The sequence below is a fragment of the Dechloromonas denitrificans genome, assembly GCF_020510685.1.
Taxonomy (GTDB): domain Bacteria; phylum Pseudomonadota; class Gammaproteobacteria; order Burkholderiales; family Rhodocyclaceae; genus Azonexus; species Azonexus denitrificans_A.
Genome location: NZ_CP075185.1, coordinates 4,212,882 through 4,270,552, shown reverse-complemented (window position 1 = coordinate 4,270,552; position 57,671 = coordinate 4,212,882). Strand labels below are relative to the sequence as shown.

Genomic DNA, 57,671 nt, shown 5'->3' with positions numbered 1-57,671 from the left:
GCAGGGCGGCTTGCAGGTCGGCGATCAGGGCGGCGACATAGTCGCGCTCGGGAATCGTCTCCGGCGCTTCGTGCGAGTTGAAATCGCAATAGGGGCACTTCTGGACGCACCATGGGACATGGACATAGAGCGCCAGCGGCGGCGAGACGCGGAATTCGAGGGGCGCGGCGCCTGAAGGGCCGGCGGCCGGCCCTTTGTCCGGAAAAATGGGGATGGTGCGGGCCACGGAATTACAGGGTCGGCAGGCGGGCGATCAGCTGCTGCATGGCCAGCCCGCGATGCGACAACTGGTTCTTCACCGTTGCGTCGAGTTCGGCGGCCGTCTGGCAATGCGTCGGCACGTAGAACAGCGGGTCGTAGCCGAAGCCGTCGGCGCCGCGCTGGGCTTCAAGAATGACGCCGTGCCATTGACCTTCGGCGATGATCGGCTGCGGATCGTCGGCGGCCCGGACGAGCACCAGCACGCAGGCGAAATGGGCGCGCCGGTCGGTTTGTCCGGCCAGTTCGGCGAGCAGCTTAGCGTTGTTGCGGGCATCCGATTTCGGCTCGCCGGCATAGCGTGCCGAATAGACGCCGGGCGCCCCGCCGAGGGCGGCGACGCACAGCCCGGAGTCGTCGGCCAGGGCTGGCAGGCCAGACAGCTGCGCGGCATGGCGGGCCTTGGCCAGGGCGTTTTCGACAAAGGTGCAGTGCGGCTCTTCGGCTTCCGGGATGCCGAGTTGCCCCTGGGGAATGACTTCGAAGCCGAGCGGCGCGAGCAGCGCGTTCAGCTCTTTCATCTTCTTGGCGTTGTTCGAGGCGAGGACGAGCTTTTTCATGAAGCGAGGGCGCTCTGCTGGGCGGCGATCAACTGGCGGATGCCGGCTTCGGCGAGGTCGGTCAGGCTGTTCATCTGCAGCCGGGTGAACGGCTCGCCTTCGGCCGTGCCCTGGATTTCGACAATGCCGCCAGAGCCGGTCATGACTATATTCATGTCGGTATCGCAGTTGGAATCTTCCGGGTAGTCGAGGTCGAGCACCGGCGAGCCTTGATAGATGCCGACCGAAACCGCGGCGACATGATCGCGCACCGGATTGGCCGGCAGCTTGCCGGCCTTGACCAGCTTTTCGCAGGCTTCGTACAAGGCGACCCAGGCGCCGGTGATCGAGGCGCAACGGGTGCCGCCATCGGCCTGCAGAACGTCGCAGTCGAGGGTGATCTGGCGTTCGCCGAGTGCCTTCAGGTCGGTGACGGCGCGCAGGCTGCGGCCGATCAGTCGCTGGATTTCCTGGGTGCGGCCGGTCTGCTTGCCCTTGGCCGCTTCGCGGGACGACCGGGTGTGGGTGGCGCGCGGCAGCATGCCGTATTCGGCGGTGACCCAGCCCTGGCCCTTGCCGCGCAGGAAAGGCGGGACGTTTTCCTCGACGCTGGCGTTGCACAGGACGCGGGTATCGCCCATCTCGATCAGCACCGAACCCTCGGCATGACGGGTGAAGTCGCGGGTCAGGCGGACCGTGCGGAGTTGGTCGGGCTGGCGTTGGCTGGGGCGCATGAAATGTCCTTATTTCTTGGGGTTGAATTTGTCGATGGCGGAGCGGATTTCCTCGATCGCCTTTTCGATTTCGTCGTCGGTCAGATCGCTCTTGTAGGCCGGATTGCGGCCGAATTCCTCGAGCCGCGTGGTGACTTCGTCCTGGGTCATGGTTTGGGTCGAGATGGCGCTGCTCGCCTCGTCGACATAGCTTTCTTCCCAGCGCACGGCGACGGCGGACAGGTTGTCGCCATGCGGCCCGCCCTTGGTTTCCGCCTGCGCCAGCAGCAGCGGCAGAGCATGCAGCAGGTTGGCGCCCTTCAGCGCAATGGCCATCAGTTCGCCGGAGGTGACGCCCCACAAGCCATCGGTGCACAGCAGCAGGATATCGCCATGCTCGAGCGGGGTCTTGCGCGAGAACTCGATCTCCGGCGGCGTCGGGCTGCCCAGGCAACTGTAGATCTTGTTGCGGTCCGGGTGCACCGCCGCCTGCGTCTCGGTGATCATGCCTTCGTCGACCATCAGCCGGACGCGCGAGTGATCGCGGGTCTGGGCAATCACCCGCCCGGCCCGCATCAGGAACAGCCGGGAATCGCCGGCGTGCGCCCAGTAGGCGATGTTGTCCTGAACGATGCAGGCGACGCAGGTGGTGCGCGGCGTGTCCTTTAGGTGATGGCGCGCCGTGTAGTCGAGAATGGCATGGTGCGCATTGGTGATGCTCTTCTGCAGGAAGCGGAAGGGATCGGCGAGCAGCGGCCGGGCCTCGCGCTGGAAGGCGTCGGCCAGCGTCTGGATGGCGATCTGCGCGGCGATCTCGCCGTAGTGGTGGCCGCCCATGCCGTCGGCGGCAACCATCAGCAACGCATCGCGCGAGTAACAGTAGGTGGTCCTGTCCTCGTTGTTGGCGCGCCCACCCTGCCGGCTTTCCTGATAGATGGTGAATCTCATTTATTCGGCTTCCTGAGTTTGTCGACGAAGCGGCCGAGCCAGTTGGGATTGATTTTCGGCTCCGGCGGCGTGACGGTTTCGACCAGGGCTTTCTGCAGCGCGAAGACGCTTTGCGGTCGGTAAAGATGGTTGAGGTTCAGGCACCAGTCGATGATCTCCAGCAGGCGATCGGAAAACTGGCCGTCCCAGCGCAGCATCGCCGGCACCAGGGTGTCCTTCTTTAGGCGCTCGTCGGCCGCCTGCGGCGCGCAGCCGGCCAGGCAGGCATACATCGAGGCGCCGACGCTGTAGATGTCGCTCCACGGACCGAGATCCTTGCGTCCGCCGTAGTGTTCCGGCGACGCGAAGCCGGGCGTGTACATCGGCTTGAGCATTGGTTGGTCGGTCGACAAGGTTTGCCGGGCGGCGCCGAAGTCGATCAGCACCGGGGTGTTGTCGGCGCGCAGGTAGATGTTCGACGGCTTCAGGTCGAGGTGCAGCAGCTTGTGCGAATGGACTTCGCGCAGGCCGTTGAGCATGCGGGTGAAAACGCCGCGGATGAAACGCTCGGAAATGTGCCCCTGGTGTTTCTGGATGAACTCCTGCAGCGTGCGCCCGTGCTCGTATTCCATCACCATGTAGACGGTGTCGTTGGAGCGAAAGAAATTCAGCACGCGAATGACGTTCGGGTGCGACAGCCGGGCCAGCGAACGGCCTTCCTCGAAGAAGCACTTCATGCCGTAGCGGAAGGCGCCGAGGTGCTCGCTGGTGATCACCGGCTTGACGTCGCCCTTGCCGCGCAGGGCGAGGCTGTTCGGCAGGTATTCCTTGATGGCGACCTGCCGGCCCTCGGGATCGGTGGCGAGGTACACGATCGAAAAGCCGCCGAGCGAGAGCTGGCGGTCGATGGTGTACTCTTCGAGCGGGTAGCCGTTAGGTAGCGGCTGATTGGCTTGTTGCGCCATTGATCTCGCGGTTATGATGCAGTGTCAGGCATTTTCGGGCGTGTTGTCCGGCCTGTAAAGCTGAAGAGGCGCCAACAATGATTAGTAGTATGACCGGTTATGCCGTCAAAACGCGCGATGTCGAGCGCGGATCCCTGCAATTGGAATTAAAAAGCGTCAATTCGCGCTACCTTGATTTTCACTTCCGGGTTACCGAAGAGTTGCGCTCGCTGGAAATGCCGCTGCGCGAACTGCTCGCCAGCCGCCTGACGCGCGGCAAAGTGGAGTGCCGACTGGCCTTCAATGCGACCGCGGCGCGCGGCGATCAACTGCAACTGAACGACGACCTGTTCGCCTCGCTGAAAAACCTCAACGACCGGGTGCGCGGTGAAATGCCCGAGGCCCGGGCGCTGTCGGTAAACGACGTGCTGCGCTGGCCGGGGATGTTCGGCGACCAGAGCATCGATTTCGTCGCCCTCGGCCCCGCAGTGATGGCGCTGGCCCGTGAGGCGCTGGCCGATTTTTCGGCAACCCGCGGTCGCGAAGGCGAAAAACTGGCGGCGATGATCGTCGACCGCGTCAATGGCATGCGCGAAATCGTCCATCAGGTGGCGCCGCGCATTCCCGAAGCCCAGGCCCTGTTCACCGACAAGTTGCGCCAGCGTCTGACCGAGGCGCTGGGCAACGCCAGCGACGACCGCATCCTGCAGGAAGTCGCCGTCTTCGCGACGCGCATCGATGTCGCCGAAGAACTCAGCCGCCTGAACACCCATCTCGACGAAGTCGAGCGCGTGCTGAAGCAGGGCGGTGCGTGCGGCAAACGCCTCGATTTCCTGATGCAGGAACTCAATCGAGAGGCCAATACGCTGGGTTCGAAGTCGGCGATCACCGAAGTGTCGCAGGCGGCGATGGACCTCAAGCTGCTCATCGAGCAAATGCGCGAACAAATTCAAAACCTGGAATAGTTTTTATTTTTTTGATGGGCAACGGCCGTCTGGCCTTGCCGTGAGTGAAGCGGTTGCCGGCAGCGACCGCTGAAAATTTTTGCTGGAAATGCGCTATGGCCGGAAATCTTTATGTTGTCGCCGCCCCATCGGGGGCTGGCAAAACGACGCTGGTTCGTTTGTTGCTGGAACAGGAAGCGACGGTCCATCTGTCGATTTCCTCCACGACGCGCGCCCCGCGCCCCGGCGAGCAGGACGGCAGGGAATACCATTTTGTCGAGGCCGCCGAATTCCAGGCGATGATTGCCCGCGAGGAATTCCTTGAGTGGGCCGAGGTGCATGGCAATTTCTACGGCACTTCGAAGAAGTGGATTGCCGACCAACTGGTCGCCGGCCACGATGTCCTGCTCGAAATCGACTGGCAGGGGGCGCAGCAGGTGCGGGCCTTGTTCCCGGAGGCGATCGGGGTCTTCATCATGCCGCCTTCGATGGAGGAGCTGACCCGTCGCTTGACCGGGCGGGGCACCGACAGCGCCGACGTCATCGCCCGCCGATTGTCCGCGGCACAGGCCGAGATGCGCCATGTCGGGGAATTTGACTATGTTATTATTAACGACCAGTTGGCTCAGGCGCTGGACGATTTGCGTGCCGTGGTGCGCGCTTCCAGCCTGACCATCTCGGCGCAGCGTGCCCGTCACGCCGCCCTTTTTGCTCGAATGATCTGATTTAGAGGTTTTACATGGCCCGCGTTACCGTCGACGATTGCATGAAACGAATTCCCAACCGCTTCCAGATGACCTTGGCTGCCGCTCACCGCGCCCGTCAACTGGCCAACGGCGCCACCCCGTTCGTCGATCCGGAGAAAGACAAACCGACTGTCATCGCCCTGCGTGAAATGGCGATCGGCAAAGTCGGTCTGGAAGTGCTCAACCGCGGTCAGGCCTGAAGGTAGGGGCGGTGAAGATAGATGGGTTCAACGCCGTCGCCTCTGCCGCCTGCTTCTGAGGAACCCGCCTACCGGGTTTTCCTTGATAGTCTCGATTATCTCGCGCCTGCCGATGTAGAACGTATCAAGGCGGCGTATGTCTTCGCCGAACGTGCCCATGCGAATCAGAAACGCATGTCGGGCGAAGCCTACATCACGCATCCGCTGGCCGTTGCCGGCGCCGTCGTCGAGTGGCGGATGGATGCCGATGCCGTTGCCGCCGCTTTGCTGCACGACGTTCTCGAAGATACCGGGACGACCAAGCGCGAACTGGCCGACAAATTCGGCAAGGAAGTCGCCGAGCTGGTAGATGGCCTGTCCAAGCTCGACAAGATGGAATTCGCTTCCTACCAGGAAGCCCAGGCCGAAAATTTCCGCAAGATGTTGATGGCCATGGCGCGCGATCTGCGCGTCGTGCTGATCAAGCTGGCCGATCGTCAGCACAATCTGCAGACGATGTCGGCGATGCGTCTCGACAAGCGCCAACGCATCGCCCGCGAAACGCTGGAAATCTACGCGCCGATTGCCCTTCGTCTGGGCCTGAACAAGCTCTACCGCGAATTGCAGGACACCTGCTTCCGCCTGATCCACCCGCATCGCGCCGAGGTACTAACCAAGGCGCTGAAAGCGGCGCGCGGCAATCGCAACGAGCTGCTGGTCCGCATTCTCGACGGCATCGAAGGCAAGCTCGAGCATGCCGGCTTGAAGGCCGAGGTGTTTGGCCGCGAGAAGAGCCTGTATTCGATCTTCCGCAAGATGCGGGACAAGCACCTGTCGTTTTCCCAGGTCTTCGACATCTATGGCTTTCGCGTCGTCGTCGAGAACGTGCCGACCTGCTACCTGGCGCTCGGCGCCTTGCACAGCCTGTACAAACCGGTGCCCGGCAAGTTCAAGGATTACATCGCGATTCCCAAGGCCAACGGCTACCAGTCGCTGCACACCACGCTGATCGGTCCCTACGGCACGCCGGTCGAGGTGCAGATCCGGACGCACGACATGCACCACGTCGCCCAGGAGGGCGTCGCCGCGCACTGGCTCTACAAGGACAGCGAAGACAGCGGCGCCGACCTGCAGGTCAAGACGCACAAGTGGTTGCAGTCGCTGCTCGAAATGCAGGGCAACGATTCGGCCGAGTTCTTCGAGAACGTCAAGATCGACCTCTTCCCCGACGAGGTCTATGTCTTCACGCCGAAAGGCAAGATCATGGCCATGCCGCGCGGCGCGACGGTGGTCGATTTCGCCTACGCCGTGCACACCGACGTCGGTCATCACTGCTCGGCGGCGCGCATCAACCAGGAACTGGCGCCGCTGCGCACCGAACTGCACAACGGCGATCTGGTCGAGATCATCACCTCGCCGCAAGCCAGCCCCAATCCGGTCTGGCTGACCTATATCAAGACCGGACGGGCGCGCAGCAAGATCCGCCACTTCCTCCGCACCATGCAGAACGAGGAGTCGGCCCGTCTCGGCGAGCGGCTGCTGCGCCAGGAACTGCTGTCGCTCGGGGTGGTGCCGATTTCGATCCCGGACGATGCGTGGAATCAGATGGTCAAGGCCGGCGGCCAGAAAACGATCGAAGAGGTGTATACCGACATCGGCCTCGGCAAGCGCCTGCCGTCGCTGGTTGCCCGGCGCCTGCTGGCCCGCGAGGACATGTCGCCGGATATGCCGAGCAACATGACGCTGGCCATCCACGGCACCGAAGGCATGGCCATCCAGCTGGCCCGCTGCTGCCAGCCGATCCCGGGCGATCCGATCATCGGTTCGATCAAGAAGGGCAGCGGCCTGGTCATTCACACCCACGACTGTCCGACCATCCGCAAATCGCGCTCGGCCGAGCCGCAGAAGTGGATCGACGTCGAATGGGAGCCGGAGGACGGCAAGCTGTTCGACATCCGCATCAAGGTCGAGGTCAAGAACACGCGCGGCGTGCTGGCCCAGGTCGCGGCGGCGATTGCCGAGGCCGGTTCGAATATCGAACATGTCTCGATGGATTCTGACCCGGAGCGCCTGTTCACCTTGCTCCGCTTCACCATCCAGGTCGCCCATCGCAATCATCTGGCGGCCGTCATGCGCGGCATGCGCCATATTCCTGAAGTGACCCGCATCGTTCGGGAACGGGGGAACGAGGTTTGAAGGTTCTCGTACTGGGGGCCGGCGTCATCGGCACAACGAGTGCGTGGTATCTGGCGGAAGCCGGCCATCAAGTCACCGTGGTCGATCGGCAAGCGGTGGCGGGCCAGGAAACCAGTTTCGCCAACGGCGGCCAGATTTCGGTCTCGCATGCCGAGCCCTGGGCCAATCCGCACGTCCTGCCGCAGGCCATCAAGTGGCTGGGCCGCGAGGATGCGCCGCTGCTCTGGCGCTGGCGGGCCGATCCGGCCCAGCTGGCGTGGGGCCTTCGCTTTCTGGCCGAATGCCTGCCCGGCCGGACGCGTCGCAACATGGCCGCGATCGTCGCCATGGCGCTCTACAGCCGGCAGCAATTGCAGGCCTTGCGCCAGTCGCTGGGCCTCGAATACGACCACCTCGAACGCGGCATCCTGCATCTGTATACCGACAGCGACGAGTTCGCCGCGGCGATCCGGGCGGCCAAGGTGATGCGCGAGTTCGGGCTCGACCGGGATACGGTCGACGTCGATCAATGCCTGGAAATCGAACCGGCCCTGAGCGCCGCCAGGCACCGTCTGGTCGGTGGCGACTACACGCGTTCCGACGAATCCGGCGATGCCCACAAATTCACCCGGGCGCTGGCCGAGCGGGCGCAGGCGGCGGGCGTCGATTTCCGCCTCAATGTCAGCGTCGACCGTATCGCGCCGGGCGGCAGCCAGATCGCCGGCGTCGTGGTCAGCGGCGAGGGCGGTCCCGAATTGCTTACCGCCGACGCCTATGTCGTCGCCCTCGGCAGTTACTCGCCGCTGCTCGTCAAACCGCTCGGCATCAGCCTGCCGGTCTATCCGGCCAAGGGCTACTCGGCGACGTTGACGCTGGCCGAAGGGGCGCTGGCGCCGACCGTCAGCATTACCGACGATGCCCACCGGCTGGTTTTCTCGCGCCTCGGCAACCGCTTGCGGATTGCCGGTACCGCCGAGTTCAACGGCTACAACCTCGATCTCAACCCGGTGCGCTGCCAGGCGCTGATGGAGCGCACCCGCGAACTGTTTCCGCGGGTCGACGTCGAGGGCGAACCGGAATTCTGGTGCGGCCTGCGGCCGGCCACGCCGTCCAACGTGCCCTGCATCGGCCGCACCCGCTACGGCAATCTGTGGCTCAACACTGGCCATGGCACGCTGGGCTGGACGATGGCCTGCGGTTCGGCCGCCTCGCTGGCCCGGCTGATGAGCGGCCGCCGCGCCGAACCGGAATTTCCCTTTATTCGATGCTGATCGACAGCCACTGCCATCTCGATGCGGCCGAGTTCGACGCCGATCGTGACGCGGTGTATGCGGCGGCGTTGGCGGCAGGCGTCGAACGGATGGTGATTCCGGCGGTGGCGGCCAACGGCTTCGCCCAGGTCAAAGCCGCCGCGGCCCGCTACCCGGGCTGCGTCGCGGCCTACGGCATCCATCCGCTGTTCGTGACGCAGGCCGGCGAGTCCGATCTCGCCGTGCTGCGCGACTGGGTAATCGAGGAAAAGTCGCTGGCGCTCGGCGAAATCGGGCTGGATTTCTATGTCGCCGACAGCGATCCGCAGCGCCAGGAATTCTTCCTGGTCGAACAGCTGAAACTGGCCCGCGAGTTCAATTTGCCGGTGTTGCTGCACGTCCGCCGCTCGGTCGACGCGGTGCTCAAACAGTTGCGCCGGATTGCCGTGCCGGGCGGCATCGCCCACGCCTTCAACGGCAGCCGCCAGCAGGCCGAAACCTTCATCAGCCTCGGCTTCAAGCTCGGCTTTGGCGGCGCCATGACCTACAGCGGATCGACGCGCATTCGCCAGCTGGCGGCGAGCTTGCCGCTCGAGTCCATCGTCCTCGAAACCGACGCCCCGGACATGCCGCCGGCCTGGTTGAACCGGGGGCGCAATGCGCCGGCCGAATTGCCGCGTATCGCGCAAATCCTGGCCGACCTGCGCGGCATGCCGCTGGCGCAGATTGTTGCGCAAACCGGCAAGAATGCCCGCAGCGTATTGCCCGGACTTTGAGCTGCTCCGGTTATTTTTTGCCAGTTTGATCTGCGCCAAATATGCGCAAACGCTGATCAAGTAAATTGGGCCATCGGGTTCCCCACAGGATGGAAGGCTTCAGGGGCCGTGTTCAGGGTGGGGTAAAGCCGCCGCCCCGGCGGCCAACCTAACGATCATGAAAGCTCCAGAAAAGACTGCCGGCAAGGCCGGCATTGCACGGCGCCAGTTCATTTTTGATTCGGCCAAGATGGTTTGCGGTGTCGGCATGCTCGGCCTCGGTCTTGGCCTCTACGCCAAGCAGTCCAAGGCCCTGCCGGCGCTGGCCCTGCGCCCGCCCGGGGCGCTGCCGGAAGACGATTTCCTCGGGGCCTGCATCCGTTGCGGCATGTGCGTGCGCGATTGCCCCTATAACACCCTCGAACTGGCCAAGCCGGAAATGCCGGTGGCGACCGGCACGCCCTACTTCAATGCGCGCCATATCCCGTGCGAGATGTGCGAGGACATTCCGTGCATCAAGGCCTGTCCGACCAAGGCTCTCGATCATGCGCTGACCGATATCAACAAGGCCAAGATGGGCATCGCCGTGCTGATCGATCACGAAACCTGCCTCAACTTCCTCGGTTTGCGTTGCGACGTCTGTTACCGCGTCTGCCCAGTCATCGACAAGGCCATCACCCTCGATCTGCAGCCCAATACGCGGACCGGCCGGCACGCGCTGTTCCTGCCGACGGTGCATTCCGAATACTGCACCGGCTGCGGCAAGTGCGAGAAATCCTGCGTTCTTGAAGAGTCCGCCATCCGCGTCCTGCCGGCCAAGCTGGCCAAGGGCGAACTCGGCCACCATTACCGGGTCGGCTGGGAAGAACAGAAGAAAGCCGGTCACTCGCTGATCGATGAATCGAAGATGCTCGATCTGCCGGATCGCCTGCCGGAAGGCGCCAACCTGCCCGGTCATTACGACCCGGCGAGCGGCCATACCGCGCCGATGCGCGGCCAGCCCGGCAGCGAGGCGGGGGCGATGCCGAGCCATCCGCCGGGCCTGGGAGACAAACCATGAGCGACAAGCGTATCGGCGCCGAGGCGGTGGCCGAAAAAGGCTGGCTGCGCGCCCATCAATGGCTGATCCTGCGTCGCCTTTCGCAGTCCGGCATTCTCGCCCTGTTCCTGCTCGGTCCGCTGGCCGGCATCTGGCTGGTCAAAGGCAACCTCAATTACAGCTATACGCTGGATTTTCTGCCGCTGACCGATCCCTATGTCGCCCTGCAGTCGCTGGCCACCGGCCATCTGCCGGAAAGCCTCGGGCTGGTCGGCCTGCTGATTGCCGCGCTGTTCTATTTTCTGGTCGGCGGTCGCGTCTATTGCGCCTGGGTCTGCCCGGTCAATATGGTCACCGATGCCGCCGGCTGGTTGCGCGACCGGCTGGGCATCAAGGGCAGCGCGCATCTCGGGCGTAATACGCGGTACTGGATACTCGGCATGACCTTCCTCGGCTCGGCGCTGAGCGGCGTCGTGCTGTGGGAGCTGATCAATCCGGTGTCGATGCTGCATCGCGGCCTGATTTTCGGCCTCGGAGCGGCGTGGACCGTGGTTCTCGCCGTATTCCTGTTCGACCTGTTCGTGATGAGCCGTGGCTGGTGCGGCCGGCTCTGCCCGGTCGGCGCCTTTTACAGCCTGCTCGGCCGCTGGAGTCCGCTCCGGGTCAGCGCGACGAAACGCGCCGCCTGCAACAACTGCATGGACTGCTTTGAAGTGTGCCCCGAGCCGCAGGTCATCCGGCCGGCCCTGAAAGGCGAAGAAAAGGGTGTCGGGCCGGTCATCCTGGCGCCGAACTGTACCAATTGCGGGCGCTGCATCGACGTCTGCTCGAAGGACGTCTTTTCCTTCGGGCTGCGCTTCCACAACCCGCCGTCTACCGCCCGGCCGGAATGAAAAAAGAGGAGCCGCGGCTCCTCTTCTCTTTTCGACTCAGGCGCTTCAGACGGTAGCCAGAACGCCGCGCATCTTCTGCAGGGCCTTGACCTCGATCTGCCGGATCCGCTCGGCTGATACGCTGAACTCGGCGGCCAGGTCGTGCAGCGTGGCGCCTTCGCCCTCGTCGTGTAGCCAGCGCGCTTCAACGATGCGGCGGCTGCGCGGGTCGAGTTCGGCCAGCGCCTCATGCAGACCTTCGTCCTGCAGACGGGCCAGCGCCTTGTTCTCAAGCATCCGGGTCGGCTCGTAACGCGAGTCGGCCAGATAGTCGATCGGCGCGAAAGCCTCGTCGCCATCGTCCGGATTGCCTTCCAGCGCCATGTCGCGGCCGGTCAACCGGGTTTCCATCTCGACCACTTCCGAAGCCTTGACGCCGAGGCGCGCGGCCACTTCGCCGGCCTGCGTACCGTTCAGGGTATCGACTCCTTCGTAATCATTCTTCAGGCTGCGCAGGTTGAAGAACAGCTTGCGCTGGGCCTTGGTGGTCGCCACTTTGACCAGACGCCAGTTCTTCAGGATGTATTCGTGGATCTCGGCCTTGATCCAGTGCATGGCAAAGGACACCAGGCGCACGCCGCGCGCCGGATCAAAACGCTTGACCGCCTTCATCAGGCCGATGTTGCCTTCCTGGATCAGGTCGGCATGCGGCAGACCGTAGCCCAAGTAGCCGCGGGCAATCGAAATCACCAAGCGAAGGTGAGAGAGCACAAGCTGCCGCGCCGCTTCCACATCGCCATCATTGTGGAAACGCTGGGCCAGCCGGGATTCCTCAACCTCGGAAAGCATCGGATAACGATTGGCTGCCTGAATATAGGCATCAATGTTTCCAACCGCCGAGGGGATGGGATAAGCCAAGGCATGGGTCATAGCGTAGGTTTCTCCTTCAATGTTCGATTCCATTTTAGCACTCGGTTCCTAAGAGTGCTAAGGCGAGAAAAAGTTTCTGGCGACCATTGTTGTTCTCACCAATTAAAGTCGAAAACTGGCTATTAAAGTCGAAAACTCGCTAATAGAGTCGAAAACTCCCTTATGCAGGGTCAGTCCGTTTATGGGCTGCATATTTGAAAGCGAACAATGAAAACAAAAAGCCTCCAAGCACGGGCAATGCATGCTGCTTCCATCTGCCGGAAACACGGGGTTTCTCAGGCTCAAATCGCTGACTTCGTTGGGGCAAGCCAAGGTCAAGTGAGCCGATTGCTTGGCGGAAAGATAGGGCGTGGCAGTAGGTTGTTCGAAGAAATTTGCCTCTTTGCCGAACGTCTGGAAGGTGGTGTAAGTAAAGAGCTGGTGATTGCCAATGACGAGTTGATTGCTGCCTTGACGGAGACTTGGGATGGTACGGCCGAGCACGCCAAAGCCCTGGCGACGGTAATTCGATCACTCGCAGTGCTTAAGTTGGTTCGCTGAATATTGCTTTGGGCCGCTTGTCGGCGAGGTTGTGTGAAAACATGTGGCTTTGTACTTCAAACAGTCAGTTGAAGCATTAAACCCTCTATGACGACGGATGGGGCACCGTAAAGCGATAGTCACCTTATCCTTCAGGCGCTCCGCCTTGTCCCGGTCAATCAACCTGGCCTGCATGCCCATCAGTTGCGGGCCGTCGCTATCGGCGCCGGGCGTATCGCCGACAAACAACACTTGTCTTGGCGGGCAATCGAGCTGTTCGAGAGCATAGGCGTAAATGGCCGGGGATGGCTTGATCGCTCCGACGGAAAAGCTCCAGGCGTAGCAATCGAACGGAACCGACAAACGGCGTAGCAGGGGCGCCGCGTACGGCTCAGCCAGATTCGAGCACAAGCCGATTTTCAGCCCCCGGTTTTTCAGCGAAGTCAAAGTGGCGTTGACATCATCGAAGAGCGTCACACTGTTCAATTCGACCACGAGATCCAGTTCCAATTCCCGATAAACCGGCGGAGGGAGAGTAATGCCTAGGCGTTGGGCGGCCTCCAATAACCCGCCGCGATGAGTCATGATGGTTGCTGCGTCGTCCGGCTGCGGGGCTCGACCCAGTTGTTGGCCATAACGCAGCAATTTCTTGAAGGCGTGGCGTCGTGCTCTGATATGGGCGAGGGTGCCGTACGCGTCAAAGACAACGGCTTGCACCTCTGGCGCTAGTTGAGAGTCCTTCAAGCTGATCGGTCCTCGGCTGGATTACGGGTTGGTGTCCCTTGGCTTCATCACTTGGCGTTTGCGTGAACCGAAGAGGACGTATGGCTTGTTTTTCGCCATGATCAGTGGGCAAAGGCAATGTAGCGTGATGTCGCTGCAAAGTCGATTATTCGCCGATACCATGTCGCATGGCCGTGGCTTGCTCCGACAAAGGCTGCCTGCATTCGTGGCCGCTTCTTCTTCCATGGCCGCCGATTTATTCTTGCGGACGTGGTTGGCAGCTATCTGCCGTATCCGTTCACGCCGATGAATTGCCGGATTGGCCATTTTGACGACAGGCCGGACATCGGCCAAAGCGGCCTTTGGTTGGTCGGCACGAACAAGTCGGCAATGTATTCGTTACCGGACGTATGTCGGCTAGAAGGTGTAACTACTAAAACGTTGCGAGTCGATGCAGGCGCCGCAAACAACTCTTAAAATGCCGAGCCACAACTTGCGCTAGCGTGCCGATTCAATTTGAGGAAATTCAAGAGTGACGACTCGAGCAACCCTTATTCGGAAACTACGGAATCGTGTGCCGGACCTGGCCAATCTTGATATTCAACCTGCACAACCTTTCGTCTTTAGAGTGATCTTTTCTACAAAAGGGCGTAGGACATTCAATGAGGTAGCCGAAGACGTCAGAAAAGTTCTTTCAGCAGAGAAGTCGGCCGGAGTCGGATTTGAACTTGAACCTTTTTCTTCCGAGGTTCCACTTTCAGAGTTCAGGGGGCCACCATATCTTTCTCTGGCTGCATTTGCCAGTGATCAGAGTGTCCACGGTCTCCCAAAGACCCTTATATCTGTGGTCCACGATCTCGCAAGGGTATTCGTAGAAGAGGAGCCAGGTAGATCCGTCACTTTTTACGTTTCTCGCGAAGACGGCACGGCACCAGATGAGTTTCTGGAACGTGTCCGGACGGCGCTGCTGAGCATTGGCTACGTCGGTCTGCCTTTCGAGGTAAAGGCGATTGATCTGAAAAATCCTGGCCACGTAGGCATGGGGCGAGCCGGATTTGCTGTCCCCTCCCGAAATAGTCGGATCGTCGATTACACGGAAGCCGATGAAGTCACATACGCACAACGCGTAAGCCGTCTCGTTGAAGGGTATCGCGATCAAGTTGCGGTGGTGGATGACCAGACTGTGAGCAAGATCTACCTAACCCCCTCGGTCGGTAAGCTTGATGTGGGTGCGATGCTGCCGCTATATGACCGGATCTACGTAGAACTCCCCTTGCACATCAAGGACTCAAACTACTTCGAAACTGCGTTTGGCCTGGAACAAGAGACATTTGTAGAACTTTGCCGTGCCGGCTGCGTTGTGCCGGTATTTAAGCGTAACCTGGGGCACTAAGCTAGCGACACAAGCTGTAGACTCCAGGGTCACGGACGTGCCAGGGATCATCGGGCAGTCTCGGAATACCGTGTAGTCCTTGAGTTCGTCTAGGGAGACTTCGAACTGAAGTCCGATGCCTTTGGCGTTCCCCGCTTCGAAAGCCAGGGAACGGATGTCCGCCTTGGTCGCGACAGTAAAGACCGACCAGAAACCTGTTCCGAAGCGTGCGATCGGAGCATACGATTTTGATGCGTAGGCAGGCTCCTTGGCCCTGCTGCTTGCTACGCTCAGAAAGTGGTTCAGGATGGTTCGGAGCGACATTCCGCAACCGTTGTCCGTCACTGTAACCGTGTGCCTCGCACGATCAAACTCAATCCTGACCTGCGGCCGGTAATCATCAGCGGGACTGGAATGGTGCATTCGGAATCGGCATGCCTCCACCGCGTTCTGAACCAACTCGCGAATCGGCGCGCCGGTCGATCTCTTCCAGACCGCGTTCGATGCGATCAAGTCGATCACCGCCCGCTTGCTCATTCTTACGCCCAAGCGCTCGAACGTTGCGCCCGGCAAATCCAACCTCCGCACGAACGGCTCAGGCCGAATCCTCAGCCGGGGGGGGGCGACTCTCGATCGATGTCGCAGTAGCCACGAATCCACCCCTCCATATCATCAAACGTGCGATGTGCGAGCGCAAGCACGTCGCCGTCGTCGAACGTACCGCTCACGACCACCTGACCGTCATCGGTCACCGCTAAGCTGTCACGGATGCAATCGTGCTTTCTGTTCTCCCGGAAAGAGATTGCCGCCGCATCGCCGGCTGTCTGTCGAGCCAGATCAACCACACCATCCAGTACGCGTGTGTTGCTGAATTCGATGGCGTCGGCGCTGCACAGAATGGCTGCAAGTTGCCGAACATCCAGGACACGACCATCTGCAGCGAACGGCTTCCGCAGATTCGCTTCCAACTCCGAAACGCTCAGGTTGTGCGACTTCATGATCCAGTCTAGGGGAGCGACCAGGTTTTCAGGAACTCCCATTGTCAGGGCATTTTGGTGGATGTATGTGCCCCCCCGCTTGGAATGTTCTCGACGCAGGTAGTCCGTCAGCGGAACACTGGTTTCCCACCCATGCTCCGGAAGGTCCAACGTCGCCCTGAGCAGTGGTTCCTCGCCTGGAAATACTGTCATGCCAAGGTCATGTGCATAGGCTGCGGCGATCAGGAGAAACAGCTCAGGCGCCCCAAGTGACTTGCTCGACCCCATTTCCAGGCAGCGATCCTGCAGGACGTTTTCCAGACGCCGGACAACCTGGAATCCATGGTGCGCATCATGACGGGTACCCAAGCCTTACAACACGCGCTCATGCCAAGGCAAAGGTTGGCGCATTGCTTTCCCCTCCGCATCAAAACAAGACATCCGCGAATTTCTCGCAGTCTTTGTTGACGCATTCGCCTTTTCACAAAAGGAGAGGCTGAAGCTAAACCCAGAGGACCAGGTCCTTCAAATTTACCGGGCCATATATCCGAGCCGGTGGACACCAGACGCCATGGAGCTTGAAACGTTTGCAAAAGACATTGAGGCCAAATATGGCTTCTCGCTTGAGAGCATTTGGCATGAGAAGGTCACACTCGGCGAGCTATTCCTAATCGCACAACGGGCACATGCACCATGAAAATGCCGCCCAACCCTACAATCAACCCGACCGGCCTGACGGCCGTCGGGTTATTTCCACGTAGGGCTAGGAACCCCCATATGACATACGACGAAGCAAAAAAGAAGATTCTTATAAAGTGGCTAGTTGGTGCGCCTGTTATTGTCGCCACCTCTTTATCCAGTGCCGTTTCAGCACTGAAAATGTTTTACTTCGGGCTAGATAGCGGAGATCAACTAAGTAGCGCGATTGCACTGCCAATTAAGCGATTGGTCTACCTCATCTACGAGAACACGCACTTTCTAGAGTTTTTCTGGAAACACTCTCCGACCCCAACACCGAAAGAACTTTTCGCAAACAGCAACATTGCGTTTTTTGTTATTTATCTCTGCATATTCTTTGGGATGGCCTCGGTCGGCTCCGCTCGCTCATTGTCGGCACGACTTGCGGAGATTGACAAAGAAATTGAAAACGAATTGATCCGGGAGTCAGTCAAGGGTAACGCTCCACGCAGACGGCAAGAAATTCAAGAGCAGGTTTCAGTGCCAAAACCTGGTTGGCTTTCTCAGATTCACACACTCTATTTGGCTCCCATAGTAGTCGGGGTTGTTGTTGCAGTTATTGCAAAACTTTCTGGGCTGGTATAGCCCTAACAATTCGTTCCAGCGGACTCCGCAAAAGCTACGCTTTTGCTCCGCTGAGGTGCCCCCCATAAACAGTGCCACGGGGAATTTAGTAAAGTCCGTTTTCGAGAAGGAGAATGGACTTGAAGAAGCGGTTTTCAGAAGAGCAGATCATCGGTTTTTTGCAGCAGGCAGAAGCCGGCATACCGATCAAGGAACTGTGTCGGCAACATGGCTTCAGTGACGGATCGTTCTACAACTGGCGAGCGAAGTTTGGTGGCATGTCGGTTCCAGACGCCAAGCGTCTGAAGGAATTGGAGGCCGAGAACGGTCAGCTTAAACGTCTGCTAGCCGAATCGATCCTCGATGCGGAGGCACTCAAGGCAGCTTTAGGCCGAAAACGCTGAGCCCCCAGCAAAAGCGTGAGGCAGTCATGGTGATGCGTGAATCGACAACGATTTCCGAGCGCCGTGCCTGCCTGCTGGTGGGTTTGTCGCGCACGGTCCTGCATTACGAATCGACGGCACAGCCAGAGAATGAGCAATTGCAGGCAAGACTGGTTGAGCTAGCCGGCGAGCGTCGCCGGTTCGGCTATCGCCGTCTGCATGCATTGGTTCGCCGTGAGGGTGTCCAGGCCAATCACAAGCGCATCTATCGCCTCTACAGCGATGCCGGCCTATCGGTTCGGCGCCGCAAGAAGCGTAAGCGCCCGGCGAACCCAGCTTGTTTTCAGGCCAAGGTATTTGGCAGCCAGCGATGGGGTAGCAATTCGGTGATTCGACGGGCTTACGGTCGGTCGAATGCCCCGAGGGGTTCCAAGTATTGGCATGTCTTGACGCCTACGGTTTCCGATTGAGGATTCTTGCAATGACACAGAGAACGTAGGATTATTGACGCATGCAAACGAGCCATCAAAACTCCCTGCGAGATATTACTTTGGATGCCGCCAAGCGCGAGCGCCAAGAAAAGTCGCGGGCGCAGGTTCGTAATGGCGAACGCACGCAAGAAAGTCTGTTTCTGATTTCACCGGCACAGGCAAAAGCTGCGACGGTGCGCCATCGCGTTTTTAGTTTTGACTGAAACTCCGATCAGCTAAGAGCTTTTGGCGATTGTCCGTAAGCACACGGCAAACCAGGTTGCTTTCTGAGTCAGGCGATAGTTTGAGGCTGCCAGCGATGCGGCAGCAGTTCGCCGATACGGCTTGCCGGTTGGGTCGGCAGGCGAGTCAGGACATCCTTCAGATAGACCAACGGGTCATGACCATTGAGCTTGGCGGACTGGATCAGACTCATGATCGCGGCGGCGCGCTTGCCGGCGCGCAAGCTGCCGGCAAATAACCAGTTCTTGCGGCCGAGCGCGATGGGCCGAATTTGATTCTCGATCCAGTTGTTATCGATCGGCACCTGGCCTTCCGACAGGTAATGCGTCAGCGCCACCCAACGTTTCAGGCTGTAATCAATCGCCTTGGCGGTTCCTGAACCATTGCGCAGCTCCTTGACTCTGCGCTCCTGTTCTTTGACGCGCTCCTGGTCTGCCGTGGTCGGTCCTTCTCGCTGGCCGGTTCTCGTTCGTGCTGACGCACCCAGGTCAGCAACGTCTGCGGCGTACAACCGATCTTGGCGGCAATCGATTCAACAGCTGACCACAACGACGGATGATCAACACGACTTTCGGCAACCATGCGCACGGCGCGCTCACGAAATTCGGGGGAGAACTTGACTGATTTCTTCATGACTCTATCTTCTCAAGAGTTAGAGCCTCCACTAAATCCGGGGCGATTCAGCCCTGGCCGTCCATGCTGATCTGGATGCCGTTGGCCTTGAGTGAGGCACGCCAAAAGTCAAATATAGATATTGAAAAATTCACACGGGATATGACGTTTGTTGTATTCCATTTGCAATTTACTTCGAGTACATTCGGTTTGCATAACTGATGGTGTAGGTAACAGCCATGCTTGGGTCGTGCGTGTAGGAGCGTATTGACCCAAGAAGCGATAGTTAAAAATGGTAAGAGAATAGTTGGGGTTGATTCAGGGGAATCTCTCTGTAGCCAATCGATACATTTGGGTGGAGTGACGGTGGAACTGTCACGCTGGAGCGGGGGAGAGGTTCTTGGATAAGAAGAGAATAGCTCTGGCTGGGCTAGCTATGCTGGCGGCGGCTGAATGCGCCCATGCAGCGACTCAGCTCCAAATTGATACGGCCAGAACAAAAGCGGCAGTCTGGTTGATTACCCAGCAGAAGGGCGATGGCAACTGGAGCAGTGGTCAGGGCGCTGATATTTCCGTGACCGCGCAGACTGCAGCTGGTTTGCTGGCTGCGGGGGTCAAGGGGTTTCCGGTGAACAACGCCGGGGTTTGGCTCGGAAATGCGGATGCACAGAGCGTTGATGCCTTGGCCCGCCAGATACGGGCCAAGGTGGTTCCCTTTGCAAACCTGAATGCTCAACACGACAAACTATTGACCTGGAAGACTTACCCGGCCAGGTCAATTTGGGGTACCTATCCGCAGTATGGGACAAGCTTTTCGGATACGGGATTGGCAATTCTGGCGACAGTTCCGTTCTCCTATGGAACCCAACTTTCCGAATTGGGCAATGCGGTCTATTGCAACATTCTTCCGGTGCAGAGCGCCGCGGGTGGGTGGCCTCATATTCCTGCGACAGTGGCTGCCACGACGCCATCCTCGGCGTCTGGCGGCGCGGTACTGCCGACGACGATGACGCTGCTTGCTCTCAATGCCGTTCGCGCAAAATTTGGGTGGGATACAAATGCCTGTGGATCCTCCTCCTACACAATTACCACTGCTGTTCAGAATGCTGCGAATTGGCTCCTCTCCCAAAAAAATGGTGACGGCGGAGTTGGTGAAAAAGGTGTTTCGACCATTTTTTCGACTGCTTTGGCATATCAGGGCATCCGGGCAGCCCGACCAAGCGATGCTGCGCTTCCCGGTCTGATCGACTATGTGATTTCGAGGCAGGATGCCAACGGTTCTTGGGGTAATGAGCCGATGCAGACTGGGCTGGTTCTGGAACAACTCGCCACATTGGCGACGCAGCCCTTGGATACGGATGGCGATGGGATTCCGGATGAGGTGGAGGTTATCCTGGGTTCCAATCCGACGATTGCCGATGCTCGTTCCTTGGCTGATAAGGGCAACGGAAATACGCAACCGGGGACAACCACTCCCTTGGCTCTTTCGGTTAGTGCTACGGTCAATCAGGCGTTCAATTACACCTTAACTTCGACGATCGGCATCTCCCCATTTACATGGAATCTGATCGGCGGGGCATTACCACCTGGCTTGGCACTGTCGTCATCTGGCCTGATTTCCGGAGTTCCGAGCCAACTTGGGTCATACACTTTCCAGTACGCGTCGACTGATAGCGGTGCTCCTCAAATTACGCGACCGACACTTGGCCTGATTACCGTCATCCGTCGAACTCCCGGAACCGGCGACCTAAATGGCGATGGCAAGGTCGATCTGGCGGACGTGATCCTTGCACAGCAGATCGCTCTTGGAAAGATGGCGCCGACGGTGGCACAACTTGCTGCTGGCGATGTGGCTCCGGATACAGACCCAGATGGCGTTATCGATGCCTCTGATGTTGCCTGGATTGCCAGGAAATTGCTGAAGCTACGTTGATTTTGCTGGATCACCGTTTTCAATCGTTGTTGACCCGGATCAAGGGGGAGTTATGAGAGCTATAAGCAGTTTGGTGCTACTGGGTCTGATCTTGGTTCTGAGTGGTTGCGCCGGTCAGCGTGCGTTTACGACGGCAGCACGCGCCGGAGATACGGTTGCATTGCCACTCGGATGGGCGAAGAGCCTTGCTCGGCAAAATACGACGGTAGTGATCACCGGGGCCAATTCAGCGACCTTTACCTATCCACCGAACGATCCCAACGTGCGTGCCGTGGCAAATCTCTATCCGGACCCCGTATCGCGCTTGATTGTAGGAACGGAAACAAACCAGTCGCTCGGGGTCAATGCCAATCTGTATGGGGCCAACATCGAGTCTGTGGTAACAAACTATGACAAAGATCTTAGCCAAACGATCCTGGTGCTCAACCTGCCCGCCACGCTGGTGACTGGTACAGCCAGTATTGTCGTAAAAGATCAGTTCAATACGTCGGTTACTGCAGTTCCCATGACTATCGACATTATTCCTGGCGTCGGTGGGGCAAATCCGCTGCAGCAAAACAATAGCAGTACTACGCTCTCTACCGAAATGGCTGCGAACCTGGAGCGTGCTGACATCAAGACGATCACCTTTGCCGGTGCCACTATTCCTTATGGCATACAGATAGACCTGACGCGAACGCCTGCCGTTGGTAAGCCCTGGGTCGTGAATCCGCGAGGGGATGTCAAGAGTCTGTCATGGTGGGATGATGGCTCGACCATCAGAGTGATTCTGACGCCGGCCAACGGCGTCAATCTGGCCAGCATGGCTAATTTCAAATTCTATGTTGCGGGCGGCGTGACAGGTTTGGCGTTTGGAGCGGTCAAGGCATTTGACTCGAACGGCAATATCGTGCCCGGAATCACCCCCCAGATTAACTGAATCCCACTTGCTAGCGAACCCGTTGCGCCGGTCTGGCGCTCGGGCCTGCTCATGCCTCGAATACGAAACAGGATGAACCCAACATGTCCGTGCTGACTCGACTCGCCAGTCTTTCCTTGGCTCTTGCGGTTTGTACAACTTCGCAAGCTTCCGAGTTCCAGCACCGCGATCCAGCACCGCTATCCGACGAAGTCGTACAAGCCGTCGTTGGCAGTATGCGGGCGCGTGCCAAGATTCATCCGGTTGCCGACCGCTTGCAGCATACCTTGACGAAAACAAGCCAGTTGATCGATTCGCTGGATGCTTCACTTCAGGCAGTGGGCGGCGCTTCAGCGAAAACCTCGGCCGAAGGGCGAATGCTTGTAGATGGGCAGATTAAGGAGTTTGCTGTTCTGAAGGGTGAGGTGTTGAATAGCTTTGGCGGATCGCCTGTCTCCAAAGCAGGGCAGTCTGGCAATACCGTTAACAAGGCGCTGAATGAGCGCTTCGACAGCCTATCTGCCGCGTTAGCCAAGATTCAAAAATCTGGTGATGACGCAAGTTTCAGAAAGGCTGTGGCCGATGCCAAACAGCTTATCTTCCGACTCCACGGCCAAGTTATTGCCCGTGAGAATGCGGTCTTGCCTGATCAGCCGCAGCAGCGCTATCGGGATGTCGCGCCATCGACGCCCGGCGTTCCCAGTCGGGCGTTGCCGCAGTATGTCATCGCGAAAAATCAGAGTCGGCCGGTCATGTACGCCTACAACGGCAACGGCATTCCGGATCCCATACCCCCCGAAGCAACGACGAGTTGTGAATATGCCGCCAGCGATCTGGCTGCGACTGCGGATGCTCCGCTCAATCAGGAAATCAAGGATCTGGCACGGAGTCTGGACTTTGATGTTCGGAAAATTTATAGCTACGTATACAACGAGATCAAGTTCGAACCCTACTGGGGCTCCACGAAAGGGGCGATGGGGACTCTCTGGAGCAAGGCTGGCGGGCCGATGGATCAGGCATCGCTTCTGGCCTCGTTGTTGAGAGCTTCAAATATCCCCGCGCGCTATGTACGAGGACAGGTCCAGTTTTCAGATGACCGTGGTAGACGATGGGTGGGCGCCAAAACGGATAACGCAGCTTCCCAGATATTTGCGAGAGGCGCGTTTCCGACTGCCACGTATTTTGTTGGGGCACCGGGAGTGCGGATATCGCATGTCTGGATCGAGGCTTGCGTGCCATATACCAACTATCGAGGAACGCGCTCTGACACTACCGGCAGTCGTTGGTCCCCTCTTGATCCCAGCTTCAAGGAACTGGTCTATCAAAACGGCATCGCCCATAACGTCAGCTTTGATTACAACGGCTACATGGCGACGCGAAGTAACGTTTTGCCTCATGAGAAAATGGCCCAGCAAGTCAATTCGGCCATCAAGTCGATGGCGCCACGCTATGGCAACAATACGCTAGCCGACGTTCCTTATACCGGTACGCTGGTCAAACGGGACTACGACGTGCTGCCCGCCTCGTTGCCTTATGAGGTGTATCAGTACGATTCGTGGGACAACCTCGGCGGTCCTTCGGAAGTCGCAGCCATTCCCGAGACCCACCGGGTTCAGGTCAGCATAAACTCTCTGGGCATCAGCAAGCAGTATGCCGTCGCCGATTTGGCCTTCAAGCGAATCACTCACTCCTTCAAGGGGGCTACCCCCGCGGATCAAACGGCGCTTGATGCCTGGAAAAACAATACCGCAGCGGCACCCTGTAACGTGAATGTACTGCCGGTCCTAAAAATTGATGGGGTTGAAGTCGCCGTCGGCAATTCGGTGACTCTCTGTTCGACCAGTCACGATATCGCCATGAAGGTCTGGATACCTGATCCGATACTGGTGTCGAAAATTTCAGCATCGTCTGATCCGACATTGATCAACCAGACGACGCGCAAGACCGATGCTGCGGACTATAACGCTCTTATCGTATATGCATTGCAGGGCTCAGATCGCATGCTGGCGGATCGGGCGAGCAAGCTGCTGGCCGCCGTTCGTGCCAACCCCACGCCCTTGACTGATCAGGATGCTACAGAAGGTGAGTTTCTCTTTACTGCTGGTTTGAAGTACGCCCGTTACCTGAGTGATTCCCAGCGCTATCTCGCTGCCTTGAACGGCTTTTCCGATGAGCCGTGGGTTCACCTCGGTCTGTCGAAGTCGAAGGCGCGAGTCAGCTATCTATTCGATCTTGCCTATGGAACATCATTGCGTGGAACCTTGGTGGACGTTTCCGGCAGTAACAAGCGTCTGGTCAAGCTGACTTCTACGGCCACCGATGTGGCGTCCATCCTGGCGGAGAACGCCGGTCAATTCCGTCTCTCCCTATATGCAGGTTCGGCCTACGAGCACTACATTTGGCAGGAAACGGCACGTCTGGACGCTGTTTCAACGGTTAGAGGCATTCAGTTCGCTCGCGAAACGGGCATTCCCATGGTGACCCTGAGGCAATCGAACATTGCTGACTATTTATCCTTGATGGATATAAGCATGTGGGGTTATCAGGCAACTATCACGCAAAGTCTAAAAGATAAGAACGGCAATTTTATAGCCGGGGCCTTCGTGTATGCCCCCTCCAAGACGATTTCCTATACAGGAGATGGTGCTTCGGCACCGTGGGTCGGGGCCATTTATGAATCTAACACTCCTAATTCCATCACCATGACCATTGCCGGGGGGTTCAACGGTGGCTATGGGCTCCTCAGCTCGCCATCGGTTAGCTCTCTTTATGACTTCGCAACTAGCTACATCGATGCGAATTACTTGAGCAATCTGGTTGCTAGCTACAATTTCGGCGGTACGCCTACGTCATCTCTTGGGGTTGGTACGTCCATCACCACGGCCGGCGACCCAGTCAATATGTTGACCGGCAACCTCGTACACAGCGAGCGGGATATCGTCATCAAGAGCCGGGGCTTGCCCATCATTTTCGAGCGTACCTACAACTCGAAAACGCCCAAGGATGGCCCGTTGGGCTTCGGCTGGACCCACAGTTTCAATCAATACATCCTGTTCAAGGGGGTTGAAACCGGCGAAGCCAAAGTTACCTGGGTTGACGGCAGCGGTGCCGAGCGATTCTACAAAACCGCCGCCCAGAGCAGCGGCAACATCACCGTCGGCACCACCCTGAGTGCCCAGCCCGGCGTCTACCAGGCCCTCACCCGTCGTGCCGATGGCTTCTACAGTATTCGCGAAAAGAACGGCCTGACCTACGTTTTCGAGGCTATCAACGGTACGGCTACCAACACCAATCAGAAAGCCCGCCTGCTTTCGGTGACCGATCGCAACGGCAATACGCTGACGCTCTCCTATGCTGCCTGGCCGAATCTTTTGGTCAGCGATGCTTTGAGTCGTTCGCTCACCCTTAAGCACGATGGTAATGGCCGCATCTATGAAGTTGCCGACTGGAACGGCACCGTACATCGCTATGAATACGATGGTGCCGGCAACCTGAGTACCTACAAGAATCCGCTGGCCATTGCCGGATCGCAGTCGCCGGTGACTTACACTTATTATGTTGGCGGGCAGATCGACCATGCCATGCAGCGCTACGCCCTACCGCGTGGCAACAGCATGAACTTCGAGTATTACGCCAACGGCAAGGTGTTGCGTCACACCACCAGCCAGGGCGAGGCCAATACCTTCGTCTACAACGATTTCCGTCGTGAATCCCGCAGCGTCAACGAGCGTGGCGATACGCGCATCTTCTTCTTCGACAAGAACGGCAATTCCGAGAAAATCGTTCAGGAAAACGGTGGTGAGCAGACCTACGTCTATGGTGATGCCAGCCATCCGTTCAAGCAGACAATCGAGACTTCTCCCCTCGGCTACACGACCCAATACAGTTACGACGCCAGCGGCAACGTCACTCAGATGACGCTGCCGTCAACCAAGACTGTGGTTTACGCCAATTACACGAGCTTTGGTCAGGCAGGGAAGATCAAGGATCCGCGCGGCAACTACACCCTCAGCCAGTTTGACACCAAAGGCAATCTGACGCAGAGCTCAGTCTTGAAGAGTAGCCTGGGTGCCGCCGTTGATCCAGCGACCTACAACCCCGGAACCAGCGAACTTGTCGCCCAGTCGATCAACACTTACGACGTCTATGGCAACATTGCCACCGTCAAGCAGGTCAAGGACTTCGCCAGCAAGGCCGGGCCGACGGTCACCTACAACTACGACACCAACAAGCTCAACGTCGCCACCATCAGCCGCAACGGCGACGTCAACGGCGATGGCGTGGTGACCAAAACCTCGCCGACCCAGATCTACGATGCCTACGGCCGTCCCACCACCAGCCTCACTGGCGCCTGGTACACCGCTCAGGCCCAGTACGACGCGGTCGGTCGTGTCACCCGAGCCACCGATGCCCTCAGCAACTGGCGCGACTTCAAATATGATGCTAACGGCAACCTGATCGAACAAAGCTTGGTCCTGGCCGCCAACACGGCCAATAAACTGGCCGACAGAACCTCCGCCATCTTCGATATGTCGGATCGCAAGACCACCAGCCTCGATGCGGCCGGCAATGCCACCGCCTACACCTACGATGCCGCCGGCAACGTCGTGCAGGTCGTTAATCCAGATGGCTACCGGGTCGCCTTTATTTACGACCCGATGCACCGTGTCATCCGCGCCTTCGACGAAGAAGGCAATGCTGTCAGCAAGAGCCTGGACATCGAAGGCAAACCGCGCCAGATCATGAGCCCGAATGGCACGGCCACCACCTACGATTACTACGACGCCAGCCAGAACGGCCGCCTCTCCAAGGTCACCGATGCCGGTGGTCGCTGGGTCAGCTACGCCTATGACGAAAACGGCAACACCGTCACCGTCACCGACAACTCCGGGCGCACCACGCTCACCACCTACGACGAACTCAACCGCCCGACCCGCATCGTCGGTCCGGCCTATACCGACATCACCTACGGCAGCATCCGCCCGGTCACCGTCAATAGCTACGACAGCCTCGGCAACCTGACCCAGGTCGCCGCCGGTCGCACCGACGCGGGTGGCCTCACCCCGTCCAGCGATGTCGTCGCCGTCCAGCAAGCCTACGCCTACGACGACTTCGGCAAAAAAATCCGGGAAACAGACGCCGCCAGCAAATTCTGGCGCTACCGCTATGACGACAACGGCAACCTAACCCAGGCCACCGATCCGAAGAGTCAGATCACCACGATGACCTACGGCTACGGCGGTGTCCTCAAAACCCGCCAGAACGCCGCCGGCACCGTCAGTTATATCCGCAACGCCCTCGGCCAGGTCACATTGGCCCAAAGCCCGGAAGTCAGCTACAGCTACACCTTCGACGCCGCCCACCGCCTGGCCAGCCTCACCGACAGCCGCGGCAACAAGACCCTGGCCTATACCTGGAGCCCCGGCGGTCGTCTCAACCGCATGACCGGCACCGACACCGGCGTTGTCGACTACCGCTATGATGCCGTCGGTCGTCTGACCACCCTGTGGGACAGCCAGGACAGCTATCTTGCCTACATCTACGACCAAGGCGCCCGCCTCAGGCAAAAGTGGCTGGCCAACGGCGTCACCACCGAATACGCCTACAACGCTGACAACACCGTCGCGCAAATCAAGAACAGCGCCTACAACTTCGGCACCAGCCAATACACCACCTTTACCCAGCATGATCTGACCTACGACCCGCTGGGTCGCAAACAGACCGCCAAGGACAAGGTCGGCGCCTTCACCCAGCCGGTGCAAACCCTTGCCTACGGCTACGATCCCCTGGGCAACCGCATCAGCAAGACCGATGGCAGCAACGTCACCGCCTACCTGCACGACAGCGTCAACCAGTTGAAGGAAATCCGGAACGGCAGCGCCACCGGCCCCTTGGTCGGCGCCCTGATCTACGACGAAGCCGGCAACCTCACCCAGAAATGTGAAGGCGGTTCGGTTACCGCCACGGCCGCCACCTGTAGCGGCAGCAGCGTGCTCGGCCTGCAATACAACGCCGACAACCGCCTGGTTCAAGCTGTCGGTAACGGCGCCAATGAATCCTACGGCTACGACGACCAGGGCCGACGTATCCGGAAGACCAGCAACGGCAGCACCACTTTCTACCTCTACAACGGTGCCGACATCGTTGCTGAATACGAAAACGACTGGAACAAGCCCAAGGCCTTCACCACCCATGGCCCGAACACCGACAACCCGGTTGTGCGTTACACCCGCAACACCAGCGGCGGCTACGACAAGTTCTTCTACCACCAGGACGGCCAGAACAGCGCTGTCGCCGTGACCGATGGCAACGGTACGGTGGTCGGTACGCAGATGTTTGATAGCTGGGGCAATAGTCTGCCTGGCGCCAAGCTGGGCAATGTTGAACGCTACGGTTACACCGGACGCGAGCCGGATGCGACGGGGCTGGTGTACTACCGGGCACGGTATTACGACCCGGCAATGGCCCGCTTTAGTCAGCGCGATCCGATTGGGCTACAGGGTGGTGTCAATCAGTACGCCTATGTGGGCAATAACCCAATCAACTATATCGACCCAACAGGCCTGATTAGGCAATCGCCAGTATTACTGGCGGATGCGAGCTCTTATATGGGCACGATCACCGACTTTGTTAGTTCAAGTTATCAAACGCTTTCCAATACGGCCAAGTCAACTTGGGATAATTCACCTGCAGTTACTGTTGGTAAAGCATTCGGTGGCCTTGCTGCAGTTGGTGTTGGCGCAGTTACTAACGATCAAGCGCTTATCAATGCCGGTCTGGATGGGCTCTCTGAGAATAGGACTAACAATGTTGAAGTGCTGGGCATTCTCCTTTCCGTAGGTCGCGGTGGATCGAATGTGGGAAGAGAGCCTGGATTGCTTGATCGATATTTGTCTGGTTCTGGCGGTCGATGGGGGGGTAACAGTACACGCGTACAGAACGATGGAATTGCGAAAGACTACATTGATCAAGGGTATGTTATTACAGGGGGGGCTGGGCGAGCTTCAGAACAATGGATTCCCGGTCCGGGAGGGTCCACAAAGGGAGGTAGTTTTGTGGATATTACCGCTACAAATGGTTCATCTGTGGTCCGCATCCAGACTATCAGCACGCGAGCTGACGGGTTTACTCCTACGCAAGCTGAGGCTGCGGCTGCGGCTAGAATTCAGGCAGCATTTCCTAACGACCAATTAATTCTGATTCCAAAAATTAAATGAAACAAATTCTATTCTTTGCCCTTAAAGAAGATCTGCTTTGTGTTATCGACGAGGTGGAAAAGAAGGCGCAGTTAACATACTACCGTATGGGGAATTTTCTTGAGCCAACGGTTGATAGCTTTGGGTCAGCGGCAGAGATTCCTAACCTTGGGATAGCCAACGTTGGGTCCTCGTCTGTCTGCGAATCCTATTTGGTCTCTGAGCGAAAAACGGCCTTTGTCGTTTTGCCGTTGGTTGGCTCTTCAGGTATTGCTCGGTACTGTGTGGATCAACTGAATAATCCTGATAGCGTGACTTTCACGCCAGCAGGCCTTTGGGATAACGGGAATATTTTATTGCACGGGCGCGTAGGCACCGCCTCAAATTCAGTTCAGTCGCTGGCTTTGATCAAACTATTTAGTTCGGTCATTAAAAAGAAATTTCGGAAAGTTAAAGCTTTCTATGTTGGCCCAAAGGCCTTCGGTCTTCTTGAGAGCGGAAAACGACTAACTATAGCGGAGCAATCTCCGCGGGAATTCGATTTGGTAATAGATTAACCAAAGGGATTAGAGATATTTTATTTTCTACGCCAATTAGCCAGTTTTTCCAGTCGACCGCAGTAACACAAATAACAACCTAATTTTTAGCCCATTTAAATAAAACAGCCAAAGTATGATTTCAAAATTCTTCACTCCCGCGCCCTATCCGGCTCGCGCTCTAGCGAAATCCGGATCCGTTGCGTTTGTGATTGATGACTGTCCCTCCAATAAAGCTAATTACATCGGCCGCCCCGTTGGCCCAATTCAACACAACATTGCCTTCAAAACCCCTACTGTGAATACCGTATCAGGGACGGAAACATGAAAACACCCAACCGGCTTCGCCAATTCGTCTTCCTGCTCTGTGCCTGGCTTCTGGCGCTGCCGGTTTTTGCCCAGACCAACACGCCGCCGACGGCCGCCATCAGCTATCCGTTTACCGGTGCGACTTATTTGGCGCCCGCCGCGATTCCTATCTACATGGTAGCGAGTGATGTGGAAGGGCCGGTTTCAAAGGTCGAACTCTATATTGGTGCCACGTTGGCGGGGACATTTGCCGGTGGTGGCAACCTCACTTGGAACAATGTTGCAGCCGGCACCTACACGTTGACCACCAAGGTCTACGATAGCGGCGGCCTGATCACGACCTCCAACGCGGTGACCGTGACGGTGCTTGCACCTAATACGGTCAACACGCCACCCACGGCGTCCATCGGCTATCCGACCACCAACGCCAATTTCATGGCGCCGGCTTCGTTCTCGATCTTCCCGGTGGTGGCCGATGCCAACGGCACGATCAACCGTGTTGAGTATTATTTTGGAACCGCCCTTGCTGCTGCACAGAATGCACCGCCCTACGGCTTGTCGGTCACGAATCTGGTGGCAGGAACCTATAGTTTGACGGTGAAGGTCTGGGACAACCAGGGCGCTTCGACCATTAGCGCGGCGGTGTCCATTACTGTTATGCCGACGGATGCGACTGATGTGGCACCCACTGTCTCGATCACTGCGCCTAATGCCAATTCGGTTTATCCCGTAGGGCAAGCCTTCCCCCTGTCGGCCATTGCCGGCGACACGGATGGAACGATCAGCCGCATCGAATTCTTCGTAAACGGTGTGACCGGAAATATTTATCTCGGCACGCTGACGACCGCACCATTCAATGCGGTGATGGCGCTGAATGTTGCTGGCGCCTATACCGTGACGGCAAGGGCCTATGACAACAAAGGTGCCCGAACGATTTCGGCTGGGGTGCCCATTGCTGTCACGGTGCCACCGTCAGTCAGCATCACTGCGCCTGCCAACAATGCCGCCTATACGGCGCCGGCTGCTGTCAACATCTCGGCCTCTGCCGCCGACGCCGACGGGAGCGTTGCCAGGGTCGACTTCTACAACGGGACAACACTGCTTGGTTCGGCGACGACAGCCCCATACACTTTTGCTTGGAGCAATGTGGCGGCGGGAAGCTATAGCCTGACGGCCAAGGCCTACGACAACGTCGGGATTTCAACCACTAGCTCGGCCGTGGTCATTACCGTGGCTGCCGCTCCGGCGAACCTGGCGCCGAGTGTTAGCCTCACGGCGCCGGTCAACAATACGGTGGTCAGCGCGCCCGGTAGCGCAACCTTGACGGCAAGTGCCGCCGATACGGACGGGACGATCAGCAAGGTCGAGTTCTACAACGGTGCGACCCTGCTAGGAACGGTGACGGCGGCGCCCTACAACTATACGTGGAGCAACATTCCCGCCGGCACTTATACCGTTACCGCCAAGGCCTACGACAATCTCAACGCGGCAACGACCAGCACCGCCGTGACGCTGATTTCCAATACTTTACCGACGGTGAGCCTGACTGCGCCGGCCAATAACGCCACATTTACATCGCCCGCCAACATCTCCCTGGCGGCATCCGCCTCGGATAGCGATGGCACCATCAGCAAGGTGGAGTTCTACAACGGCGCGACCCTGCTCGGCACGGCGACGACGGCTCCTTATTCTTTCGCTTGGAATGCTGTGGCCAACGGGACCTACACCCTGACAGCCAAGGCCTACGATAACCGGAATGCGGTAGTGACTTCGTCCGTAGCGACGGTCACGGTGGGGACGAATCAAGTGCCGACGGTGAGTATCACGGCGCCGGCCACGAATACGGTAGTGACGGCTCCTGCCACTTTCACGTTGACGTCCACCGCGGCCGATGCCGATGGCAGTATTTCGAAGGTCGAGTTCTATAACGGCGCGACTTTGCTCGCCACCGTCACCGCCGCACCTTATACCTACACGTGGAACGCAGTTGGAGCGGGAACCTACACCGTAACTGCCAAGGCTTACGACAACCTCAATGCGGTTACCACTAGCGCACCGGTGACGCTGGTCTCCAACACGCTGCCAACTGTGGCCATCACGGCGCCAGCCACCAATACAACAGTCACGGCCCCCGCGACCTTCGCGCTGAGCGCCACTGCAGCCGATAGTGACGGCACGATCAGCAAGGTTGAGTTCTACAACGGTGCGACACTCCTTGGGACCGTGACCGCTGCACCCTATAACTTCAACTGGAACAGCGTCGCTGCAGGCAGTTATACGGTCACTGCCAAGGCTTACGATAACGCTGGTGGCACGACGACCGGCGCTCCCGTGACGCTGATTGCCAATACCCTGCCGACCGTTACGATGACGGCGCCGGCCAACAACACGACAGTGGCACCGCTCACCAACGTGACACTGAGCGCCAGCGCGGCCGATAGCGACGGCACGATCAGCAAGGTCGAGTTCTATAACGGTGCCACCTTGCTCGGTACGGTGACCGCTGCGCCTTATAACTACACTTGGGCCAGCGTTCCCTCGGGCACCTACAGTATTACCGCCAAGGCCTATGACAATCGTAGTGCGGTGGCCACGTCGACTGCCATTACGCTGAAAGTGAATACGTTGCCGACGGTGAGCATCACCGCGCCAGCTACCAATACTGTGCAGACGGCACCGGCCAGCTTCGCTCTCAGCGCCTCGGCAGCCGATAGCGATGGCACGATCAACAAGGTGGAGTTCTATAACGGCGCCACCCTGATCGGTACGGTAACCACCGCACCTTACAACTTCGCCTGGAACAGCGTGGCGGCAGGCTCTTATACGATCACTGCCAAGGCCTATGATGATTTTGGTGGTTCGACAAGCAGTGCCGCGGTGACGCTGATCGCGAATACTCTGCCGACCGTCAGCATGACATCCCCGGCCAACAATACGGTAGCAACTGCTCCGGCCAGTTTCACGTTGACCGCAACCGCAGCGGATGCCGATGGCACGATCAGCAAGGTCGAGTTCTATAATGGTGCGACGCTGCTCGGTACCATCACCACCGCACCCTATACCTACGTCTGGAGCGCGGTTGCCGCCGGCACCTATGCCGTAACAGCCAAAGCCTACGACAATCGCGGGGAAGTGAGCACGAGCAGTGCCGTTACCCTGATAGCCAACAATGCTCCTACGGTAAGCCTTACGGCCCCGGCAAATAACACGGTAGTAACGGCGCCGGCCGTCTTTACGCTGACGGCGACCGCCTCTGATGCAGACGGCAGCCTCTCTAAGGTCGAGTTCTATAATGGGGCGACGCTGCTTGGAACCGTGACGGCTGCACCCTACACCTACATATGGAGCGGGGTGGCGGCAGGTGCCTACACCGTCACCGCGAAGGCCTACGATAATAGTGGTGCGGCAACCACCAGTGCCGGTGTGACCTTGATCTCCAATGCGTTGCCCGCGGTCAGCATCACAGCCCCGGTCAGCAATGCGGTGTTTGATGCACCTGCGGCAATTACCTTGACCGCGAGTGCTACGGATAGCGATGGAACAATCAGCAAGGTGGAGTTTTACAACGGAGCGACGCTGATCGGAACGGTGACGACTACTCCTTACACCTATATCTGGAGTTCAGTAGCCGCAGGCACCTATGCGGTGACGGCCAAGGCTTACGATAACCGCAGTGCGATCACCACCAGCTCGACGACGACCGTGATCGTCAATGCCAAGCCGACGGTCAGTATGACGGCACCAGCCAATAATACGGTGGCCACGGCGCCGGCCAGTTTCAGCCTGACGGCGGCCGCAGCGGATACCGACGGCACGATCAGCAAGGTGGAGTTCTATAACGGTGCAACGCTGCTTGGAACAGTGACGGCTGCGCCTTATACGTATGCCTGGAATGCCGTGGCCGCAGGTACTTATACCGTGGCGGCGAAAGCTTACGACAATCAGGGAAGCGTTACGACTAGTACTCCGGTGACCTTGATCTCTAACGCCTTGCCCACAGTATCAATCACCGCTCCTGCTAATGGCGCGACTTTTACGCCTCCGGCGAATATCTCCCTGACCGCCAATGCGGCGGATAGCGATGGCACCATCAGCAAGGTCGAGTTCTACAACGGTGCAACGCTACTGGGGACAGTAACGGTCGCTCCCTACACCTTTGCCTGGAATGCCGTGGCGGCCGGTAGTTACACGCTTTCGGCCAAAGCCTATGACAGTCGCGGTGCGGTCGTGACCTCTTCGGCCGTTGCCATCAATGTCTCCGGAAATCTGCCGCCGGTCGTCGGCTTGACTGCCCCAGCCAACAATACCGTGCTGCCTGCACCGGGCAATGTCACTCTTTCAGCGACGGCGAGTGATCCGGATGGCTCGGTGTCCAAGGTCGAGTTCTACCAAGGAGGAGCCTTGATCGCCACAGTGACCACGTCACCCTATACTGCTCAGGTTTCCGGGCTGACAGGTGGAAGCTACGCCTTCACAGCTAAAGCCTATGATGGCGAGGGTGTGAGCACAACCTCGTCGGTGGTCAATGTCATCGTCAATCGATCGCCTGTGGTGGCGATCACTACGCCTGCGAATTATGCGATCTTTGCCTCGGCAGCAGCGGTGCCGCTCACTGCAACGACATCGGATCCGGATGGAACGATCGGCAAGGTCGAGTTCTACCGTGATGGGGTGTTGATCGGCACGGTAACTGTGGCTCCCTACAGTTTAAGCGTGTCAGGCTTGCCGGATGGCCCCTACGTCTTTGCCGCCCGCGCTTATGACAATCAGGGTGCGACGACTGATTCCACTCCAATAAACGTGACGGTCGGTGCCACTACCGCGGCGCCGGTGACCTTTACTTACGATGAAATGGGACGCCTGATTGGTGTGCAGCGCTGACAAAAGAACGCCGCCCCAAGCGGGGCGGCGGAAGAGGGAGATGGGTACGCCGAAGTAGGGGAAATTACTTGCGCGGCAGGGAGCTTTCCAGGGCGGCTTTTTCTTCTGCCGTCAGTGAGCGCAGGGAGCCATCTTTTGAATGCGCGGAGGGATCTGCCGAGATCTTCCCTGCCGGGCTGTCGGGCGCCACGAAAACACCACCGGAACCAGATGCAGGTGGACGACTGTTGGCAGGCTCTTTCGCCTTGCTCATGGTTTGAGGGTCGCACTCAAGGGTGGATCCGGCATCCTTGCCGGAGATAGTGCAAGCCGCCTGGGCCGAGCTGGCAACGAAGAAGACTGCAGCTAGGAAAATAACCGTGGATTTGACTATTGGCATTAGAATTCGATCAGTATGACAGGTGGATCGTATATGTATCATAAGAAACTTGGGGAAAGCAAACCGGCAAATGGTAACGAATCGATGGGCTTGCTGCTTTCGCGCATGCGCGGATTCACCCTACTTGAATTGCTTGTGGTCATGGTGATTATCGGGCTGCTGGCTGGTTATGTTGGCCCGCGCTATTTCTCTCAGATTGGAAAGTCGGAAGTGAAGGCGGCCCGTGCCCAGATCGATGGCCTGGAGAAGGCGTTGGACCAATACCGTTTGGACACCGGGCATTACCCATTGACGGAACAAGGTCTGCAGGCCTTGACGGAGCGCCAATCCAATGATGAAAAATGGTCAGGGCCTTATTTGAAGAAGGCGGTCCCGCCTGATCCGTGGGGACATCCCTATATCTATCGTCAACCCGGTGAGCATGGCGATTTTGACCTGCTTTCCTATGGCAAGGACGGGCAACCTGGTGGAAACGGCGAAGATGCCGACATCACGAATTGGTGATGGAGAACTGACGATTCCATGCAGCGCTTCAAGATAAAGGCGTTCCGACCGGGTTCCGGTATATGCACATTAACTATCGAGGCAGTTGATGGCGATGGCGCCCGGGCGGCTGTCGTCGCGCAAGGGCTTTCGGTCTTGGACGTGTCGGCATCCACGCTGACTTTTGGGTCGGGCAGTGGTCGCGCCAAGTTTCCGCTCATATTTTTCAATCAGGAATTGTCCGCATTGCTGACGTCCGGATTTCCATTGCTCGAGGCCTTGGAGGCACTGGCTGAGAAAGAGCAGAACCGGTTCGTGCATGGGGTGATTGGCCGTCTGGTTGCTCGTCTGCGCGAAGGCCTTCCACTGTCTTCGGCCATGGCCGAAGCACCAGAGGTTTTTCCGCTTTTGTATGTGGCTAGCGTCCGTGCAGCGGAGCGGACAAGTGATCTCGAGGGCTCACTGGAGCGATACATTGCCTATCAGCGCCAGCTGGAGACCATTCGGAACCGCCTGATTAGTGCTGCCGCCTATCCGCTCATCTTGATTGCGGTGGGGGGCTTGGTCGTGATGTTTCTTTTGGGCTACGTCGTACCCCGCTTCTCTCATATCTTCGAAGACATCGGTGGTGACTTGCCGTTGATGTCACGACTGCTACTTTCTTGGGGACAGTTTGCGGAAAAATATGCGCTGGTCGTTGCCAGTGGCCTGGCACTGTCGATCGTCGGCCTGTCGGCGGTATTGCAACGCAAGGATGTGCGGGCTTGGCTTGTTCGCCAGGTTTGGGCACTTCCCTGGTTTGGCGAGCGCCTGCGCGTATATCAGTTGTCCCGCTTCTATCGTACTTTTGGGATGTTGCTCTTGGGCGGAATCCCTGTCATTCAAGCCCTCGAATTAGTCAAAGGACTACTCTCGCAGGCGCTACAAGCCAAGCTACTGCTGGCTACGGCAAGCATCAGGGCTGGTGGCTTGGTTTCGGAGGCGATGACTGTGAACGGTCTGACAACGCCTATGGCATACCGGATGCTGCGGGTTGGTGAGCGTAGTGGCGGCATGGGCGTGATGATGGAGCGTATCGCAAGCTTCCATGAGGAGGAGATGGCTCGTCTTGGGGAGTGGTTCGGGAAACTGATCGGCCCCGCATTGATGCTCCTGATGGGACTCTTGATTGGCGGCATTGTCGTCGTGATGTACCTGCCGATCTTCCAACTCGCCGAAAGTATCCACTAAGATCATGGATCAAACAGTGACCTCGCCGATTACCGGCGACGACATCGTGCAGGCCCGGCGCGTGGCCAGAGAGACCGGTCGCTCGGTGATGAGTATTCTCGTCGGTGACGGTCCCAGCCCAAACGATGACTGGCTAGGTGGTGTTGCCCGCTTGTTGCGCTTGTCATTTATGGATATGGCGAATTTGCGCGATAGCACGCCGGCCTTCGAGTCGATGGCGTATGCCGACTGTTTGCATCGGGAGGTTGTCCTCTTCAGGGATCCAGTTGTCGGTTTGATTCTGGCAGTGTGGGATCCTTTTGACCGGCGCGTACAGGACTGGGCTGATGAGTGTTTGAGCGAATCCTACACGCTTGCCATGGCGGGGCGAGAGAGTATCGCCGCTTGCCTTGCCAAGCATGAAGAGCGCTTGCGCGCGGTTGATTCGCTGCTGACTGAACCGGTCTCTGCAGTGAGAGATTCCTCTCTGGAAGATCTCTCGATTCGCAGCATCAACGAGGACACCAGCCCGATCGTTCGACTGGTTAACTCGACTCTTTACGATGCCTTTAAAACCGGTGCCAGCGATATTCACTTGGAAACAACCGTATCTGGTATCGCTATCAAGTACCGGGTCGATGGCGTGTTGACCAGTGCCGGCAGCGTGGCCGGCCGAGAGCTAGCCGAGCAAGTGATTTCTCGGATCAAGGTGATGGCCGAGCTGGATATCTCCGAGCGCCGCGTACCTCAGGACGGCCGGTTCAAAGTGGCGGCAAAGGGGCGTGAGATCGACCTTAGAGTCTCGATCATGCCGAGTATCCACGGTGAAGATGCTGTGCTGCGCGTCCTCGATAAGCAGCATCTTGCTGACCAAGTGGCCGGTTTGCGTCTCGACAGCCTGGGATTCGATGCTCAGGCCTTAACCGGAATTCGCCGATTGGCGAGCGAGGCATACGGCATGCTGTTGGTGACAGGGCCCACCGGCAGCGGCAAAACCACGACCCTCTATGCAGCGCTGGGTGAAATTCACAAGGGCCAAGACAAGATCATCACTATCGAGGATCCGGTGGAGTACCAGCTAAACGGCATTCTGCAGATTCCAGTCAATGAGAAAAAAGGGCTGACCTTCGCCCGGGGGCTACGGTCCATTCTCCGGCACGACCCAGACAAGATTATGGTTGGCGAAATTCGTGATGGCGAGACCGCCCAGATTGCGATTCAGGCGGCACTTACCGGTCATCTCGTCTTCACCACGGTGCACGCCAATAGCGTCTTTGATGTCATCGGTCGCTTCATGCATATGGGGGTCGATCCCTACAATTTTGTTTCCGCCCTGAACGGCGTCGTTGCCCAGCGCCTACTGCGCATCAATTGTCCCCATTGCTCGGAGCGGGAGCAACTGTCCGCCGAAGAACTGAACGCATCAGCAATCGCCGATTCGACAGGATTCGATTTTCGAGTAGGTCGCGGTTGCGGTCAGTGCAGGGGAACTGGCTACCGTGGTCGACGTGCTGTTGCCGAGTTGCTGGTGCTCGATGATGAACTACGGGAGCTTATTACCACGCGGGCGCCTGTTCGACAGATCAAGATGGTAGCCCAAAGCAAGGGGACGCGAACCTTGCGTGAAGCGGGTCTGGAATTGGTGCGTCATGGAGAAACCAACCTCGCGGAGCTGAATCGTGTCACGCTGGTGGAATAAGTTTCGCGGGGGTGTCCTTCAAATAGCGTTGTTCCCCAATCGAATTGAGTTTGTGGCGACCGGAGGGGGGGCAGGCAACGGCGAGAGGGGGGTTTTGATCGTCGGTGGGTCGGCTGGGTTGTCTTGGGAGTCGGTGATAAAGGGGTTGGGAGATCTCCTCGACCAGCCACTGGCCAAGCGCCGGCGGCTAAGAATACTCTTGTCCGATGCTTGGATCGGCTATCGAGCATTGCCTTGGGATCCTTCGATAAGCGGATGTCGCCAATGGGAATGCTATGCCCGAGCAGTGTTTCAGGAGGTGCCGAGTGGAGTAGACGATTGGATGGTTGCCATGGAGCAGCCCTGGCCGCTGCGCAATGTGATGGCCTGCCGAATGCCCAAAGCGCTTGATCTGGCGATTCACGAAACGGCCGGGCAGCGAGGCCTCAGAATCGAATCCATCCAGCCCTTCTTTGTCGCCTCGTTGAATCGTTATCGGCCGTCAATCTTGGCAAAGGACTTCTGGTGGGTTGCCGCCGATGAATTCCGCGCAGTCTGCGGACTTTGGCGTTCGGGAATAGGGGAGACGGGGTTTCGGGGCTGGCAGATAGTCCGCAATCAGGCAGTTGGTGGTGGCTTCGAACCCCTTGAGCTAGTTCGCCGGGAAGAAATGCAGATGGGCATCACCGATGATGCGCTGCCGATCGTTGTGTGCGGTAAGGACTCCGACCAGTGGGGTGATTCTGAAAGAGTTATTCGGGCCGGTGCCAATTCTTCTCCGGAAATTCTGATCGCCATGGCTGCCTGACGTGAACGTACTGATAACCCCCTTTGGACGCTCCGGTGAATTTCTGTCGATCAATTTTGAGCGCCGCCGTCGCAGAGTCTCCAGTCTTGGATTGGTTCTCTTGCTCACGGGAGGTGCCGCACTCTTGGCGGCGGCCGCCGATTATCTCGATGCTGTGGATCGTGTTGAGCGCTACGAAAGCAAGGTGGCTTATCTAGATGGTCAACTCAGCAAGCTGTCTCGTTCCGCTCAACCCTCCGTGGTTAAGATGGATCCGGTCGAGTGGCGTTCGCTCCAGGTGTTGGCCGATGAGTTGACCTACCCGTTGAACCAGCAATTCCTGACAGTAGAGCGCTCACTGAGCGATGAGGTGGCAATCCTCAGCCTGCAACCTGAACCCAAGGCTGGCCGGCTGAAAATTCTCGGTGAGGCGAAGAGCCTGGAGGATGCCCTTGGTTTTGCCGCGCGACTTAAGGGCCCGGCGGGTTTCCATAGTGTCGATATGACGCATCACGAATATCGTATGGTGGGAGCGGTCAGGGTTTTGGGCTTTTCGATCCTCGCCCAATAAGTCATGTCCAGACCTTCTCTCCTCAGACTTCTTCCCCATTTTGGGCGAGCCTTGGCAGCCCGCATGGATGTTGCCGCCTGGGTCGGCGCCACGATGTTGTTTGCGGCAGCCATGATTTGGGGCGCCGCACTGTACTCGATGCGAGAAGCGGAGACGACCGCCCAACATGTCGACGATCTGCGGCATCGCTTCAAGACCTTCGCCGCGACGCAATCCGTCGCAGCTCATGCAATTCCCAGCTTGCCCGATTATTACCAAAAGTTCCCGGCTCCCGATCAAGTTTCTGTTGTTCTCAAATCGGTGCATGACGCAGCAGGCAAAGCTGGCTTCGACCTGACCATGGCTGATTATCGCGAGACGCCAGTTGCCGGAACTTCTCTGGGACGCTATGAAGTCTCGTTGCAGGTGCGGGCGGCATACCCCCAACTACGTCGGTGGCTCGCCGAGATCATGAATGAGTGGCCGTCACTGGCACTTGTCGAGTGCACGATCAAGCGCGATAGCGTATTGGCGCCAACCATAGAAGCCCAGTTGCGACTGGCCTTCTATCACCGGAGCAGGTGATGGGGCGCCGACAATGGATTTTAGGATTATTCCTTAGTGCTGCCTTGGTCGCTACTTTCTGGTCTGTCGATGGTGACGACATGCCAAACGTTAAAAAGACACGTACCCCCTCGTCGGATTCGGTACGCGTTACGAAGAAGCCTGGCACCAATCGCAAGGATGGGCTGCCTACGGCCCCTGAGTTGAACCAGGTTCTATTGGCTTGGCGATCAATAGTCTCGGGTGAAGAGACAGATGCGTTCGCGTCAAAGAACTGGCAGCCGCCTCCGCCGCCTCCCGCTCAAGAGCCGCCACCAAAGCCGAGCGCACCGCCGCTTCCGTTCCGGTTTATCGGCAATGCCCAAGAGGGCAACAAAGTGGTGGCATTTGTCGAGAACGATACGGAAAGCTTTTTATTGCGTGAGGGTGAGACTGTCGGGCAATACCGGGTGGCAAGAATTTCATCCGAAGGCGCTACGTTGATTTATCTCCCCCTTAACGAAACTCAACTCTTGCGGTTCTGATAATTGATGATTCCCATGCGAAGTGTTTTTCTTTTTGCCGGTGTGCTACTTGTGTGCGCCTGCACCCCCTCTCGCTTGGTTCAGGAGAGCAAAGCGCATCAGGCGGAGGGGCGTTACGAAGAAGCTCTCGTCAAGCTTGAACAAGCCTTACGGGAACGCCCCGATGATCGGGAAGTTAGGGTGCAGGTATTTCGTCAACGCGATATCGTCATCAACCGATTGCTCCATTCCGCTGAGTCAACGCGTGAAAAGGGCTTTGTTTCTGAGAGTGAAGAGATCTACATCAAGGTGTTGCGGTTCGATCCAAGCAATGCTAGGGCGCGCCAAGGGCTTGATCAGCTTGCGTTGCAAAAACGTGCTGGAGAACTCTACGCGGATGGTGACATATTCTTGAAAAATGGCGACTCCGAGGCCGCAGAATCTCGGTTTCGTTCAATTTTGGCGATTGATCCCAAGCATGGCTTGGCCCGAGAGGCGATCCGTAAGATCAAAACCGATGCCACAAAATCTCCGTCGAGCTCGGCCTCAGCCCCTTCTTTGCTAAATAAGCCCATTTCTCTGGCGTTTCGTGATGCAAATTTCCGCAGCGTCTTTGAAGTGCTGTCCAGATATGCCGGAGTGAATTTCATTTTTGACAAGGATGTTCGCCCGGACCTGAAAATTACCGTTTATGTTCGTGACAGCACGATCGAGGATGTATTGCGCTTGATCCTGACGACCAACCAGTTGGAACGCAAAGTGCTGAATGACAGCTCGATTCTTATTTATCCCAATACGCCAGCGAAGCAGAAGGACTATCAGGATCTAGTTTCCCGCGTCTTCTATCTGACCAATCTGGAAGCCAAGCAAGCTCAAACCTTGATCAAGGGCATGGTGAAATCCAAGGATGTATATATCGACGACAAACTCAACCTCCTGATCCTCAAGGACACACCTGATGCGGTGCGCTATGCCGAAGCGCTGATTGCGGCAGCCGATATGGGGGATCCTGAAGTGATGCTCGAAGTGGAGGTTCTGGAAATCTCCCGGACCCGGATGATGGAGTTGGGTATCGAGTTTCCAGAGGTCATCCGCTATGGATTGATGGGGGGAGAGGCGGTCGCAAAGCTTAAAGGTGGTGGATTGACGGCCTTTGTACCGAACCCGGTGGCAACTCTGAATCTTCAAAGACATACGGGGGACACTAATCTGTTGGCCAATCCTCGTATCCGCGTTAGGAATAAGGAGAAGGCGAAGATTCATATCGGTGAACGATTGCCGGTATTTACCACGACCTCGACGGCCAACGTTGGCGTGTCTGCGGCGGTTAATTACCTCGACGTCGGATTGAAACTTGAGGTTGAGCCGCTGATAAACTTGGATGATGAGGTTTCCATGAAAGTTAGTTTGGAAGTTAGTTCGGTGATCAAGGAAGTGTTAGGGCCTCAGGGTAGTACTGCCTTTCAAGTAGGTACCCGAACCGCTGCGACAGCGTTGCGGTTGAAGAATGGGGAAACACAGGTATTGGCGGGGTTGATCAGCGACGAAGAGAGAAATTCTGCCCAGAAAATACCCGGTTTGGGAGATATGCCTCTTCTGGGCAGGTTGTTTGGGTCGAATCATGACGAAGCAAACAAGACCGAGATTGTTCTGCTCATCACCCCTCGGATTGTGCGGAACATCAACCGTCCTGATCCCGATAGCTTGACGATTGTCGCCGGAACAGAGTCGAGTGTCGGTCAGGCACCGATCTTCCTGCGATCAAAAGCACAAATATCGATACCAACGGTCGGAGGCGGCACATCGTCAGGCCCTCTCGCGCAATCAGCGGGGATGGATCCCGTCATTCCGGAAGCCTCGCGCGGTGCTGCGAAAGCTCCCGTCGGCGCCAGTATGCAACCGGCCATCGATGGTGTCGCCAATCTCAACGTGTCTGTCACCGAGCAAACCAAGCTGCAGGGTGACGTGACGGTCCAGATCAGTGTGCCGACTTCGACTGGAGGGCGTGAAGGTAGCGTCGAGCTTTCCTTCGATCCGGGACAGCTATTGGCCCGGAGTCCTGCGGCAAGTCAGCCAGGAAAGGTGCAAGTTACCTTGAGCGGAGCAAATGCGAACACGCTGGCTGGAACGGCTACTTTCCAGGTGATTGCGAAAGCGGCAGGATCGTCGGCAATACAAATTGGTGCCGTACGCGTCACGACTCAAACGGGTGATCTTATTCCTGTCGCATCGCCCATGGCCACGGCAATCAATTTCGTCGAGTAAGGGATGGCAGGCAACGTCATGCGCAGAAAAGGCCGGCCGTCTGGCATATGGTGCCGGGGGTTCACACTGATCGAACTAGCAGTTTCCGTTGCCATACTAGGGCTGTTGGCCTCTATGGCCTTTCCGGTGGCGAAGTTGGCTGCGCAGCGCGAAAGAGAGTTGGAACTGCGTGCCGATCTGCGCCAGATCCGATCGGCTCTCGATGCCTATAAGAAAGCAGCCGATGAAGGGCGGGTCGAGAAAAAAATTGGCGAATCAGGGTTTCCCCGATCTCTCGACGACTTGGTCGCTGGTGTCGCAGATGTGAAGCAGCCAAACAAACCACTACTCTTTTTTCTGCGTCGCTTGCCCCGTGATCCACTGACGACCGACCAGTCGCTACCCGCTACAGAAACATGGGGTAAACGTAGTTCGGTAAGCACGTCAGATGCACCGGCGGAGGGTGATGACGTATTTGATGTCTACTCCTTATCTCCCGGCATAGGGCTAAACGGCGTTCCTTATCGTGAATGGTAACTATGCCCCCTAAGGAAAATCAGGCGCTGCGAGGCTTCACTCTGATTGAGCTATTAGTGGTCATGGCGATTATCGCCATACTGTTGTCGATTGCTGCGCCGAGGTACTTTAGTCACGTCGATAAAGCCAAAGATACGACCCTCAAGCAAAACCTGAGCGTCATGCGCGATGCGATCGACAAATTTCATGCAGATACCAACAAATATCCGGCCGCTCTCGAAGAATTAGTGGCTAAGGGCTATCTCCGCCGAATTCCGGTGGATCCGATTACTGAGGTTAACGGGGCTTGGGAAATTGTCCCGCCAGTGGGATCCGATGGCGATGTCGGGGTTTTTGACATTCACAGCAAAGCACCAGGGACTGGGCACGATGGCGTTCTGTATTCCGAATACTAGCGCCCGGTATCGTGGCGGGAAGCTACAACGAGGATTCAACTATCCGCTATTGTTGGCTGCCATGGTAATCGTCGGTGTTGTATTGGCGGGGCTGGGCGAGGTTTGGCACATTGCGGCGCTCCGCGAGAAAGAGGCTCAATTGCTCTTCGTTGGAAATGAATTTAGTCAGGCAATCGGACGCTACTACGAATTTACTCCATCAGGTCCAAAACAATACCCTCAGAGCCTCAACGATCTCTTGCTGGATCAACGTTTTCCGCGGCCAGTTAGGCATCTGCGGAAGCTCTACGTGGATCCGTTTCGAGGAGTGCCTGAGTGGGGGCTTATTCTTGAGCAGGGCCGAATTATCGGAGTTTATAGTGAGGCGGAAGGCGTGCCCATGCGAAAACTTGGGGTGCCATCTGTGGGGAGTCCGGGGATGGTCATCGGAGGCAATTCTGCTGCGAGCGAGGCCTTGTCGTATTCAAGCTGGCGATTTGTCTACCGCCCAGCAAACACGATGGCTTCTGGAGCAATGCCTCCAACAACCCTGCCCGGCATGATGGTAAATGAGGTTGCGGAGATGATGCCTGTAGTGAGGCGGTAACGACATCGGCGAAGTGACGGAAGTGGTTAATGTGATCTTCCATGTGTTGTAGGACAAGTTAGTAGATGAGAGGACGCCTTCTGCTGCCTCCGGTTAGAAAGGCATGGCATGAGGCGGCAAGAGAGCGTTAGCGATGGGCTTTATCGGGTAAGTGCATGCTGTGACTCGGAGTTAAATTAAATGGATAGTCCAGCCGCCCCAAAGAACGAATGGCTTTCCGTCACAAAACTAGCGACGGTAATGGCCATGTTGGTCTCCGCATATTCCCTCGGCTTAACTTTGTTGGGTTACGGCTACGACCTGTTTTATCTGGACAAATTTGGACTTTATCCAGAACTGCTTCAGCGAACGCCTTTGGATTACCTTGTTCGTAGCTATCGGCCTGTGCTTCAGATCACCATCGACTTAACGAAATACCTTGGTATCGAGCAGATGATCGATTTCGTTCGACAAGCGTTTTTCAATCCAACATTCCGTTACTTGGCTTTGGGCGCAGGTGTATTTGTTTCTATTTTGGTCTGGTTTTCTATTGCTTGGCCTGGACGCCATTCGACAACTGTTTGGAAAAAGGCTGTGCAAATTTTCCACAGCTCAATTTTTGTAATAGTCCAGAGCAGACTGACTGATTACCTTCTCCTCATGCGGGCAAAACTGACTCGGCTTCGGGTGATCGGTTGGATTGGTTGGCTAGTTCCACCAATTGGTCTTGGGGTTGGTCTCTGTGTGCTCTATTGTGTGCTTTCGTTTGTTTTTGCCTGCACTATTTTTCTGCTTATCGTGGGCCCGTATATAGGCAGCAAGCAAGGCTCGATTGATGCGGATGCCATCCTAAACAGAAAAGGGTGCCTTGAAGAAACTGCGCGGCAAGGCAATTGCATCCGTGTGATTAAAGATGATTGTGAGCTTGTGCGCGGGAAATTGATCGATATTGGAGGCAATCGAATTTTTCTTCGCCCGATTGATAGTGCGGCCACAGATAAAAGTTATATCGCAGTACCTCTGGATCGAAATAGCTTTGAATCGATCAAAAACGATAATTCAGATCGCAAATTGCCAACATGTGGTTCTCGTAATCTCGCTACGGGCAGGTAACTAGAAAAAGATCTTGGCGGTCAGTTTTCGACTGTAATTGCTGTTGAGGAGAAATTGCAGTCTTTGGCTAGGCTCTAGTTTTCGACATCGTACTGAACGCAACCAAAATCAGAAACCTCCAAACCCGCGTGGATTCGTGACTCAAGTTTTCGACTTTAATTGGTAAGAACAATTGTTGTTCTCGACAATTAAAGTCGAAAACTGCGATCCGCAGAGCCAGTCTCAATTCCTTAATTGACGTTGCCAGCAACTTAACGTGGAAAGCGAATGGAAAACCTGGTTAAGCCACGCTCGGATATTACCGAGACCTCGCCGCCATGGGCCTGGACAATCGAGCGAGTGATTGCCAATCCAAGGCCGGAGCCTTCTCCGTAGTGTTGGCGTGACGCATCTGCACGGTAGAAACGGTCAAACAGCCTTGGCAGATGTTCTGGGTCGATTGTTTCCCCTGTGTTCTCTACGGAAACGACTGTTTCTCCCTCTGGCGTTTCCTTGAGTTCGATAGAGATGCGGCCAAGTTTGGGGGTGTGGCGGACGGCATTCGACAGTAGATTGCCTATGGCACGGCGTAGCATCAAGCGGTCACCAGCAATCGATGCCTTTCCTGAACACGAGAGCCGCAATTGCTTCTCGTCGGCATAAGCCTCGTAGAACTCCAGCAGACTGGATACTGCGGCCCCCAGGTCCACCTCTTCGCGGAGCGGAATCAAGAGATTGTTGTCGGCCTTCGCCAGGAACAGCATATCGGCAATGGTTCTCGACAGGCGCTCAAACTCCTCCGAATTTGAGGCCAATATGTCCTGGTACTCTTCGAGCGTTCGTACCTTGGATAGCGTGACCTGAGTCTGGGTCAGCAAATTACTGACTGGGGTGCGCAGTTCATGTGCGAGGTCCGACGAAAAATCCGAGAGACGCCGAAAGGAGTCCTCCAGCCTGGCGAGCATGCCGTTAAGCGTCCGAACGACCTCGGCAAGCTCGAGAGGGATATTGCCTTCCTCGAGTCGCTGGTCCAACTTCTCCGCCGTAATATCCGCGGCATGGCGAACAATGTCGTGCAATGGCGCCAGGCCGCGACGTGCCGCTAATCCCCCCAGGAATCCTGAGAGTGTGGCAGCAAGCGCGACAACTGCCCACATCGTCAGTCTGAAGGATTGCATGAAGTGCTCGTGATGTGACAAATCAGTCGACAGAGCAACGGTAGTTGAGGCCCCACCTGGAATGCCGGTTGGCGCCGTACCCATAATCCCCCGATAAAGATGCTGGTCGGCACCTGTCCAGGTGCGGGGGAATTGCGCAGCCGGGACTTGAGGCTGGCTTCCCGTAGGAAACGAAGCCTCTTCCGATAGGTACAGCGGCTTTCCAGTCTCATCCCAAACGCCGACGGCCAAGCCGTGATGACCAATCAAAGCGGCGTCCAGTTGGGCGGGGATGGTTGCCAAATCGCCAGGGCTGCGGGTCGCGGCGAGGGCATGCTGAATAAGCTCCAGCTTGCCCTCAAGGAGTTCGAGGTCCATGTCCTCGAAATGACGCTCGACCAGCGAGCCAATGACCACGCCGAGCAGTAGCAGGACTGACGTCGATACGGTCGCAAAAAGCAGCGTCAAGCGCGTGGTAAGAGCGTTGCCTGCCACCCACTTCATTATTCGGCTTCCAGAACGTAGCCCATGCCGCGGGCGGTATGAATGAGCTTTTGTTCGAACCCGTCATCGACCTTGGCACGGAGGCGGCGTATGGCGACCTCAATGACGTTGGTGTCGCTATCGAAATTCATATCCCAAACCTGGGAGGCAATCAGCGAGCGGGGCAGCACCTCACCTTGGCGGCGAAGTAACAACTCAAGCAGTGAAAACTCTTTCGATGTCAGGTCGATTTTCTTGCCCGCCCGGGTAACACGTCGGCGCATCAAGTCGAGTTCCAGATCGCCGGCTTTGAGAAGGTCGGATTCTTTCGCTTTACCCCCGCGCCGTAGCAGGGTACGCACCCTTGCCAGCAATTCAGAAAACGCGAATGGCTTCACCAAGTAGTCATCAGCTCCGAGCTCCAGCCCCTTCACCCGGTCTTCAACCGAATCACGGGCTGTCAGAAACAGCACCGGCATTTCTTTGCCGGCCCGGCGGATGCCTTGAAGTACCTGCCAGCCCTCGATGCCCGGCAACATGACATCCAGCACCGCCAGGTCGTAGGCCTCGGTCAGGGCAAGGTGAAGCCCATCCAGGCCATCTCTGGCCAGGTCGACCATAAAGCCGGCTTCCGATAGCCCTTGCTTAAGGTAATCGCCTGTTTTCGGCTCGTCTTCGACGACCAATATCCTCATCGAGCTACTCCTTGTGATGCCTGTGTTACTGCTCATTTTGCTCTGAGGCTGCAGACTAGCCATCTAGATTACGAAAATGTAATTTTTCGGTCAGTTTCTGGTTAGGACGACTTCCCCAAAATGGTGCATGTTGAAATCAGGGGAAGTCCATGAAGCAATTTCTTTTCGGCGCGGTGTCCGTAGTTAGTCTCGGGGCTATCGCGAGCTATGGCCTCATTCAGTCAGGCGGCATCGACTTTGCGGCCGATTCGGCTCACTCGCCCGGCATCACCAAGTTTATTGAATGGGCACGCGAACAGTCGGTTGCCAAGCAAGCCAAGGACATCGTCCCGCCAACCGATTTGGCATCCCGGGAACGCATCCGTCGCGGCGCCGGAAACTACGAGGCGATGTGCGTTAGTTGCCACCTGTCACCTGGTGTCGAGGATAGCGAGATACGCAAGGGGCTGTATCCAAGCCCACCAAACCTGTCGCTGGCAGACTCTGCAGCCGAAGAACAAGGTGCGGATGGCCGTCGATTCTGGATTATCAAACATGGCGTCAAGGGTTCCGGGATGCCGGCCTGGGCGAAAGGTGGGATGGATGATGAGGCCATCTGGGACCTGACGGCCTTCATCAAAGTCCTGCCGAAGCTCTCGGCCGCCGAATATCAGGCCCGCGTTGCCGCCAGCGAAGGACACTCTCACGCGGGCATGGAACTCCCTGTATCAGCACCGAGTTCGCCCAAGCCGCATAACCATGAAGGCCATTCCCACGGCAAGCATGAGCACAGCCACTAAGCCCCTTGATTACCGAAATATAATTTTTTGGTCAGCTTGCTGTTGGGTGCCGATACCTAAACTTTGTTCCCAAACCTTACCCCTCATCGCTCAACGAAGGTCGATATGCTCAAAACCCGCTCCCTGATTATTGCCCTGTCGCTGTTTGCCGGCATCAACCTGGCCCAGGCGGCGGAGCGCGTTGAGGTGTTCAAAAGCCAGTACTGCGGTTGTTGCGAAAAATGGGTCGAGCACATGCGCAAGGCCGGGTTTGACGTGGTTACCAAGGACGTCAATGATGTCCCGGCTGCCCGGAAGCTTGCCGGTATGCCGGAGCGCTTCGGCTCCTGCCATACCGCGAAAGTGGGTGGCTACGTCGTGGAGGGCCACGTTCCCGCTGCGGATGTCCAGCGCCTGCTGAAGGAAAAACCCAAGGCGGTTGGCCTGGCAGCCCCGGGCATGCCCCAAGGCTCCCCGGGCATGGAAACCAGTCACCCGCAACCCTATGAGACGCTGCTCGTTCAGGCAGACGGCAGCGCCAAAGTTTTCGCCAAACATTAATCTTTATTTTTCGGAGAACCCCCATGAAACAGTTGATTGCCTCCTTTGCTTTTTACGCCGCCCTGGTGCCTGCCGTGGCAATGGCTGCTGACCATGACATGCATGCCGGTCACGGGGCCATGCATTCCGATGCCACCCAAGCTGCACTGGTTGATGGTCTGGTAAAGAAGGTCGACAAGGCTGGCGGCAAGCTGACCGTCTCCCATGACGCCTTGCCCAACGGCATGCCGGCCATGACCATGGCCTTCAAGGTCAAGGACGCTTCCTGGCTCGACAAAGTGAAGGCCGGCCAGAAAATCCGCTTTGCCTCGGACAACGTCAATGGTGCGATGACCATCGTGCGCCTGGAATTGCCAAAGTAAGGGTATGTTGGCACGCGCTGCCACCGGAAATCATCACGAGGACAAACAAATGAGACGAATAACGACCTCGCGCAAACTCCTGTGCGCCGCGCTCGCCGCCGCCTGGTGCCTGGGCGCCCAGGCCCAGGCACCAGGCGGCAATGTTGAAAGCCTGCTTGCGCTGGCGCGGGAAGCCAATCCCGACTTTGCCAGCATGCGCTATGAAGCGGATGCGGCGGCTGAACGCATCACGCCCGCCGGCGCGCTGCCTGACCCCAAGCTGCGCACCGAGCTGATGGACATTACCAAGGGCGGGTCACAAAGCGCCTCCCTGTCTCCCAGCCGCGTCGGCAGCACGCGCTATACGCTGATGCAGGACATTCCCTGGTTCGGCAAACGCGACTTGAAGCGCGAGATTGCCGAACTCGAGGCGGAAGGCGCCAAGGGGCGGGCCTATGGCACCTGGAGCGAGGTCGCCACCAAGATCAAGACGACCTATGCACAGCTCTATTACCTGGCGCGCAATGAAAGTCTGACCAAGGAAATCCTCGACCTGATGGTGCGCCTGGAAAAGATTGCCCAGGTCCGCTACGCCGGCGGCCTGGCGGCCCAGCAGGACGTCATCCGGGCCCAGGTCGAGCAGACCTCGATGCGCAATGAGCTGATCGCCCTGGAGACGGAGCATCACCATTTGATGACCCGGATGAATGCCTTGCTGGGGCGTCCCGCCAATGCACCGTTGGCGATGCCCGAAAGCCTGCGGCCGTTGCCGGCGCTTGCCAAGCTCGACTACGTCTCTCTTGAGGAGCGAGCCCGCGCCCGGAACCCGATGCTGTCGGCCGAAGAGCACCGCATCAAGGCCGCCGAGAAGAGCCGCGACCTGGCCTACAAAAATCGCTACCCCGACCTCACCGTGGGCGTTGTGCCGAATCAGATGCAGAACGAAGTGAAGCAGTGGGACCTGATGTTTGAAATCAATATTCCCCTGCAGCAGTCCACCCGCCGCGCCCAGGAACGCGAGGCGGAAGCGATGGTGTCGGCGAGCCGCGCCAAGCGTGATGCAACCTCGAACCAACTGCTGTCTGACCTTTCCGCCAACATCTCCGAGCTTGATGCCGCCCGGCGAACCGAACGGCTGACGACCGACAGCCTGCTGCCTCAGGCAGAACTGACCTTGAAGGCCGCACTGGCCGGCTATGAAACCGGCAAGGTCGACTTTGCGACCCTGCTGGATGCCCAGCGCCAGATTCGCCAGGCGAAGCTCAACCAAATCAAATCGCGTGCCGAGGCCCAAGTCCGCCTTGCCGAAATCGAACGAATTCTCGGAGAAGACCTATGACCGAAGGAAATCCCTTTGGGATGAACAAGGGAGTGATTGCCGCCGCCGTGGTGGCCGTTTTGGCCGCCGGTGGAGGCTATTGGGCTGGTCAGAAGAACGCCCCGGCCCCGCACGCCGATGGCGCCACTAGCCTTGCAGCCGAGACTGCTAAGAAGGCACCGAAGATTCTTTTCTACCGCAATCCGATGGGGCTTCCCGATACCTCGCCGACCCCGAAGAAAGACCCGATGGGCATGGACTACATCCCGGTCTACGAAGGCGAGCAGGATGACGAGCCGGCCTCCGCCAAGCAAATCAAAATCAGTACCGAGAAAATTCAGAAGCTCGGTGTGCGCACCGAAGCCGCCACCCTGCGCAATCTGGACAAGGTGGTCCGTGCCGCCGGCCGCATCGAACCGGATGAGCGCCGTACCTACGCCATCTCTCCAAAATTTGAAGGCTATGTCGAGCGCCTGCACGTCAATGTCACCGGCCAACCGGTCAGCAAGGGCCAGGCGCTGTTCGAGGTGTACAGCCCGGAGCTGGTTTCGGCCCAGCGTGAATACGCCATCGCTGTCCAGGGGCAAGAGAGCCTGAAGAGCGCAGAAAGCGCCACGCAGGACAGCATGCGCCAACTGGCCGAGTCCAGCCTGGCCCGCCTGCGCAACTGGGACATCTCTGAAGAGCAGGTGAAGTCGCTGGCCAAGTCGGGTGAAACCCGGCGCACGCTGACTTTCCGTTCGCCGGTCAACGGCATCATCACCGAGAAGAAGGCTGTCCAGGGCATGCGCTTCATGCCGGGCGACGCCCTGTATCAAGTCGCCGACCTGTCCTCCGTCTGGGCGGTTGCCGACGTCTTCGAACAGGACATCGGCTGGGTGAAGGCCGGTGCCAAGGCAAAAGTGAAAATCAATGCCTATCCCGACAAGACCTTCGAAGGGACCATCAGTTACGTCTATCCGACCCTGAAGGCGGAGACCCGGACCATCCCGGTTCGCATCGACCTGCCGAATCCGAACAATCTGCTGAAGCCAGGCATGTTTGCCCAACTCGAATTGCCCACTACCGCCAAGGGTGCGGTGGTCACCGTACCGAACTCGGCAGTAATCGATAGCGGAACGCGCCAAATCGTTCTGGTCCAGGCCGGGGAGGGGCGATTCGAACCCCGCGAGGTCAAGCTCGGCGCGCGGAGTGACGACCGGGTAGAAGTCATTGAGGGGGTCCGCGACGGCGAGCAGGTAGTCGTTGCCGCCAATTTCCTGATTGACGCCGAGAGCAACCTGAAGGCGGCTATCGGTGGCTTTGGCCACGCCAGCCACGGTGGCGCCTCGCCTTCCGATAAACCGGCGGCGGCCAAGGTCGGCCACAAGGCCGAAGGCAAAGTCGAAGAGGTCGATGCCAAGGCGGGTACGGTCAGCATTACCCACGGGCCTGTTGCCAGTTTGAATTGGCCAGGAATGACCATGGAGTTCAAACCCGCCAACGAAGCCATCATGCAGCAGTTGAAACCGGGGGCGGCGATTGACTTCGAGTTTGTCGAGCGCGGCCAGGGCGAATGGGTCATCACCTCCGTCAAGCCTGCTGGCAAAGCCAACCCGCACGCCGGTCACTGAGGAACAGCGCGATGTTGGCCAAAATCATTGAATGGTCAGGACGCAATCGCTTCCTGGTCCTGCTCTCCACCTTGTTCATCATCGTGGCCGGCGTTGTCGCGGTCATGCGAACGCCGCTCGATGCACTGCCTGACCTCTCCGACGTCCAGGTCATCGTCTATACCGAATACCCCGGCCAGGCCCCCCAGGTCGTCGAAGACCAGGTGACCTACCCGCTGACGACCTCGATGTTGTCGGTACCCAAATCCAAGGTCGTCCGCGGCTTCTCGTTCTTCGGTGCGTCCTTCGTCTACATCATCTTCGAGGACGGCACGGACATCTACTGGGCGCGCTCGCGGGTTCTTGAGTACCTCAACTTTGCTGCCGGCCGGATGCCCAAGGGCGTTACGCCGCAAATTGGTCCGGATGCGACGGGCGTCGGCTGGGTCTATCAATACGTCGTCCTGGCCAAGGACAAGACGCTGGCCGAACTGCGCACACTGCAAGACTGGTATGTGCGTTATCAGCTGACCAAAGCGCATGGTGTCGCCGAAGTGGCCTCGATTGGCGGCTTCGTCCAGACCTACCAGGTCACCGTCGACCCCGTGAAGCTGCGTGCCTACGGCGTTCCGCTCGCCAAGGTCTCGCAGGCAATCCGCGACTCCAACCGGGACGTCGGTGGCCGCGTTATCGAGATGGCCGAGACCGAGTACATGGTGCGTGGCAAGGGGTACCTGCGCGGCATAGGCGACATCGAGAACCTCGTCGTCAAGGCCGACAAGGGCACGCCGGTGCTGGTACGGGATATCGCCCGCGTCGAACTGGCACCCGATGAACGCCGTGGCCTGACCGAACTCAACGGCGAGGGCGAAGTGGTCTCGGGCATTGCCATGGCCCGCTATGGCCAGAACGCGTTGGAGGTCATCCACAACCTCAAGGAGAAAATCGGCGAAATCTCGGCCGGCCTCCCTGAAGGGGTGAGCATCGAGACGGTCTATGACCGGTCCGAGCTGATTCACCGGGCCATCGATACCCTGAAGCGAACGCTGGCCGAGGAAAGCATCATCGTGGCTTTGGTTTGCGTCGTGTTCCTGCTCCACCTGCGTAGTGCGCTGGTCGCCATCCTGATGCTGCCGGTCGGTGTCCTGATGGCCTTCATCGCCATGCGCCTGCTGGGGATGAACTCGAACCTGATGAGCCTGGGCGGCATCGCCATCGCCATCGGCGCGATGATTGATGCGGCCATTGTGATGATAGAGAACGCCCACAAGCATATCGAGCGCTTGCCTGAGAACCACACGCACGCCGAGCGGACGGACGCGATGATTGCCGCCTGCAAGGAAGTCGGTCCGGCGCTGTTCTTCTCACTGCTCATCATCACCGTTTCCTTCCTGCCGGTATTCACGCTGGAGGACCAGGAGGGCCGTCTGTTCTCGCCGCTGGCCTACACCAAGACCTTCTCGATGGCCGGCGCAGCCTTGCTCTCCGTGACGCTGGTGCCGGTCCTGATGATGCTGTTCATTCGCGGCAAAATCATGCCCGAGGGCAAGAACCCGGTGAATCGCTTCCTCATTTGGGGCTACCGGCCCATCATCGCCTGGGTCATGCGCTGGAAGAAGACCACCATCGTGGCCGCCATCGTTGCGCTCGTCGTCTCCATCTATCCGGCCAGCAGGCTGGGCTCGGAGTTCATGCCGACCTTGAACGAAGGCACCTTGTTCTACATGCCGGCCTCGCTGCCCGGGATGTCGATTACCAAGGCGGCCGAACTGCTGCAGACGCAGAACAAAATCATCAAGAGCTTCCCGGAAGTCGCCTCGGTATATGGCAAGGCGGGCCGGGCTAATACGGCCACCGACCCCGCCCCGACCGAGATGTTCGAGACCGTCATCAACCTCAAGCCGGAGTCCGAGTGGCGCCCGGGATTGACGACCGACAAGCTCATTGCCGAGATGGACAAGGCGCTGCAGTTCCCTGGGGTGTCCAACGCCTGGACGATGCCGATCAAGGCCCGTATCGACATGCTTTCCACGGGCATCCGGACCCCGATCGGCATCAAGGTGTTTGGCAAGGATCTCAACGAGATGGAGCGCCTGGCCCGGGAAATCGAGACCGTCGTCAAGGAAGTGCCGGGAACCACGTCAGCTTTCGCCGAGCGGATTACCGGGGGCTATTACCTGAACATCGAACCGGACCGCACCCAGCTGGCCCGCTACGGCCTGGCGGTTGGCGACGTTCAGGAGGTCATCGGGCAAGCGCTGGGCGGCGAAATGGTGACCACGACCGTCGAGGGCCGCGAGCGTTTCGGGGTGAGCGTGCGTTACCCGCGCGAACTCCGCTCCGACCCGCAGCAGATTGCCCAGCAGGTACTGGTGCCGACCATGGACGGCGCAATGATTCCGCTGGGGCAGTTGGCGAAGATTGAAGTGGCCAAGGGGACGCCGGGCATCCGAACCGAAAATGCGCTGCTCTCCGCCTACATCTTTGTCGACATCCGGGAACGTGATATCGGCGGTTACGTGGCCGACGCCAAGAAGGCGGTCGCCGAAAAGGTCAAGTTCCCGCCGGGCTACTACGCGACCTGGAGCGGCCAGTTCGAGTCGATGGAACGCGCCATCGAGAAGATGAAGATTGTCGTGCCGGTCACGCTGCTCATCATCTTTCTGCTGCTCTACCTCAACTTCCGGCGCCTGACCGAGACCATCATTGTCATGCTGTCCGTACCGTTCGCCTTGGTGGGTGGTGTCTGGCTGATGTGGCTGCTCGGCTACAACCTCTCGGTTGCCGTCGCCGTCGGTTTCATCGCGCTGGCCGGTGTGGCCGCCGAGACGGGCGTCGTGATGCTGATTTACCTCGACCATGCCTGGGAAGCGCTCAAGGCAAAGCGCCAGGCAGAAGGGAAGGCACCCAGCGTGGGCGACCTCTACGAAGCCATCATGGAAGGTGCCGTAGAACGGGTTCGTCCCAAGATGATGACCGTGGTCGCCATCATGGCCGGCCTGCTGCCCATCATGTGGGGCACGGGAACGGGGTCCGAAGTCATGAGCCGGATCGCCGCGCCGATGGTCGGCGGGATGATTTCCTCCACGGTTCTGACCTTGGCGGTCATTCCGGCTATCTACGCTCTCGTAAAGCAATGGCGGCTAACTCGAGGGCAAGAGAACTAACTTAAACATACCCAGTCTGGGAACTTATGGACACGAATATTGACCCCGTATGCGGGATGACGGTCAAGCCAGAATCCCCTCATCAAATCCTCCTGGAGGGTGTGAGGTGCCCCTTCAGGGGCGACCGAATCCGGCCCGGCAGGGAAACCTGCAGGGCCTTCCTCATTCCGATATCGGTATTTGTCACCGTATTGGATTCGCGGAAAGTTCGCCAAAGTGGTCTTTTTCAACTACGTACAAGTGCGATCTCGACTTAAATAGCGAAAGTCTCAACTTAAGCTGCGGTCGAGAGGCTTCGGCAAAAAAATGCTTGACCAGTACATATCGACGTATCTAAGATTATCGATATGTTTAATAACTATTCCCGTGCGCTGCCTTCTGAGTGGAAGGACATGTCCCGCATCTTCGTGGCTTTGGGTGATGAGCACCGGCAACGCATGTTGCTGCTGTTCGAGCCGGGCGAACGCTTGAATGTCGGGCAGATCGCCGAGGTTTCAACGCTTGCCCGGTCGACCGTTTCCCACCATCTGAAGATCCTGCACGAATCCGGCGTGCTGGCTTCGGAGAAGGTCGGCAAGGAAGTCTGGTTCTGGATCAACCGCGATGCCCTGGCAAAGACGCTGGGCAACGTCCTCGATTACCTGAAGGAAAATACCTGATGCGCAAGCTGTTGCGGCCGCTGTTGCGCGGCCTGGCCCGTCTGTTGTTTCGTGTCGATATCCAGTTGCGCCAGGCCGATTTTTCCCAGCCGCGCCTACTGGTCGTCGCCAATCACGAATCCTTTCTCGACGGTTTGCTGATTGGCCTTTTCCTGCCGATCGATCCGGTGTTCGTCGTCCATACCGGGATCGCCAACAATTTCTGGTTCCGTATCCTGCTTTCACAGGTCGACTATCTGGCGGTCGATCCGACCAGTCCGATGGCGATGAAGAAGGTGATCCGCCTGATCGAATCCGGTCGGCCGGTGGTCATTTTCCCGGAAGGGCGGATTACCCAGACCGGCAGCCTGATGAAGGTTTACGACGGTCCGGCCTTTGTTGCCGCCAAGACCGGTGCGACGGTGATTCCGGTGCGCCTGGACGGTGCGGCACGCAGTTATTTTTCGCGTCTCTCCGGCAAATATCCGAAAGAGCTGTTTCCGAAAATTCGCCTGACGGTGTTGCCGGAACGCCACTTTCCGATGCCCGAAGCGCCGACCGCCAAGCTGCGCCGGCGCAAGTCAGGCGAGGCGATGCGTCGCTTGATGCAGGAAATGATCTTCGCGTCGCGGCCGCAGCAGACGCTGTACACCGCGCTGTGCGACGCCGCCGAGATTTTCGGTGGTCGGCGGCGCCTGCTCGAAGACGTCAAGCAGATCGAGTATTCCTATAACGACTTGCTGAAAATGGCGCTGATCCTCGGTCGCCAGATCGAGCGGGTGAGCGCGCCCGACGAACGGATCGGCTTGCTGCTGCCGAATCTCGCGGCGACGCTCGGCCTGATCTTCGGTCTGAGTGCGCGGCGGCGCGTCCCGGCCATGCTCAACTATACGGCCGGGGGCGAGGCCATGCAGTCGGCTTGTGTCGCCGCCGAAATTCGCACCATCGTGACGTCGCGCGCCTTCGTCGAGCAGGCCAAGCTGAGCGAAAAGCTGGCCGGGCTGCGCGGCGTGCGACTGCTCTATCTCGAAGACATTCGCGCTCGGATCAGTTTCGCCGACAAGTTGTGGCTGGTCGCCTGGGCCATCCACTGGCCGCGGGGCTTCGAACTGCCGACCTCGCCGGAGGACGCGGCCGTGGTGCTGTTCACGTCCGGCTCCGAGGGGCAGCCGAAAGGCGTGGTCCTGCCGCACCGCGCCATCCTCGCCAACATCGCGCAGATCCGCGCGGTGATCGACTTCTCGGTGGATGACAAGGTACTCAACGCGCTGCCCATCTTTCATTCCTTCGGCCTGACCGCCGGCGCGCTGTTACCGGTGCTGACCGGGGCCAGCCTGTTCCTCTACCCGT

Annotated in this window: 49 protein-coding genes and 3 pseudogenes (2 of these 52 cut by a window edge); 38 read left to right on the top strand and 14 right to left on the bottom strand. The window is 58.0% G+C overall.

Annotated features, from left to right (window positions below):
- The 5 genes in view from hemW to KI611_RS20255 are tightly spaced (at most 9 nt apart) and all read right to left on the bottom strand, a layout consistent with a single transcriptional unit that may run on beyond the window.
- Positions 1 to 226, bottom strand: partial view of a radical SAM family heme chaperone HemW gene (hemW, locus tag KI611_RS20275; RefSeq protein WP_226417453.1) — the 5' portion only. 989 nt of this gene lie to the left of the window's left edge; 226 of the gene's 1,215 nt are visible here — the first part of the coding sequence; the start codon lies at positions 224 to 226; the stop codon falls past the left edge of the window.
- A 4-nt stretch (positions 227 to 230) separates the two neighbouring features.
- A complete protein-coding gene (gene rdgB / locus KI611_RS20270; RefSeq protein WP_226417452.1) occupies positions 231 to 818 on the bottom strand; it encodes an RdgB/HAM1 family non-canonical purine NTP pyrophosphatase in 588 nt (195 codons plus the stop codon).
- Positions 815 to 1,531, bottom strand: coding sequence for a ribonuclease PH (rph, locus tag KI611_RS20265; protein ID WP_226417451.1), 717 nt, complete (start codon positions 1,529 to 1,531; stop codon positions 815 to 817). The genes rdgB and rph overlap by 4 nt, the downstream gene beginning before the upstream one ends.
- A 9-nt stretch (positions 1,532 to 1,540) precedes the next feature.
- Positions 1,541 to 2,458 carry a PP2C family protein-serine/threonine phosphatase gene (locus tag KI611_RS20260; protein ID WP_226417450.1) on the bottom strand — a complete coding sequence of 306 codons (918 nt, stop codon included), beginning with the start codon at positions 2,456 to 2,458 and terminating at the stop codon, positions 1,541 to 1,543.
- Positions 2,455 to 3,402 carry a serine/threonine protein kinase gene (locus KI611_RS20255; protein WP_226417449.1) on the bottom strand — a complete coding sequence of 316 codons (948 nt, stop codon included), beginning with the start codon at positions 3,400 to 3,402 and terminating at the stop codon, positions 2,455 to 2,457. The genes KI611_RS20260 and KI611_RS20255 overlap by 4 nt, the downstream gene beginning before the upstream one ends.
- Positions 3,403 to 3,479: 77 nt before the next feature.
- On the opposite strand from KI611_RS20255, the gene KI611_RS20250 reads away from it, so the two are divergent.
- The 8 genes from KI611_RS20250 (at position 3,480) to napH (ending at position 11,362) form a co-directional block, all read left to right on the top strand.
- Entirely contained in the window at positions 3,480 to 4,346 is an 867-nt protein-coding gene (locus KI611_RS20250; RefSeq protein ID WP_226417448.1) for a YicC/YloC family endoribonuclease, read from the top strand.
- 95 nt (positions 4,347 to 4,441) lie between these two features.
- The gene (gene gmk, locus KI611_RS20245) at positions 4,442 to 5,050 is read left to right on the top strand and encodes a guanylate kinase (RefSeq protein WP_226417447.1); all 609 of its coding nucleotides are present in this window, start codon (positions 4,442 to 4,444) and stop codon (positions 5,048 to 5,050) included.
- 14 nt (positions 5,051 to 5,064) lie between these two features.
- On the top strand, positions 5,065 to 5,271 hold the full coding sequence (rpoZ, locus tag KI611_RS20240; protein ID WP_226417446.1) for a DNA-directed RNA polymerase subunit omega: 207 nt from the start codon (positions 5,065 to 5,067) through the stop codon (positions 5,269 to 5,271).
- Positions 5,272 to 5,292: 21 nt separating this feature from the next.
- Positions 5,293 to 7,446, top strand: a complete 2,154-nt coding sequence (locus tag KI611_RS20235) for a RelA/SpoT family protein (protein ID WP_226417445.1) — start codon at positions 5,293 to 5,295, stop codon at positions 7,444 to 7,446.
- The gene (locus tag KI611_RS20230) at positions 7,443 to 8,696 is read left to right on the top strand and encodes a D-amino acid dehydrogenase (RefSeq protein ID WP_226417444.1); all 1,254 of its coding nucleotides are present in this window, start codon (positions 7,443 to 7,445) and stop codon (positions 8,694 to 8,696) included. Before KI611_RS20235 ends, KI611_RS20230 begins: the two co-directional genes overlap by 4 nt.
- Positions 8,690 to 9,451 carry a TatD family hydrolase gene (locus KI611_RS20225; protein WP_226417443.1) on the top strand — a complete coding sequence of 254 codons (762 nt, stop codon included), beginning with the start codon at positions 8,690 to 8,692 and terminating at the stop codon, positions 9,449 to 9,451. The genes KI611_RS20230 and KI611_RS20225 overlap by 7 nt, the downstream gene beginning before the upstream one ends.
- Before the next feature lie 157 nt (positions 9,452 to 9,608).
- Complete coding sequence (gene napG / locus KI611_RS20220; RefSeq protein WP_226417442.1) at positions 9,609 to 10,490, top strand: ferredoxin-type protein NapG; 882 nt, start codon at positions 9,609 to 9,611, stop codon at positions 10,488 to 10,490.
- Positions 10,487 to 11,362: a quinol dehydrogenase ferredoxin subunit NapH gene (gene napH / locus KI611_RS20215; RefSeq protein WP_226417441.1), complete on the top strand. Its 876-nt coding sequence runs from the start codon at positions 10,487 to 10,489 to the stop codon at positions 11,360 to 11,362. Before napG ends, napH begins: the two co-directional genes overlap by 4 nt.
- 45 nt (positions 11,363 to 11,407) lie before the next feature.
- Here napH and rpoH read toward each other — a convergent pair whose 3' ends face one another.
- The gene (gene rpoH, locus KI611_RS20210; protein ID WP_226419956.1) at positions 11,408 to 12,271 is read right to left on the bottom strand and encodes an RNA polymerase sigma factor RpoH; all 864 of its coding nucleotides are present in this window, start codon (positions 12,269 to 12,271) and stop codon (positions 11,408 to 11,410) included.
- A gap of 207 nt (positions 12,272 to 12,478) precedes the next feature.
- Here rpoH and KI611_RS20205 point away from each other — a divergent pair, with 207 nt between their 5' ends.
- The gene (locus tag KI611_RS20205; protein ID WP_226417440.1) at positions 12,479 to 12,811 is read left to right on the top strand and encodes a helix-turn-helix domain-containing protein; all 333 of its coding nucleotides are present in this window, start codon (positions 12,479 to 12,481) and stop codon (positions 12,809 to 12,811) included.
- Here KI611_RS20205 and KI611_RS20200 read toward each other — a convergent pair.
- Positions 12,782 to 13,534 (bottom strand): HAD family hydrolase, encoded by a 753-nt coding sequence (locus tag KI611_RS20200; protein ID WP_226417439.1) that lies wholly within the window; start codon positions 13,532 to 13,534, stop codon positions 12,782 to 12,784. The two genes, KI611_RS20205 and KI611_RS20200, sit on opposite strands and share 30 nt — an antisense overlap.
- Before the next feature lie 553 nt (positions 13,535 to 14,087).
- Between KI611_RS20200 and KI611_RS20195 the strand changes: the two genes are divergently transcribed.
- Positions 14,088 to 14,906, top strand: coding sequence for a hypothetical protein (locus tag KI611_RS20195; protein ID WP_226417438.1), 819 nt, complete (start codon positions 14,088 to 14,090; stop codon positions 14,904 to 14,906).
- On the opposite strand, the gene KI611_RS22230 is transcribed toward KI611_RS20195, so the two are convergent.
- Positions 14,802 to 15,422 (bottom strand): ATP-binding protein, encoded by a 621-nt coding sequence (locus KI611_RS22230; RefSeq protein ID WP_226417437.1) that lies wholly within the window; start codon positions 15,420 to 15,422, stop codon positions 14,802 to 14,804. The two genes, KI611_RS20195 and KI611_RS22230, sit on opposite strands and share 105 nt — an antisense overlap.
- 71 nt (positions 15,423 to 15,493) lie before the next feature.
- On the bottom strand, positions 15,494 to 16,231 hold the full coding sequence (locus KI611_RS20185; protein WP_226417436.1) for a hypothetical protein: 738 nt from the start codon (positions 16,229 to 16,231) through the stop codon (positions 15,494 to 15,496).
- Positions 16,232 to 16,639: 408 nt separating this feature from the next.
- Here KI611_RS20185 and KI611_RS20180 point away from each other — a divergent pair, with 408 nt between their 5' ends.
- The 3 genes and pseudogenes from KI611_RS20180 to KI611_RS20170 all read left to right on the top strand — a co-directional run bounded on the left by KI611_RS20180 (position 16,640) and on the right by KI611_RS20170 (position 18,241).
- Positions 16,640 to 17,185 carry a YniB family protein gene (locus KI611_RS20180; protein ID WP_226417435.1) on the top strand — a complete coding sequence of 182 codons (546 nt, stop codon included), beginning with the start codon at positions 16,640 to 16,642 and terminating at the stop codon, positions 17,183 to 17,185.
- A 119-nt stretch (positions 17,186 to 17,304) separates the two neighbouring features.
- A pseudogene (locus KI611_RS20175) lies at positions 17,305 to 17,864 on the top strand (transposase); the annotation flags it as partial.
- A 194-nt stretch (positions 17,865 to 18,058) separates the two neighbouring features.
- On the top strand, positions 18,059 to 18,241 hold the full coding sequence (locus KI611_RS20170; protein WP_226417434.1) for a hypothetical protein: 183 nt from the start codon (positions 18,059 to 18,061) through the stop codon (positions 18,239 to 18,241).
- 68 nt (positions 18,242 to 18,309) lie between these two features.
- Here the strand turns inward: KI611_RS20170 and KI611_RS20165 are convergent.
- Positions 18,310 to 18,759: pseudogene (locus KI611_RS20165) on the bottom strand (IS66 family transposase); the annotation flags it as partial.
- Positions 18,720 to 18,842, bottom strand: a pseudogene (locus KI611_RS22225) (hypothetical protein); the annotation flags it as partial. The pseudogenes KI611_RS22225 and KI611_RS20165, both read right to left, overlap by 40 nt.
- A 430-nt stretch (positions 18,843 to 19,272) precedes the next feature.
- On the opposite strand from KI611_RS22225, the gene KI611_RS20155 reads away from it, so the two are divergent.
- The 5 genes from KI611_RS20155 (at position 19,273) to KI611_RS20135 (ending at position 34,625) form a co-directional block, all read left to right on the top strand.
- A complete protein-coding gene (locus KI611_RS20155) occupies positions 19,273 to 20,805 on the top strand; it encodes a putative Ig domain-containing protein (RefSeq protein ID WP_226417432.1) in 1,533 nt (510 codons plus the stop codon).
- Positions 20,806 to 20,878: 73 nt separating this feature from the next.
- Positions 20,879 to 21,724, top strand: coding sequence for a hypothetical protein (locus KI611_RS20150; protein WP_226417431.1), 846 nt, complete (start codon positions 20,879 to 20,881; stop codon positions 21,722 to 21,724).
- An 83-nt stretch (positions 21,725 to 21,807) separates the two neighbouring features.
- Positions 21,808 to 28,920: an RHS repeat-associated core domain-containing protein gene (locus tag KI611_RS20145; RefSeq protein ID WP_226417430.1), complete on the top strand. Its 7,113-nt coding sequence runs from the start codon at positions 21,808 to 21,810 to the stop codon at positions 28,918 to 28,920.
- A complete protein-coding gene (locus tag KI611_RS20140) occupies positions 28,917 to 29,456 on the top strand; it encodes a hypothetical protein (protein WP_226417429.1) in 540 nt (179 codons plus the stop codon). The genes KI611_RS20145 and KI611_RS20140 overlap by 4 nt, the downstream gene beginning before the upstream one ends.
- A 303-nt stretch (positions 29,457 to 29,759) precedes the next feature.
- Complete coding sequence (locus tag KI611_RS20135) at positions 29,760 to 34,625, top strand: beta strand repeat-containing protein (RefSeq protein ID WP_226417428.1); 4,866 nt, start codon at positions 29,760 to 29,762, stop codon at positions 34,623 to 34,625.
- A gap of 64 nt (positions 34,626 to 34,689) precedes the next feature.
- Here the strand turns inward: KI611_RS20135 and KI611_RS20130 are convergent, their stop codons facing one another.
- Entirely contained in the window at positions 34,690 to 35,004 is a 315-nt protein-coding gene (locus KI611_RS20130) for a hypothetical protein (RefSeq protein ID WP_226417427.1), read from the bottom strand.
- An 84-nt stretch (positions 35,005 to 35,088) separates the two neighbouring features.
- On the opposite strand from KI611_RS20130, the gene gspG reads away from it, so the two are divergent.
- From gspG to KI611_RS20070, 12 genes are all read left to right on the top strand, one after another.
- Complete coding sequence (gene gspG / locus KI611_RS20125; protein WP_226419955.1) at positions 35,089 to 35,508, top strand: type II secretion system major pseudopilin GspG; 420 nt, start codon at positions 35,089 to 35,091, stop codon at positions 35,506 to 35,508.
- 18 nt (positions 35,509 to 35,526) lie between these two features.
- Positions 35,527 to 36,717: a type II secretion system F family protein gene (locus tag KI611_RS20120; protein ID WP_226417426.1), complete on the top strand. Its 1,191-nt coding sequence runs from the start codon at positions 35,527 to 35,529 to the stop codon at positions 36,715 to 36,717.
- 16 nt (positions 36,718 to 36,733) lie between these two features.
- Positions 36,734 to 38,395 carry a GspE/PulE family protein gene (locus KI611_RS20115; RefSeq protein ID WP_413463984.1) on the top strand — a complete coding sequence of 554 codons (1,662 nt, stop codon included), beginning with the start codon at positions 36,734 to 36,736 and terminating at the stop codon, positions 38,393 to 38,395.
- Between the two features lie 331 nt (positions 38,396 to 38,726).
- Positions 38,727 to 39,182, top strand: coding sequence for a hypothetical protein (locus KI611_RS20110; RefSeq protein ID WP_226417424.1), 456 nt, complete (start codon positions 38,727 to 38,729; stop codon positions 39,180 to 39,182).
- A 1-nt stretch (position 39,183) separates the two neighbouring features.
- Complete coding sequence (locus KI611_RS20105; RefSeq protein ID WP_226417423.1) at positions 39,184 to 39,732, top strand: hypothetical protein; 549 nt, start codon at positions 39,184 to 39,186, stop codon at positions 39,730 to 39,732.
- A 63-nt stretch (positions 39,733 to 39,795) separates the two neighbouring features.
- Positions 39,796 to 40,296, top strand: coding sequence for a hypothetical protein (locus tag KI611_RS20100; protein WP_226417422.1), 501 nt, complete (start codon positions 39,796 to 39,798; stop codon positions 40,294 to 40,296).
- Positions 40,296 to 40,799 (top strand): hypothetical protein, encoded by a 504-nt coding sequence (locus KI611_RS20095; RefSeq protein ID WP_226417421.1) that lies wholly within the window; start codon positions 40,296 to 40,298, stop codon positions 40,797 to 40,799. The genes KI611_RS20100 and KI611_RS20095 overlap by 1 nt, the downstream gene beginning before the upstream one ends.
- A gap of 6 nt (positions 40,800 to 40,805) precedes the next feature.
- Positions 40,806 to 43,043: a secretin N-terminal domain-containing protein gene (locus tag KI611_RS20090; RefSeq protein ID WP_226419954.1), complete on the top strand. Its 2,238-nt coding sequence runs from the start codon at positions 40,806 to 40,808 to the stop codon at positions 43,041 to 43,043.
- A gap of 3 nt (positions 43,044 to 43,046) precedes the next feature.
- Positions 43,047 to 43,559, top strand: coding sequence for a type II secretion system protein (locus tag KI611_RS20085; RefSeq protein ID WP_226417420.1), 513 nt, complete (start codon positions 43,047 to 43,049; stop codon positions 43,557 to 43,559).
- A 2-nt stretch (positions 43,560 to 43,561) separates the two neighbouring features.
- The gene (locus KI611_RS20080) at positions 43,562 to 43,954 is read left to right on the top strand and encodes a prepilin-type N-terminal cleavage/methylation domain-containing protein (RefSeq protein WP_226417419.1); all 393 of its coding nucleotides are present in this window, start codon (positions 43,562 to 43,564) and stop codon (positions 43,952 to 43,954) included.
- On the top strand, positions 43,929 to 44,540 hold the full coding sequence (locus KI611_RS20075; RefSeq protein ID WP_226417418.1) for a type II secretion system protein: 612 nt from the start codon (positions 43,929 to 43,931) through the stop codon (positions 44,538 to 44,540). The genes KI611_RS20080 and KI611_RS20075 overlap by 26 nt, the downstream gene beginning before the upstream one ends.
- Positions 44,541 to 44,720: 180 nt before the next feature.
- Positions 44,721 to 45,632: a hypothetical protein gene (locus KI611_RS20070; protein ID WP_226417417.1), complete on the top strand. Its 912-nt coding sequence runs from the start codon at positions 44,721 to 44,723 to the stop codon at positions 45,630 to 45,632.
- A 251-nt stretch (positions 45,633 to 45,883) separates the two neighbouring features.
- Here KI611_RS20070 and KI611_RS20065 read toward each other — a convergent pair whose 3' ends face one another.
- Together KI611_RS20065 and KI611_RS20060 are read right to left on the bottom strand one after the other, a co-directional pair.
- Positions 45,884 to 47,272, bottom strand: a complete 1,389-nt coding sequence (locus KI611_RS20065) for a heavy metal sensor histidine kinase (protein WP_226417416.1) — start codon at positions 47,270 to 47,272, stop codon at positions 45,884 to 45,886.
- Positions 47,272 to 47,946, bottom strand: coding sequence for a heavy metal response regulator transcription factor (locus KI611_RS20060; protein WP_226417415.1), 675 nt, complete (start codon positions 47,944 to 47,946; stop codon positions 47,272 to 47,274). Before KI611_RS20060 ends, KI611_RS20065 begins: the two co-directional genes overlap by 1 nt.
- A gap of 149 nt (positions 47,947 to 48,095) precedes the next feature.
- On the opposite strand from KI611_RS20060, the gene KI611_RS20055 reads away from it, so the two are divergent.
- From KI611_RS20055 to aas, 8 genes are all read left to right on the top strand, one after another.
- Complete coding sequence (locus KI611_RS20055; protein ID WP_226417414.1) at positions 48,096 to 48,725, top strand: c-type cytochrome; 630 nt, start codon at positions 48,096 to 48,098, stop codon at positions 48,723 to 48,725.
- Between the two features lie 105 nt (positions 48,726 to 48,830).
- Complete coding sequence (locus KI611_RS20050) at positions 48,831 to 49,265, top strand: DUF411 domain-containing protein (RefSeq protein WP_226417413.1); 435 nt, start codon at positions 48,831 to 48,833, stop codon at positions 49,263 to 49,265.
- Positions 49,266 to 49,288: 23 nt separating this feature from the next.
- Entirely contained in the window at positions 49,289 to 49,627 is a 339-nt protein-coding gene (locus KI611_RS20045) for a copper-binding protein (protein ID WP_226417412.1), read from the top strand.
- A 49-nt stretch (positions 49,628 to 49,676) separates the two neighbouring features.
- On the top strand, positions 49,677 to 50,945 hold the full coding sequence (locus KI611_RS20040; RefSeq protein WP_226417411.1) for a TolC family protein: 1,269 nt from the start codon (positions 49,677 to 49,679) through the stop codon (positions 50,943 to 50,945).
- Positions 50,942 to 52,537, top strand: coding sequence for an efflux RND transporter periplasmic adaptor subunit (locus KI611_RS20035; RefSeq protein WP_226417410.1), 1,596 nt, complete (start codon positions 50,942 to 50,944; stop codon positions 52,535 to 52,537). The genes KI611_RS20040 and KI611_RS20035 overlap by 4 nt, the downstream gene beginning before the upstream one ends.
- A gap of 11 nt (positions 52,538 to 52,548) precedes the next feature.
- The gene (locus KI611_RS20030; protein WP_226417409.1) at positions 52,549 to 55,683 is read left to right on the top strand and encodes an efflux RND transporter permease subunit; all 3,135 of its coding nucleotides are present in this window, start codon (positions 52,549 to 52,551) and stop codon (positions 55,681 to 55,683) included.
- 392 nt (positions 55,684 to 56,075) lie between these two features.
- Positions 56,076 to 56,342: an ArsR/SmtB family transcription factor gene (locus KI611_RS20025; protein WP_226417408.1), complete on the top strand. Its 267-nt coding sequence runs from the start codon at positions 56,076 to 56,078 to the stop codon at positions 56,340 to 56,342.
- Positions 56,342 to 57,671, top strand: the 5' portion of a protein-coding gene (gene aas / locus KI611_RS20020; RefSeq protein WP_226417407.1) for a bifunctional acyl-ACP--phospholipid O-acyltransferase/long-chain-fatty-acid--ACP ligase. It continues 812 nt past the right edge of the window; the window shows 1,330 of its 2,142 coding nt (coding positions 1–1,330); the start codon lies at positions 56,342 to 56,344; its stop codon lies off the right edge, out of view. Before KI611_RS20025 ends, aas begins: the two co-directional genes overlap by 1 nt.

What these genes read in the sequence shown, in the direction of transcription:
- rdgB (WP_226417452.1), bottom strand. Translation starts at nt 818, where the DNA reads ATGAAAAAGCTCGTCCTCGCCTCGAACAACGCCAAGAAGATGAAAGAG.
- rph (WP_226417451.1), bottom strand. Translation starts at nt 1,531, where the DNA reads ATGCGCCCCAGCCAACGCCAGCCCGACCAACTCCGCACGGTCCGCCTG.
- KI611_RS20260 (WP_226417450.1), bottom strand. Translation starts at nt 2,458, where the DNA reads ATGAGATTCACCATCTATCAGGAAAGCCGGCAGGGTGGGCGCGCCAAC.
- KI611_RS20255 (WP_226417449.1), bottom strand. Translation starts at nt 3,402, where the DNA reads ATGGCGCAACAAGCCAATCAGCCGCTACCTAACGGCTACCCGCTCGAA.
- KI611_RS20250 (WP_226417448.1), top strand. Translation starts at nt 3,480, where the DNA reads ATGATTAGTAGTATGACCGGTTATGCCGTCAAAACGCGCGATGTCGAG.
- gmk (WP_226417447.1), top strand. Translation starts at nt 4,442, where the DNA reads ATGGCCGGAAATCTTTATGTTGTCGCCGCCCCATCGGGGGCTGGCAAA.
- rpoZ (WP_226417446.1), top strand. Translation starts at nt 5,065, where the DNA reads ATGGCCCGCGTTACCGTCGACGATTGCATGAAACGAATTCCCAACCGC.
- KI611_RS20235 (WP_226417445.1), top strand. Translation starts at nt 5,293, where the DNA reads ATGGGTTCAACGCCGTCGCCTCTGCCGCCTGCTTCTGAGGAACCCGCC.
- KI611_RS20225 (WP_226417443.1), top strand. Translation starts at nt 8,690, where the DNA reads ATGCTGATCGACAGCCACTGCCATCTCGATGCGGCCGAGTTCGACGCC.
- napG (WP_226417442.1), top strand. Translation starts at nt 9,609, where the DNA reads ATGAAAGCTCCAGAAAAGACTGCCGGCAAGGCCGGCATTGCACGGCGC.
- napH (WP_226417441.1), top strand. Translation starts at nt 10,487, where the DNA reads ATGAGCGACAAGCGTATCGGCGCCGAGGCGGTGGCCGAAAAAGGCTGG.
- rpoH (WP_226419956.1), bottom strand. Translation starts at nt 12,271, where the DNA reads ATGACCCATGCCTTGGCTTATCCCATCCCCTCGGCGGTTGGAAACATT.
- KI611_RS20205 (WP_226417440.1), top strand. Translation starts at nt 12,479, where the DNA reads ATGAAAACAAAAAGCCTCCAAGCACGGGCAATGCATGCTGCTTCCATC.
- KI611_RS22230 (WP_226417437.1), bottom strand. Translation starts at nt 15,422, where the DNA reads ATGAGCAAGCGGGCGGTGATCGACTTGATCGCATCGAACGCGGTCTGG.
- KI611_RS20180 (WP_226417435.1), top strand. Translation starts at nt 16,640, where the DNA reads ATGACATACGACGAAGCAAAAAAGAAGATTCTTATAAAGTGGCTAGTT.
- KI611_RS20170 (WP_226417434.1), top strand. Translation starts at nt 18,059, where the DNA reads ATGCAAACGAGCCATCAAAACTCCCTGCGAGATATTACTTTGGATGCC.
- KI611_RS20145 (WP_226417430.1), top strand. Translation starts at nt 21,808, where the DNA reads ATGTCCGTGCTGACTCGACTCGCCAGTCTTTCCTTGGCTCTTGCGGTT.
- KI611_RS20140 (WP_226417429.1), top strand. Translation starts at nt 28,917, where the DNA reads ATGAAACAAATTCTATTCTTTGCCCTTAAAGAAGATCTGCTTTGTGTT.
- KI611_RS20135 (WP_226417428.1), top strand. Translation starts at nt 29,760, where the DNA reads ATGAAAACACCCAACCGGCTTCGCCAATTCGTCTTCCTGCTCTGTGCC.
- KI611_RS20130 (WP_226417427.1), bottom strand. Translation starts at nt 35,004, where the DNA reads ATGCCAATAGTCAAATCCACGGTTATTTTCCTAGCTGCAGTCTTCTTC.
- gspG (WP_226419955.1), top strand. Translation starts at nt 35,089, where the DNA reads ATGGGCTTGCTGCTTTCGCGCATGCGCGGATTCACCCTACTTGAATTG.
- KI611_RS20120 (WP_226417426.1), top strand. Translation starts at nt 35,527, where the DNA reads ATGCAGCGCTTCAAGATAAAGGCGTTCCGACCGGGTTCCGGTATATGC.
- KI611_RS20110 (WP_226417424.1), top strand. Translation starts at nt 38,727, where the DNA reads ATGGAGCAGCCCTGGCCGCTGCGCAATGTGATGGCCTGCCGAATGCCC.
- KI611_RS20100 (WP_226417422.1), top strand. Translation starts at nt 39,796, where the DNA reads ATGGATGTTGCCGCCTGGGTCGGCGCCACGATGTTGTTTGCGGCAGCC.
- KI611_RS20095 (WP_226417421.1), top strand. Translation starts at nt 40,296, where the DNA reads ATGGGGCGCCGACAATGGATTTTAGGATTATTCCTTAGTGCTGCCTTG.
- KI611_RS20090 (WP_226419954.1), top strand. Translation starts at nt 40,806, where the DNA reads ATGATTCCCATGCGAAGTGTTTTTCTTTTTGCCGGTGTGCTACTTGTG.
- KI611_RS20085 (WP_226417420.1), top strand. Translation starts at nt 43,047, where the DNA reads ATGGCAGGCAACGTCATGCGCAGAAAAGGCCGGCCGTCTGGCATATGG.
- KI611_RS20080 (WP_226417419.1), top strand. Translation starts at nt 43,562, where the DNA reads ATGCCCCCTAAGGAAAATCAGGCGCTGCGAGGCTTCACTCTGATTGAG.
- KI611_RS20075 (WP_226417418.1), top strand. Translation starts at nt 43,929, where the DNA reads ATGGCGTTCTGTATTCCGAATACTAGCGCCCGGTATCGTGGCGGGAAG.
- KI611_RS20070 (WP_226417417.1), top strand. Translation starts at nt 44,721, where the DNA reads ATGGATAGTCCAGCCGCCCCAAAGAACGAATGGCTTTCCGTCACAAAA.
- KI611_RS20065 (WP_226417416.1), bottom strand. Translation starts at nt 47,272, where the DNA reads ATGAAGTGGGTGGCAGGCAACGCTCTTACCACGCGCTTGACGCTGCTT.
- KI611_RS20060 (WP_226417415.1), bottom strand. Translation starts at nt 47,946, where the DNA reads ATGAGGATATTGGTCGTCGAAGACGAGCCGAAAACAGGCGATTACCTT.
- KI611_RS20055 (WP_226417414.1), top strand. Translation starts at nt 48,096, where the DNA reads ATGAAGCAATTTCTTTTCGGCGCGGTGTCCGTAGTTAGTCTCGGGGCT.
- KI611_RS20050 (WP_226417413.1), top strand. Translation starts at nt 48,831, where the DNA reads ATGCTCAAAACCCGCTCCCTGATTATTGCCCTGTCGCTGTTTGCCGGC.
- KI611_RS20045 (WP_226417412.1), top strand. Translation starts at nt 49,289, where the DNA reads ATGAAACAGTTGATTGCCTCCTTTGCTTTTTACGCCGCCCTGGTGCCT.
- KI611_RS20040 (WP_226417411.1), top strand. Translation starts at nt 49,677, where the DNA reads ATGAGACGAATAACGACCTCGCGCAAACTCCTGTGCGCCGCGCTCGCC.
- KI611_RS20035 (WP_226417410.1), top strand. Translation starts at nt 50,942, where the DNA reads ATGACCGAAGGAAATCCCTTTGGGATGAACAAGGGAGTGATTGCCGCC.
- KI611_RS20030 (WP_226417409.1), top strand. Translation starts at nt 52,549, where the DNA reads ATGTTGGCCAAAATCATTGAATGGTCAGGACGCAATCGCTTCCTGGTC.
- KI611_RS20025 (WP_226417408.1), top strand. Translation starts at nt 56,076, where the DNA reads ATGTCCCGCATCTTCGTGGCTTTGGGTGATGAGCACCGGCAACGCATG.